39 protein-coding genes, 4 tRNA genes and 1 rRNA gene (2 of these 44 cut by a window edge) are annotated in these 57,671 nt (G+C 41.7%); 18 read left to right on the forward strand and 26 right to left on the reverse strand.

The window, feature by feature from the left end; translation table 11 throughout:
* A protein-coding gene (locus IPN35_04405) for a glycosyltransferase family 39 protein (GenBank protein QQS58818.1) crosses the window boundary here: on the reverse strand, window positions 1-1,454 show its 5' portion. It extends 220 nt beyond the left edge of the window; the window shows 1,454 of its 1,674 coding nt (coding positions 1-1,454); it begins with the start codon at window positions 1,452-1,454; its stop codon lies beyond the left edge, outside the window.
* A 101-nt stretch (window positions 1,455-1,555) separates the two neighbouring features.
* On the opposite strand from IPN35_04405, the gene map reads away from it, so the two are divergent.
* The 3 genes from map (at window position 1,556) to IPN35_04420 (ending at window position 3,447) form a co-directional block, all read left to right on the forward strand.
* On the forward strand, window positions 1,556-2,314 hold the full coding sequence (gene map / locus IPN35_04410; protein ID QQS58819.1) for a type I methionyl aminopeptidase: 759 nt from the start codon (window positions 1,556-1,558) through the stop codon (window positions 2,312-2,314).
* Window positions 2,315-2,379: 65 nt separating this feature from the next.
* Window positions 2,380-3,327: a fructose-1,6-bisphosphatase gene (locus IPN35_04415; GenBank protein ID QQS58820.1), complete on the forward strand. Its 948-nt coding sequence runs from the start codon at window positions 2,380-2,382 to the stop codon at window positions 3,325-3,327.
* Window positions 3,328-3,372: 45 nt separating this feature from the next.
* Window positions 3,373-3,447, forward strand: a tRNA-Met gene (locus tag IPN35_04420).
* A 650-nt stretch (window positions 3,448-4,097) separates the two neighbouring features.
* On the opposite strand, the gene IPN35_04425 is transcribed toward IPN35_04420, so the two are convergent.
* From IPN35_04425 to IPN35_04440, 4 genes are all read right to left on the reverse strand, one after another.
* Window positions 4,098-4,589: a transposase gene (locus tag IPN35_04425; protein ID QQS58821.1), complete on the reverse strand. Its 492-nt coding sequence runs from the start codon at window positions 4,587-4,589 to the stop codon at window positions 4,098-4,100.
* A 126-nt stretch (window positions 4,590-4,715) separates the two neighbouring features.
* The gene (locus tag IPN35_04430) at window positions 4,716-5,150 is read right to left on the reverse strand and encodes a hypothetical protein (protein QQS58822.1); all 435 of its coding nucleotides are present in this window, start codon (window positions 5,148-5,150) and stop codon (window positions 4,716-4,718) included.
* 1 nt (window position 5,151) lies between these two features.
* Window positions 5,152-5,454, reverse strand: a complete 303-nt coding sequence (locus IPN35_04435; GenBank protein QQS58823.1) for a hypothetical protein — start codon at window positions 5,452-5,454, stop codon at window positions 5,152-5,154.
* Between the two features lie 352 nt (window positions 5,455-5,806).
* Window positions 5,807-7,351, reverse strand: a complete 1,545-nt coding sequence (locus IPN35_04440) for an S-layer homology domain-containing protein (GenBank protein QQS58824.1) — start codon at window positions 7,349-7,351, stop codon at window positions 5,807-5,809.
* Window positions 7,352-7,506: 155 nt separating this feature from the next.
* On the opposite strand from IPN35_04440, the gene IPN35_04445 reads away from it, so the two are divergent.
* The 6 genes from IPN35_04445 to IPN35_04470 are packed head-to-tail and all read left to right on the forward strand — an operon-like array spanning window position 7,507 to window position 20,681.
* Entirely contained in the window at window positions 7,507-8,118 is a 612-nt protein-coding gene (locus IPN35_04445) for a hypothetical protein (GenBank protein QQS58825.1), read from the forward strand.
* Between the two features lie 27 nt (window positions 8,119-8,145).
* A complete protein-coding gene (locus IPN35_04450) occupies window positions 8,146-12,201 on the forward strand; it encodes a hypothetical protein (protein ID QQS58826.1) in 4,056 nt (1,351 codons plus the stop codon).
* 3 nt (window positions 12,202-12,204) lie between these two features.
* On the forward strand, window positions 12,205-18,117 hold the full coding sequence (locus tag IPN35_04455) for a DUF11 domain-containing protein (GenBank protein QQS58827.1): 5,913 nt from the start codon (window positions 12,205-12,207) through the stop codon (window positions 18,115-18,117).
* Window positions 18,114-18,761 (forward strand): hypothetical protein, encoded by a 648-nt coding sequence (locus IPN35_04460; protein ID QQS58828.1) that lies wholly within the window; start codon window positions 18,114-18,116, stop codon window positions 18,759-18,761. The genes IPN35_04455 and IPN35_04460 overlap by 4 nt, the downstream gene beginning before the upstream one ends.
* Entirely contained in the window at window positions 18,758-19,891 is a 1,134-nt protein-coding gene (locus tag IPN35_04465) for a hypothetical protein (protein QQS58829.1), read from the forward strand. The genes IPN35_04460 and IPN35_04465 overlap by 4 nt, the downstream gene beginning before the upstream one ends.
* Before the next feature lie 31 nt (window positions 19,892-19,922).
* Window positions 19,923-20,681 carry a hypothetical protein gene (locus IPN35_04470; protein ID QQS58830.1) on the forward strand — a complete coding sequence of 253 codons (759 nt, stop codon included), beginning with the start codon at window positions 19,923-19,925 and terminating at the stop codon, window positions 20,679-20,681.
* 106 nt (window positions 20,682-20,787) lie between these two features.
* Here the strand turns inward: IPN35_04470 and IPN35_04475 are convergent, their stop codons facing one another.
* Both IPN35_04475 and gyrB read right to left on the reverse strand, forming a co-directional pair.
* Window positions 20,788-21,051, reverse strand: a complete 264-nt coding sequence (locus IPN35_04475; GenBank protein ID QQS58831.1) for a hypothetical protein — start codon at window positions 21,049-21,051, stop codon at window positions 20,788-20,790.
* Window positions 21,052-21,063: 12 nt separating this feature from the next.
* Window positions 21,064-23,037, reverse strand: a complete 1,974-nt coding sequence (gene gyrB, locus IPN35_04480) for a DNA topoisomerase (ATP-hydrolyzing) subunit B (protein ID QQS58832.1) — start codon at window positions 23,035-23,037, stop codon at window positions 21,064-21,066.
* A 251-nt stretch (window positions 23,038-23,288) separates the two neighbouring features.
* On the opposite strand from gyrB, the gene IPN35_04485 reads away from it, so the two are divergent.
* Window positions 23,289-24,818: a flippase gene (locus IPN35_04485; GenBank protein ID QQS58833.1), complete on the forward strand. Its 1,530-nt coding sequence runs from the start codon at window positions 23,289-23,291 to the stop codon at window positions 24,816-24,818.
* Here the strand turns inward: IPN35_04485 and ruvX are convergent.
* The gene (ruvX, locus tag IPN35_04490; GenBank protein QQS58834.1) at window positions 24,810-25,214 is read right to left on the reverse strand and encodes a Holliday junction resolvase RuvX; all 405 of its coding nucleotides are present in this window, start codon (window positions 25,212-25,214) and stop codon (window positions 24,810-24,812) included. The two genes, IPN35_04485 and ruvX, sit on opposite strands and share 9 nt — an antisense overlap.
* Window positions 25,211-27,316 carry a DUF4012 domain-containing protein gene (locus IPN35_04495; protein ID QQS58835.1) on the reverse strand — a complete coding sequence of 702 codons (2,106 nt, stop codon included), beginning with the start codon at window positions 27,314-27,316 and terminating at the stop codon, window positions 25,211-25,213. The genes ruvX and IPN35_04495 overlap by 4 nt, the downstream gene beginning before the upstream one ends.
* Window positions 27,317-27,388: 72 nt before the next feature.
* On the opposite strand from IPN35_04495, the gene IPN35_04500 reads away from it, so the two are divergent.
* Window positions 27,389-28,123 carry an rRNA pseudouridine synthase gene (locus IPN35_04500; GenBank protein QQS59937.1) on the forward strand — a complete coding sequence of 245 codons (735 nt, stop codon included), beginning with the start codon at window positions 27,389-27,391 and terminating at the stop codon, window positions 28,121-28,123.
* A gap of 16 nt (window positions 28,124-28,139) precedes the next feature.
* On the opposite strand, the gene IPN35_04505 is transcribed toward IPN35_04500, so the two are convergent.
* The 3 genes from IPN35_04505 to IPN35_04515 form a co-directional block, all read right to left on the reverse strand.
* Window positions 28,140-29,150 (reverse strand): MFS transporter, encoded by a 1,011-nt coding sequence (locus IPN35_04505; protein ID QQS59938.1) that lies wholly within the window; start codon window positions 29,148-29,150, stop codon window positions 28,140-28,142.
* Between the two features lie 232 nt (window positions 29,151-29,382).
* Complete coding sequence (gene panB, locus IPN35_04510) at window positions 29,383-30,156, reverse strand: 3-methyl-2-oxobutanoate hydroxymethyltransferase (GenBank protein ID QQS58836.1); 774 nt, start codon at window positions 30,154-30,156, stop codon at window positions 29,383-29,385.
* Window positions 30,153-32,054 (reverse strand): hypothetical protein, encoded by a 1,902-nt coding sequence (locus IPN35_04515; GenBank protein QQS58837.1) that lies wholly within the window; start codon window positions 32,052-32,054, stop codon window positions 30,153-30,155. The genes panB and IPN35_04515 overlap by 4 nt, the downstream gene beginning before the upstream one ends.
* Window positions 32,055-32,145: 91 nt before the next feature.
* Between IPN35_04515 and IPN35_04520 the strand changes: the two genes are divergently transcribed.
* Complete coding sequence (locus IPN35_04520; GenBank protein ID QQS58838.1) at window positions 32,146-33,777, forward strand: hypothetical protein; 1,632 nt, start codon at window positions 32,146-32,148, stop codon at window positions 33,775-33,777.
* 80 nt (window positions 33,778-33,857) lie between these two features.
* Here the strand turns inward: IPN35_04520 and IPN35_04525 are convergent, their stop codons facing one another.
* Window positions 33,858-35,147, reverse strand: coding sequence for a PilT/PilU family type 4a pilus ATPase (locus IPN35_04525; protein QQS58839.1), 1,290 nt, complete (start codon window positions 35,145-35,147; stop codon window positions 33,858-33,860).
* 5 nt (window positions 35,148-35,152) lie between these two features.
* On the opposite strand from IPN35_04525, the gene alaS reads away from it, so the two are divergent.
* Together alaS and IPN35_04535 are read left to right on the forward strand one after the other, a co-directional pair.
* Window positions 35,153-37,705, forward strand: coding sequence for an alanine--tRNA ligase (alaS, locus tag IPN35_04530; protein QQS58840.1), 2,553 nt, complete (start codon window positions 35,153-35,155; stop codon window positions 37,703-37,705).
* Between the two features lie 67 nt (window positions 37,706-37,772).
* Window positions 37,773-37,862: transfer RNA gene (locus tag IPN35_04535), tRNA-Ser, on the forward strand.
* Window positions 37,863-38,186: 324 nt separating this feature from the next.
* Here the strand turns inward: IPN35_04535 and IPN35_04540 are convergent.
* From IPN35_04540 to IPN35_04585, 10 genes are all read right to left on the reverse strand, one after another.
* Window positions 38,187-38,483, reverse strand: coding sequence for a hypothetical protein (locus IPN35_04540; GenBank protein ID QQS58841.1), 297 nt, complete (start codon window positions 38,481-38,483; stop codon window positions 38,187-38,189).
* A 108-nt stretch (window positions 38,484-38,591) separates the two neighbouring features.
* The gene (locus tag IPN35_04545) at window positions 38,592-39,017 is read right to left on the reverse strand and encodes an SRPBCC domain-containing protein (protein ID QQS58842.1); all 426 of its coding nucleotides are present in this window, start codon (window positions 39,015-39,017) and stop codon (window positions 38,592-38,594) included.
* Complete coding sequence (locus IPN35_04550) at window positions 39,014-39,439, reverse strand: VOC family protein (GenBank protein ID QQS58843.1); 426 nt, start codon at window positions 39,437-39,439, stop codon at window positions 39,014-39,016. Before IPN35_04550 ends, IPN35_04545 begins: the two co-directional genes overlap by 4 nt.
* Window positions 39,439-40,302: a VOC family protein gene (locus IPN35_04555; protein QQS58844.1), complete on the reverse strand. Its 864-nt coding sequence runs from the start codon at window positions 40,300-40,302 to the stop codon at window positions 39,439-39,441. The genes IPN35_04550 and IPN35_04555 overlap by 1 nt, the downstream gene beginning before the upstream one ends.
* 102 nt (window positions 40,303-40,404) lie before the next feature.
* Window positions 40,405-44,031 carry an efflux RND transporter permease subunit gene (locus IPN35_04560; protein ID QQS58845.1) on the reverse strand — a complete coding sequence of 1,209 codons (3,627 nt, stop codon included), beginning with the start codon at window positions 44,029-44,031 and terminating at the stop codon, window positions 40,405-40,407.
* A gap of 42 nt (window positions 44,032-44,073) precedes the next feature.
* Window positions 44,074-46,008, reverse strand: a complete 1,935-nt coding sequence (locus IPN35_04565; protein QQS58846.1) for an efflux RND transporter periplasmic adaptor subunit — start codon at window positions 46,006-46,008, stop codon at window positions 44,074-44,076.
* Window positions 46,009-46,128: 120 nt separating this feature from the next.
* Window positions 46,129-46,734 (reverse strand): hypothetical protein, encoded by a 606-nt coding sequence (locus IPN35_04570; GenBank protein ID QQS58847.1) that lies wholly within the window; start codon window positions 46,732-46,734, stop codon window positions 46,129-46,131.
* Window position 46,735: 1 nt separating this feature from the next.
* Window positions 46,736-47,737 carry an SPFH domain-containing protein gene (locus IPN35_04575; GenBank protein QQS58848.1) on the reverse strand — a complete coding sequence of 334 codons (1,002 nt, stop codon included), beginning with the start codon at window positions 47,735-47,737 and terminating at the stop codon, window positions 46,736-46,738.
* 53 nt (window positions 47,738-47,790) lie between these two features.
* Window positions 47,791-49,548 carry an ABC transporter ATP-binding protein gene (locus tag IPN35_04580; GenBank protein QQS58849.1) on the reverse strand — a complete coding sequence of 586 codons (1,758 nt, stop codon included), beginning with the start codon at window positions 49,546-49,548 and terminating at the stop codon, window positions 47,791-47,793.
* A 191-nt stretch (window positions 49,549-49,739) separates the two neighbouring features.
* Window positions 49,740-51,216 (reverse strand): 16S ribosomal RNA (locus IPN35_04585).
* Window positions 51,217-51,733: 517 nt separating this feature from the next.
* Here IPN35_04585 and IPN35_04590 point away from each other — a divergent pair.
* Window positions 51,734-53,521, forward strand: coding sequence for a hypothetical protein (locus IPN35_04590; GenBank protein QQS58850.1), 1,788 nt, complete (start codon window positions 51,734-51,736; stop codon window positions 53,519-53,521).
* A 78-nt stretch (window positions 53,522-53,599) separates the two neighbouring features.
* Window positions 53,600-54,913 (forward strand): CCA tRNA nucleotidyltransferase, encoded by a 1,314-nt coding sequence (locus IPN35_04595; GenBank protein ID QQS58851.1) that lies wholly within the window; start codon window positions 53,600-53,602, stop codon window positions 54,911-54,913.
* Between the two features lie 36 nt (window positions 54,914-54,949).
* On the opposite strand, the gene IPN35_04600 is transcribed toward IPN35_04595, so the two are convergent.
* The 3 genes from IPN35_04600 to IPN35_04610 all read right to left on the reverse strand — a co-directional run bounded on the left by IPN35_04600 (window position 54,950) and on the right by IPN35_04610 (window position 55,532).
* A complete protein-coding gene (locus IPN35_04600) occupies window positions 54,950-55,315 on the reverse strand; it encodes a YraN family protein (GenBank protein QQS58852.1) in 366 nt (121 codons plus the stop codon).
* A 26-nt stretch (window positions 55,316-55,341) separates the two neighbouring features.
* Window positions 55,342-55,417 (reverse strand) — tRNA-Arg (locus IPN35_04605).
* A gap of 39 nt (window positions 55,418-55,456) precedes the next feature.
* Window positions 55,457-55,532: transfer RNA gene (locus tag IPN35_04610), tRNA-Arg, on the reverse strand.
* A gap of 152 nt (window positions 55,533-55,684) precedes the next feature.
* On the opposite strand from IPN35_04610, the gene IPN35_04615 reads away from it, so the two are divergent.
* Together IPN35_04615 and IPN35_04620 are read left to right on the forward strand one after the other, a co-directional pair.
* The gene (locus IPN35_04615) at window positions 55,685-57,112 is read left to right on the forward strand and encodes a 1-acyl-sn-glycerol-3-phosphate acyltransferase (protein QQS58853.1); all 1,428 of its coding nucleotides are present in this window, start codon (window positions 55,685-55,687) and stop codon (window positions 57,110-57,112) included.
* A 23-nt stretch (window positions 57,113-57,135) separates the two neighbouring features.
* Window positions 57,136-57,671 carry the beginning of an AMP-binding protein gene (locus IPN35_04620; protein ID QQS58854.1) on the forward strand. The gene runs 625 nt beyond the window's last position, so only the first 536 of its 1,161 coding nucleotides appear in the window; it begins with the start codon at window positions 57,136-57,138; the stop codon falls past the right edge of the window.

Raw genomic sequence — 57,671 nt, forward strand, 5'->3', positions numbered from 1 at the left:
TCTGCCTCATGTGTTTTTCCTTCTTCCATAGCAAGAAGCCCGAGATTCGCATTCACGAGTTTTTCTTTCGCATTTTCCTGAAGTGCCCGTTTCCAATGAGATTTTGCAACTTCTTTCTCTCCTGACAAATAACTCATAGCACCAAGATTATTCCATGCAAAAGACGCATGGGGTGAGGTTTCTACTGCCCGTTTCCAATAAGATATGCCATCTTTGTAATATCCAATATTCCAAAAAGAAAGTGTGGCAAAAAGAAGGGTGATTATTCCCCAGAAAGCATAAAGAAGTGACTTTCTTTGTTTCCAAATTGCACGGGAATATTCCAGAAAAATAAGGAGAATACCAACCATAGGAAGAGTGAGACGATTTTCAAAAAATGCCTTCTCCTGTTCGGAATCGGGATTTAAAAACGTAGGAATGAGAAAGAGTGCAAACCACGTCATCCCAAAAAGAACAATTAGAAAATGGATTCTTTTTCGAAAAAACCACCCAAAAGTTCCCAAAAGTAAGAGGGAAAAAAGCCCTGGTAAAAACAACATATCTTCAGCAACGTGATAGGGAGAGAGATTAATGGGGAGCACTATTTTTCCCAAGTGAGGCAGGAGAAACGGCAAATTATGAAACAAGAGAATAATATTCTCAAACGTAAAAAGATGACTTTCTTTTACTCCCTGAATACTAGGGGCAATGGCGATATTTCGAAGGAAAAACCAACATGCAGTAAGCAAAAGTGTTACTCCGCCAAACCAGAAAAAGGTATGTTGCTTCTTCTTCCTCCAAAGCAGAAGAATTGATGGTATTTGCGAAAAAAATGATGAAGTGGATTTTTGCGCTTCCAAGACAACTGCCATTTCTACAAAAATAAGGGGAAGCATAATAGCAGTCTCCTTTGTGAAGAGCGCTGTCACAAGAAAAAAGAGAGAAAAAAGAGCAGAAAGAAGGTCTTTCGTTCGAAAAAATCGGATAAAAAAGAGAAGGGAACTGAGAACAAAAATAGTAAGAATAGTATCCACTCGTCCCGTCATCCATGCGACAGACTGATTATTTCCGGGGTGTACCAAAAAAAGAATTGCTGATAATAATGATAGGGATTTTGGAAATCCAAGAATACAAAACAAGAAAAACGTGAGCCACGCCGCCACAACAAGGAGGAGAATATTCGTTATGTGATAGGCGACATACGAGTTTGGACTTTTCCATTGGGTGTCGAGAATAAAGCTCGACATCACGAGTGGACGGTAATACGTTCCTTGTCCTTGGTTCTGAAAATCATCATCGAGAAATGTTTTTGGAATATTCGCAAGATTTGAGAAAAAAGGCTGTTTTTCAAGAACAAGCACATTATCATCAGAATAGGTAATTCCGAAAAAAATGCTCTGAAAATAGAGTAAAAATCCGAGAATAGTAAAAAGAATAGGAGGGAAAACCAGCCAAAATCGGGAGGAAGAAAACATATATCCAGTATTCAAAAATTGGAAAAAAACTACCAGTCCTTTTCAACTCTCAAAAAAGAGCACATACTCTGAGGGATTTTTTTGTTTTTCCTTCTCATAAAATGGCAATTCCCATTCTTTCTTCGGAAGAAATACGAAAAATGCGCGCCGCAGGAAAAGCGGCGGCAAAAGTATTAGATTTTATTGCGCCGTATGTTCAAAAAGGAGTAAGTACCGAAATACTAAATACCCTTTGTCATGAACATATTGTCAACAACGGTGATATTCCAGCGCCACTCAACTATCATGGTTTTCCCAAGAGTATTTGTACCTCAATCAACAACGTCATTTGTCATGGAATTCCTTCGGAAAAAGAAATTCTCAAAGATGGCGATATTCTCAATATCGATGTCACGGTTATTAAGGACGGATATTACGGTGATACTTCGCGCATGTTCTGCATTGGAAATGTGAGTAGCAAAGCAAAAAAACTGGTAGAACGGACCGAAAAAGCAATGTACAGGGGTATTTCCACAGTAAAACCAGGAGCAAAAATCAATGATATTGGAGTAGCGATTCAAAAATACGTCTCAAAATTCAATTATGGCATTGTGCGGGATTTTACGGGACACGGCATTGGATCTGTGTTTCATACCGATCCCTCAGTGCTCCACTACGACACTGGTCATCCCGGAATAATTCTTCGCACGGGGATGGCTTTTACCGTAGAACCCATGATCAACGAGAGCTCAAACTGGGAATCGGTGATTGATAAAAGTGACAAATGGACGGTTCGAACCAAAGATGGTGCGCTTTCCGCACAGTTTGAACACACCATTCTCGTTACCGAAACGGGATACGAAATTTTAACACTCTCATAAGATTCCTCCTTTTCGACAAAGAAAAGAGTCTATGAGAAAATAAAAATGCCATTTCCCCCAAATATATGTCTTTTACTGCACTCGATCCGTTTCTCCGCATCGACCCATTTTTGCGAGAAGCCGGCATGGAAGACAGCTTGCGAAATGTTGTCTTCACCATTGCTCACGCGGGGAAGTATGTTGCACACACTATCCGAAACGAAAATCTCGACTACGTCAATTCTACAAATGAATCAGGGGATGAACAGCTTGCGCTTGATGTTCTTTCTGATCGTATTTTTTGCAACCACCTTCACTCAAGCCAATCTGTGGCGAAGTTCGCCAGCGAAGAACAAGAAGAAGCGGTGCAGATCACCTGTTCATCAAAAAATCCATATTCAGTTGCATTCGATCCACTTGATGGAAGTTCTATTGTTGATGCGGATTTTGCCATTGGATCTATTTTTGGCATTTTTCCCGGAAAAGATTTCCTCGGAAAAACCGGACGAGATATAGTTGCCGCCGGATACATTCTCTATGGACCGAAGACTATTTTTGTCGTTGCCACCGAAAAAGGCGTCTGGGAATTTACTGAAAATGCTATTGGCGAATTTGTTCTCTCTCGAAAAAATATTGCTCTTGCGGAGGAAGCTCAATTTTTTGCTCCTGGAAATATTCGAGCAATTGCAGAAAAAAAGCAGTACGAAAATCTCATTACCGACTTTGCAAAATCGGGAAAATCTTTACGATATTCTGGAGGAATGGTACCCGATATTCACATGATGCTCACAAAAGGATCGGGGATTTTTCTCTATCCTGCGAATAAAAATCGCCCCAAGGGAAAACTACGCCTGCTTTTTGAATGCGCTCCATTTGCGTTTCTCATAAATGCCGCCGGAGGAATGGCAGTAGATGAACATGGAAACAATCTACTCGACAAGGTGATTATCGAAACCCATCAGACCGATACCATTCTCGCGGGGTCAAAAAAAACCGTAGAGCAGGCAGTAGAAAAGCTGGGTTCTGAAAAATAACCTAGACAAAAACCAATGGTTTCGAGATAATGCCCCTACGATTGACGCGGGGTGGAGCAGAGGTAGCTCGTCGGGCTCATAACCCGAAGGTCGTAGGTTCGATTCCTACCCCCGCAACCAGTTTTTTTTACCTTGAAACCAAAAAACGAAGATCAAAATCCGAAAAAAGACGACTCCACGACCTGAGGGCGTTACCCTATGGTCATTGAGCTATGAATGAAGCTCATTCAAGGTGCTAACGCTGGAGTCCCCTATTGGGAGACTCCAGCGGGAGAAAAAATTGATACAATAAAATTTACTTCCAAAATTCCCACGGTTTTTTCTCTTCCCTGTTCTTGTGCTCCCAATATTTTGGAGCATTTTCTTTCAAAAATTCCTGAATTTTGTCCCAGTCTTTTGTGTTTTCCGGAGTACAGGCAGGGCTTTTTTTACCGGGCATTCCAAATTTACGAGAGAGAGTCTGGTAGAGTTTTTTGCCTTGTTCGTAACGGTCATCTTTGATAATGGAATATCTTTCATCAAATTTGGGATCAAAAAGTATGTTGGCAGTAATAAAAATTTGGTCAGGTATTGGTATATATATAATTATCGGTTCCTTTTACCTGCATTCTTGGGTAATCTCGAGCGCTACTCTGAAATTCTACTTCTAACCCCTTTTTTTTGATAATCCACTCACAAATATCAAAGAAAGAATATTTGCCAAAATCCCCCGTTCGGTCGAGTCTTTTGGACTCGACCGCTTTCCCTGTGAATGAAACAAACAGTATTCATCAGAATATCTCAGAAAGAGAATCGAGAAATCGAGTATCGTCTTTTTCGTAAAGACGAGCTGAACTCCATCCGTAATATTCAGGTTTTGAGACGATCTGTGCTCGTACAGGGTTGTGGTGGAGGTAATTCATTTTTTGATGAAAGAATTTCTCACTGGATATTTCTATCGCTCCGTCATCTTGAATCCAGAATTGGTATTGGGTATTTGCTCCATTTTTTTCTCCTGTTTCTTTCATAAGGTTTAATATCCAATCTCTATTCTCTTCTTGTTGCATTTTTTGAATTATTTTTTGAGCGGTGAATTTTTTAAAGTCTCGAATAATATGCCAAAGTGGTGTCTCTTCTTTACTGGCACTTATGATGATATGAATATGGTTGGTCATAAAGACAAAGGCATAGAGTTTCATTCCTTTTTCTTTTCGGCAGTATTGAAGACTATCCCAAAGAATATAGCAGTATTCTGGTTTCGTGAATACATTTATCCATTTCACAACAGTGAAAGTAAGAAAATAGGGAATGCCGGGGTGTTTCGATTTATAGTTCTTTGTCATGGTTGTTAGATTTTACTTCTGCGGTCGAGTCCAAAAGACTCGATCGAACGGGGTAAAGAACACGTATCATTTCCAAAATTCCCACAACTTTTTCTCCTCTTTATTCTTATGCTCCCAGTAGTTCGGTGCGTTTTCTTTTAAAAACTCCTGAATTTTGTCCCAGTCTTTTGTGTTTTCCGGAGTACAGGCAGGGCTTTTTTTACCGGGCATGCCAAATTTTCGAGAAAGAGTTTGGTAGAGTTTTTTGCTTTGTTCGTAGCGGTCGTCTTTGATATATCTGTATTGTTCGTTGATTCTTGGTTTGAAGTGAAAATATCCAGAAATATGACCTTCACCAGGTAAGGGTATATATACATATATATCAGTATTATTAATATGCATTCGCGGATACGTTCTATCAAAATCAAGAAACTCACATTCTAGTTCCTTTTTCGTTTTTAGCCATTCGCAAATATCAAAGAATGAATATTTGCCAAAATCATACGTCTTTAAAAAGGACATATTATCGCAAAATAATAAAAGGGATATCGTTGTCTTCTAGCATTTTCTGTAGACCTCCTTTCGGTCCTGACATTGTCGGACCTCTTTCTATAAATATCCACACGGGATTATAATTTCCTCCACCTTCATAATTATCTCTTAGCCATACTTCTTTTAGGACTTGGTTCTCAATATCAGTACTTCTCGGAACGTTTCCACTGGAGTAGTTTTTTACTTCGTATGATATTTTCGTTGTAGGATCTGCTCCTGCCGGAGTCTCCTGCAAGGGACTCCGGCAGATAACGCCAACAGAGTGCTTATTCATATAGAACATCAACATCATAATGTCCTATTCCTTTTTCATAATTCAAGGCACTGGAGTGTGGAGATATGGCTGATGAAGTGGTGGCGCACTCTATTTAGTGCTTATGTGAAACGATTAACGCTTATATTGAACATCAACATCGTGTTGCTCGACCTTAGTTGACTCATGAGTCCCCTATTGGGAAGACTCCAGTGGGAGAAGAACCTAAAATTATTGGCTCTTGAATAGCAGATTTTATAATTTTCTGAGAACCTTTAGCATTTTATCATAAAGATTTTGGTCTCTGTAGTGCCATCGGAACTCACATTATTTGAGATGATAATTGCATATTATAAAAGACGGATCTTTAAGTTCACCCACAAATAGGCGCTGGATCGGAAGTGATCGTGGTTCCGTAGTGTACAGTAAGAAAATAGGTGTCTCCGGAAGGATTTACGGAAATACCAATACCAATTTCTTGAAAATACGGATTTACGACAGATTCAAAATGCGCCGTACTTCCGGTTCCCTCTTCCGCCATATAAAAATCAAATGTCGTTCGAATAGCGCCCAAGAGCTCATCGGTGCAATCAGCTTGGGAACAACGATATGGACCCCATCCAATATTTTCGGTAAAGGTTGTTCGGTGATTATTGAAAAAAGTGAGCCCAAGGTTAGAAAACCACTCTTCCATACGCCAGTAGTCATAATAAATCTCTTTTTGCCCAGCACGCTTATGAGAGATAAAACCTTGCTGTGCCGCTTGCTCTGACCAAAGAGTCGCCGTGCGTGAGAGTTGATTATTGAGAGTATACGATTTGAGCCCTCGTTTATTTCGCGCGGTGTTCGTCCAACCAAGCCATGTTTCGCGAATACGATTCATATCGACATTCGCTACTGTTTCAAAATCGAATAGAAGGCAGTTTTGCCCTAATATTGTTTCGACATCGGCAGAATCTTTTGTTTTTTCTTTTGTCAAAAGGCGAAAAAGCATTTCAGAAACTTCTGCTCGTGTGAGCTGATCGGAAACATACTCAACAGAAGTGGGGATAGCCTTTTCCATACCAAGACGACGTGCGAAAGGCGCAAACCATTCCCCTGCTCCAAGTGGCTCTAATTCAAAAGCATTCACAATCATTTTAGAGGCTCCCGCAAACGCCACCGCTTTTTCTGGGTGAAAGGTGCCATCGGGAAATCCACTCACAATACCGTGTTCAACTGCCATACACACATACGGCGCAAACCAGCTCTCTTGCGGAACATCAGAAAAACGCTGATTCGTTTTGCACGCCACAATTTTATCTTCCGAAAAGACCGAAAGCGTAATGAGCTTTACGAATGCGGCGCGACTAATGGTTTTTTCTGGACGGAAATCACCATCGGAATATCCACCAATAATATCTCGTTCATGAAGGTACAAAATAGCATCCCGAAAAGATGACTGCTTGGGAACATCAGGAAAAATTGATTCCTCCTCAAGAGAGGCAGGTTTCTCATTTGGAATGTCAATTGGCGCGGTATACGCTGCCTTTGGCTCACCAAGAAAACTCTCCACATTTTCCGGATTCACTTTATTGCCCGCGCACGAATCGGTAAAAAGTCCGTTTTGAAATTCTCGAGCATAAATAAGGTATTGTTCCCCTTGTTCAAATTGCGGTCCACAAGAATCAATCCCTGGAATGTCGCTCCACACAAAAGTAACCTTTTGCAGGTCTCCCCACGACTTCTGAATAGAAAAAAGTGTCTTTACCTGACCATTTTCTGTAGAAATTTGCTCCGCTGTGCCAACAAAAATGGCATCTGCGGCGGCAATAATTTGATCACGCGTGAGAAGTGGGCATTCGCATGCACTAGCAGAAAAAACAGGGAGGAAAAAGATTCCTGTAAAAAGGGTTGTCAAAAAAAATCGGAAAGACATAAAAAGCAAAGAGAAAAACAAGGAGATAATACCCTTTGAGACCATTGGAAACAAATGAAGAGTTTTTTCTTCTCCCTATTTTCTGTGCAAACGCTTTTCTCTGCTTCGTCAAGGGGAGTTAATTGCTCCGCGGAAAGAAGAAGTGATATACTCCTATGAAAAAAGAACACCACCTTTTCTTAAAACCTGTCGTGAAACAGCTTTTTTCCATCGGCATCCTCTGCTTGCTCACCGTCTTCTTCTCGGGATGTGAAGCCCCTTCCAATCCTTCGGAAAATGGAAAAGTATCTCTCAGCACAACAAAAACTCCTGTCAAAGCACCAGAGAAAAGTGAGTCATCCTCACCTGCTACCGTCCGTTTACAATCGGATTCATTTCCCGGTGTACTTATCCTTCATTCGGAAAAAGAAGAGCAAATCGCAAATGGTTTTCGTCTCCCTGTATTTCTTGAGAATGTTGCCGAGACAGATGGACTCGACACCATTACACTCTCCATGAGTCTTCCTGAAGGAGTAAAACTCACGACGGTTGATACGCCAATCGGCTATACTGTTCAGCTCGATAAACTTTCGACTTCTACTCCCACGCTTCATTTTTATCCTTTTTCAAGTAGCGGAGATTCATACGTCCCAGTGATTTCTTCTTCAGATCCCATTTTTACGCTTGAATATTCAGGGAAAATACCAGAAAAAATTGGTTTTTCCGGACTCTTCTTTCAAACAAACGGAACGCTTCACCGCACTCCAGAACAAACGCTCTCTTTCTAAAAACACCCCACAAACAAACCCAAAAACATGAAAATCCTACAAAAATACATTCTTTCAATTCCCTTTGGCATCTTATGCCTCATTCTTCTTGCCACCGCAGGAGTGGCATTTGCTGGACAGATTGGGAATACCGTTACTGTTACCGATACGACAACAGGAGACCAAACCATTCAGGAAATTCTTCTTGATACAACCACTGGAGAAAGCCTTATTTCCCTCATGAGGATTCCCGTCGAAACACAAATTTCAACAGGAAACGTCCTTCACGTTAACGTTACTCTCGAAAGTCTTGCGGCTTCTGCCACAATGACAAATATCGTCTATACAGAAACCTTTCCACAAAATCTTCTCTCTTTTGGAGGAGCTGTCGTTTCAGGAGATATTTCCTGTAGTTCGCAAGAGGATAACGTAACGTGTACCGCAGATGATTTGACCCCCGGAGAACGATACGAATTCCAAATTCAGTACTACGCAAATGCACAAGGATCTGCCACAGTAAACGCTTCGCTTCAGACAGCAGAAGGAATACAAACATCAAAATCAGGAACTCATATTATTGGATCGGGATCGGGACTTCTTGTGACACAAAGTATTGATGGAAGTGCCAATGTTTCTGTTGGAGATGAATTTTCCATTACCGGAAGTATTCTTAATCAAAATACAACAACAAGCATAAGTGATATTTCGCTTGAAGATACTTTTCCGAATGACAAAATAGAAATTCTCAGCGTCAGCTCAGGAGCGGGACTCACTTGTCAAAATGGTGCAAATAGCATTTCGTGTCAGGCAGCCACACTTACCCCCGGAAAGAGACTCTCTTTTACCGCACAATTTCGAGCAAAAAATGAAGGGCTTGCAACGAACACGCTTGTTGCTTCTCGCCTAGGACAAGAAGATGTTACTCGGAATATTTCTATTGCCATCGGACAAAAAAATGCAGGAATTCTCCTCACCAAAAACATTATTGGAAGTCCCAATGTGAATATTGGCGATATTGTAGAATTTTCGGTTTCCGCAACAAATCAGAACTTCACCACTCCATCATCTCGTATAGAACTTACGGATGACTATCCAGAAAACTGGCTTCGGCTTGTAAGCATTTCTCCCTCCACTGGTCTTTTCTGTCAACAAGATGCCTCTGAAATACGATGTCAATCGGGCAATATTCCTTCTGGAGAATCGGTGTCTCTCAATGCTAGATTCCAAGCGATTCGCCCTGGAACAGTGGTTAATATGGCGACTGTCACTGATGCAAATAGAAAAACATGGACAGAGAGCGCTATGGTTCAAATTCTCGACTCGGGAGCACTGATTGGTCTTCAAAATTTTCCAGAAGAAAACACTGTGGAAAAAGGGAACTCATCATCTTTTTTTGTGGAAATTACTAATAGGAGCAGTGCTATTTTGCTTCAGAATATTTCCATTGAAGATACTTATTCCTTATCGAACCTTTCTCTTGAAGAGCTCACTCCGCTTTCCCCTGGAATAACATGTTCTTCGGACGCAAATCGTATTTTGTGTGATATTTCTCAACTTGACCCACAAGAAACGGTTCAGTATCGAGTATCTTTTCACACTCTCTCTACTGGAACAGCAACAAACACCGTTCATGTCCAAAACGGATCTCGTGAATATACGGCAGACCTTTCTTCTGATGTTCGAATTGTTGATTCTTCGTCTCCACTCTTTCTACGCACACATGCCTCCGGTTCACAATTTGAACTTGGAGAAGAAGTGGAAATCTTTTTTGAAGCTGAAAATCAAGATGATCAAAATTCTCTCAATAATATCGTTATTCATGGATCATTTTCGGGAACACCACTTGAGATTATCCCAGAAAGCCTCCCCTCACAAAATGGACTTACCTGCCGAAACACTAATATCTCGGAATTTTCTTGTTCTATAGACAAGCTCCTTCCTCATGAATCACGTTCGTTTTCTCTCCACTTTTCATCACAAGAGGTAGGAGAATCAATTCTCAATGTAGAGGCGACACAAGAACTTCAAAATATTTTGGAATCTTCTAAAATACGTATTCTTATTCGTGCTCCTGGTGCTCCTTTTGTCATTACCAAATCTCCAAACAAAACGGTTCTTGAACTAAATGAAGAAGTTTCTTTTACGCTTGTCGTTACCAACAGAACGCGTGCACTCACTCTTCAGGAAGTTAATATTTTAGATGATTTTCCCGAAGATAAGCTTCAAATTCTTTCCGTTGATGCAAGCGGTATTACATGTGTCAATGATGCCAAAGAAATTAATTGTCGCATTCCCGAGTCTGCCCCCGGAGACGTGTACACCATTACTTCTCACTTTAAAGCCATAGAAGAAGGAACTGCCACAAATACCGCAACAGTAGTTGATCAGGGAGGATCCTTCCGCGAGACAAGTAGCAATGTTTACATTAACAATCCGGGAAATATCTTTCTCGTAACAAAATCTCCAAACAAAACGACTGTCCAAGTAGGAGAAGAAGTAACCTACACCGTTTCCATTCGAAACCGAACAGATGCGCAAATAGTGGAAGATGCAAATGTTTTGGATGATTTTCCCGAAGAATATCTTGAACTCCTCGATATATCGACGTCAGAAGGTCTTCTCTGCGATGCCGGAGCGAAAGATATTCAGTGCAACATTCAAGATTTTTCTCCCGAAAAAGAGCCATATACTCTTATTGCAAAGTACCGAGCAATTGCTCCTGGTATTGCCGAAAATATTTTGTCGATTTCTAACGGATCACATCAGTACGACCAAACGGTTTCTTCTTCTCTTAAAATAGAACCCGGAAAAATAAATTTTTACCCTGCGCGTACAACAGGCGGTGATCCTGACACTATTTCCTATAACACTGTCGTTATCACAGGAGATGAACCCGCTGGCAGAAAAGCTGTTGGAAAATATGATCGTCTTGTCTTTTTTGGACCAAGAGCATCTGTACTCTACAATTGGTCTTTGAAAGACAAAACCTTTGGCACTTTATTGAATGCAGAAACAGGACTTCCTTGTACAGAGGTTTCAGGTGGTTTTCTTTGCTCCAAAATGCACTCGATTATTTTTCAGTCATCACATCAGGAAGGGGAAGCGACTATTCGTCTTGTAGAAGAAGGAGAAGGGAAAAACGATGAGGTTCCCATTGTGGTTTCTATTTTGCCACCTTCCATAAATACCATCACGCTTATGAATGAAGATGGAACTTCTCTTCCTGGATCAATCCGTATTCCTCTTTCAGAATCAGTTCTCTTTTCTGCAAATGAAACGCGAGAAGATGAAACGGTTCGCACAGGAGTTGCAGGAGAGCTTTTATGGGAAGCAAGCACTGATGGAGTGACGTGGAGTTCTTCGGGAAGTTGGGGATCAATAGTTGGAGGAGTACTGAGTATTACAGAAAAAGGTTCATATCTCATTCATGCTAAAAAAACACAATATATGGCATTCCCTGGGGTAAATGGCCTCACCCAACAAACAGAATCTGTTCTTTCTGATGACATTGCTATTTCTGTAGGAGATGCAGCTCCCTACATTGATTCACTCCACCTCACTGGAAATGAAGGGTTGGCGCAAGGAACAAGTGACACGCTCTTTGCTCGTCTTCGACACTTTGGAACATTTGCAGAAGTAGGTGATATTGAACTCGATTTTATCCGCGGAAAATATACCGATGTCAAAGATATTCCTGCTTCAGCACAACGCTTTTCTATTGATCTCGTTCCAGAAAAAAATATTATCGATATTACGGATGAAAAAACAGTCCTCCTAAAAATCCCATTTCAAATTCCCATTCTTGAAGATATTCAAGATGGACCGCACACACTTCTACTTACGGTCTCCAATAAAAATGGAGAAGCAGGAGATGACATAACAATGGGCATTTTATCAATCTTTCTCGGAACACCAACAGCAGGAGATGCCAATCTCGATGGAAAAGTAAGTGTTGGAGATGCTGTTCTTATGCTTCGTTTTCTCGAAAATAATGCATCCCCAAGTGCTCTTCAGGTTTCTGCACTTGACGCAGATCGGTCGAAAACACTTTCTCTTCGAGATTATACGGAAGTATTTCGTCCGCTCCTTTCTTCCGTTTTTTAATAGATGCTGAAAAAAATATTTCTTATCGGCACTTTCTTGTTGAGTATCACGGGGGCTCAGCATGCTTTCGCGGAACACTACTCTCATTCAGATACTGTGAGCGGCATGCAAGTCTATCTACCAGAATGGTCGGAAGGTGCTCCTGGGCAAAATGGAAGTTTTCCCGTACGAGTTGGGGAGGCGTTTCCATCAATTGCCAGAGGCGATATGCTTGGATTTTCTTTCACGGTTTCGTGGGATGAAAGTTTTCTCGAATTTCTCGGAGCAGATATAGAGCACAGCGTGTTTTCGGGAGACAATTTTGAATACACCGTCAATCATAATCCATTAGAAAACACAGCGAACATTTCCATTTTTACCGGCTCTCAAGGAGGAGTTGTTGTCAAACCAGGAGATGATCTTATCTGGCTCCTTTTCCGTGTTCGTTCGAGCGCAAAGGTTGGAAAAGAAACACTCGTCACCTTCTCTAATACCGCTGTTGCATACGATTCAAATATTCTTAAATCCGCGGGACTTCCTAATACTCAAGGGGGACGGCTTCTCATTACTTCCGGTGAAAGCCCCAATACCACTTCGCCTTCACAAGACACGTTCTTTATTCCAAAAAATACACTCGCAAAACCAGGAACAGAACGTCTTATTCCTCTCATTGCAAGCAAAACAGAACCCATTGCTGGACTGCTTTTTGATGTCACATTCCCTGCCGAAGATATGACATTTTTGGGAGTAGAAACTGAAGGAAGTGCCCTTGCACAAGCAGGATTTGAATTCTTAACAGACACGAGTGTTCCGAATCATATTGCCATTTTAGGGGCAACTGGAGATCTAAAAGGAGCCACTCTTTCTGATGGAGAAACGACACTTTTTCTCCGCTTTTCTCTTTCAGAGAAGGTCACGCTCGGAAAAACGCTTCCCATGAGTATTCCAAAAATGACTATTGTTTCGCCCACAACACTCAAAGAGGAAAAAAGAAGTGTTCGAGAGGGATCGGTTCTCACGAGTGAAACAGGAGAAATGGGCGTTCGAAATGTAACTCCACTCTCTTCTACAAGCGTTCGTATTCTCTTTAATGATGATATTTCTGTAGCAACACTCAATGATTTCTCATTCTCCCCAAAGCTCAAAAATGTAAATACCACTTTCGAAAAAAACGGAAAATTTGTCACGATACGAAACCTCACGACAATGCTTCCCGAAAAACGGTATCGCGTTGATATTGCCGAAACGGTTTCGGGAAATCGCTCTGGTCTCATTTCAAAAACACAAAATTTTGGATTCTTCCTTGGATTTCCAACGCAAAGTCCTTTGAGCGCGTTTTTTATCGAATCAGTAACAGCACTTTCAAACACATCACTTCAAATCACCTTTTCCAAAGATGTCAATATGGCATCTCTCGAATTGGAGGATTTTGCTCTCGAAGGACTCTCTATAACCAATGCCACTTCAGGAGCAAATGCACGAAAAATAATCGTAACCACCTCTGACCAATCGGTTCTTACTGGAAGCACATGGCTCTCGATACAAAACAAAAGCACTCTTCACGATTTGATCTCACAAAATGGTGAGCTTCTCTCTCGAAATGTTGCTCCATTATTGCCGTATGGACTCTCTTCTTTTGCGCCAACAGTCACATCTGTTTCTGCGGAAAAATCAGATCTCGTACATATCACGTTTGATAAACCTCTTCTCGCAAGTTCACTAACAGAAAATGCATTCTCTATTCGAGAAGAAGGAAAAACTGAAAATCTCATCACAGGAGGAAGCTATCTCTCAATTTCGGCAGATCGTTTGACGGTGACTCTGAATGGCGTTCGAACACTCGCTGGACGACAATATCGACTCGAAATTGATCCAGGGAAACTCAAAGGGAATACTTCTGATCAACCAATTATAGGAATGATTGGAAACATTGGATCCTTTTTGGGACAGGGAAGCTCCTACACTCCTTGGGATTTTGCGATTGAAAGTATCGAATCTCTTGGAAAAGATTCAGTTCGGGTAAGTTTTTCAGAAGACTTGGGAGAATTTGATATTGCTCCACTTTTTTCTGAAATATGGACTATAAACGCACTTGGTGCAGAAGAACCACTTCGAATTCTTTCCGCAAAAAAAGAGGGAAATACTGTTACGTTTACCACTGATGCACAATCACCAAATGCACTCTACTATCTTCTCTTTAGTGATCGAACACGAGTTGTAAGCAGTGTTTCAGAAATACTCGGCGTTCCAAACAGCAGTGGATTTTTGGGATATTCAGAGCAACGCATGCGAATAACGGGAGTGACGCCAAATAGTATTGCTGTAGGAACAGCAACAGAAATAACACTCTCAGGAATACATTTCCCCGAAGGAATGTCTGTTCGCCTCGGAAATAGAACATTCTCCGTTCAGCGAAAAAATGATGAAGAGGCACTTGTAACACTTCCCAATGATATTCCGCTAAACGTTTATGATATCATTGTTGTTGCTCCAGATGGAACAGAAAGTCGTCTCCCAAATGCCCTTCTTGTGGTAGATCCACAAATTGAAGAACGTTTTTCCCCAAAAATTCTCTCGGAAGAATCGTATGCCAATCCTTTCCGAGTGCCAAATGATGGGGTTATTACCACAACCCTTTGGGTACGGATAGAGGATCCTCGAGGAGTTTCGGATATTGATAAAGTTACCGCAGATCTTCGTATTGTTGGTGGACCAGCAGTAAAAGAATTTTCACGCATCGATTTTGTGGATGACAAAGCATGGTATTCCCTAGAAATAAGCATTCCTAGCAACGTTCCCACGTCAACAGAAATAACAGAGATTCCGGTAACCGTGCAGAATAAAAGCGGACAAAAAGGATTTGGAACTGTTTCGCTCATGGTGAGTCGCGATATGGATAGTGGTATTCCACCAGAAATTGTGTCTGCAACTGCTACTCCAGATCGAGTGGCACCAGGAAGTGCGACAGAAGTCACATTTCAAACAGAGATCTTTGATGAAGATGGAGGAGGAGATGTAACACGAGTCGTACTTGATGCCTCAAAAATTGGACTCGGGATCATTGTTCTTCCTGTTGTTCCTGAGGTAGAAGAAGATCGAAACTGTGTACGATCTGATTACATTGTCGGAGAATGGGGAGGATGTGGTGATGATGATCTTCAGAGACGTTCGGTTGAACTCAAACCTGGTCTGGAATGCCGAGAAACAGGAGCAAAACCAGATGCAGAACGCGATTGTGTGCTCGAAAGTACATCGTTTGTGCCGAAATGGCTTCGTTTTTCTCCAAAACGAGACATACTTTTGGATCTCTTTTTTCCAAGAGCAAATGCGGAAACGGTCTATGGAAAGCGGTCGTGGTTTACGAGTCCACCTAAAAAGATTCCCTCATGGGTTCCAGAGGGGACGTACAATCTTCCTCTTACTGTTCTTGACCGAGAAGGAGAAGAGATAAAGGGAAGTATTCAAATGCATATTACGCGTGACACTGTCGGTTCTCCAGAAATCGATAAGGATGATGTCTACATTTCCCCGAAAGCAACCATTTCGAATGATGACAAAACCACTTTCCGTATTTTTGCAAAAGCAGTTGATCCGAATGGTGCGGATGATATTGTTTCGGTAAGTGTTGGACTTGGAGATATTGGTTTACCCGCCGCCGAACTTGTAAAGGGGCAAACCGAAGGACCTGGTGCATGGTACGCCACGGAAGAATTGACGATTCCTCGATCGGTTATTCCTGGATTTCGAAATCTTACAGTCGTTGCTACGGATACTGAAGGGAATCAGGGAAAAGCTGATGTACGCATGCTCGTCACCACGCCCGAAGAATCTGGTGATGGACCTATTCTTGATACAGATCTTTCTTATACAAACCCGAGATCATTCCGAAATAATCAAAAAGAACAGGGGACACTCTATATGTTTGTAGAAGAAGGAGATGCTCCTATCGCCCACCTTACCGCAAACTTAGGAACAGTTCTTCAATATGTTCAACCAGAAGAAAATTCCGAACAAAATACAGAAGAAGGAGCATGTGTTTCCACCGATACCTTTGTCTGTCTCGTCCCTTCTGTCACAGAAGGAGCACGCGGACAATGGTATTATCTTCCGAATCTTATTGTTCGAGAAAAAGTGGCGGCAAGCCAAAATCCTTACTTTATTTCCGTTGTTGCCACCGATACAGATGGACGTCGAACAGAAGCAGAAGTTCCCGTTTTCGTAAATGACGGCATTCTGCCTCTTTCTGATAGAGATCTTCCTAATCTCGTTTCTGCAGTTGCCACCGGAAGAAAGGAGGTTCAAGCATATTTCTCTTCTGCGCTTGATCCTAAGCGAATACGACGAGAGGCATTTCGCATTGTTTTTTCGGATAACACTTCTGAATCGCTTCCTGTTCAAAATGTTCATATTTCATCAGATCGACAAACCGTAACATTAGAAACAAATGCCATGAATGCTGGAGATCGCCTCACACTCATAACCAATGCAGAAACATTGGGTCTCCGCGACATGCAACCGACTGATAATCAAGCAGATTTCTTGGGATACGATGAAGAAAATGAAGCAAAGAAACTCTTTGAAATATCGTACGCAAAAGCAATTGCCCCCAATGCCGTTGAGATTGTTCTTCGAAAAGACATTCGTTTCTCCACACTCAATGCAGACGGAAGCAATTTCCGAATTCTTATGGATAATGACAAAGAAGGACTTCCTGTTCGCGGAGCACAACTTGGAGAAAATGCCAGAACAATCATTCTCTCAACCGGTCTTCAAGAAGTCGGAAAAACGTACGTTGTCAAAGCAGAAAATCTGCTCGATTTTGCTGGAGGAAATTTTCGAAAGGGAGGAGATGTCGCCGTATTTTCCGCATACAATGAAGCACAACGAAACGATTTTCTCATAAAATACACCACAGAAAAGCCGGAAGGAATTATAGAAAAAGGAGAGGATGTTGTGCTCATGCTTCGGGTTTCAAATTCCGAAGATGCACAAGAGCAAAATAATGTAGCTCTCTCTCTTACATATCCATCTTCTGCTCTCTCATTTACTGGAGCAACGTCTTCAGGAGGAGTTTCGTGCGGAGACGATGGGAAAAAAGTGACCTGCAACATTGAATCGCTTCCTCCATCTTCTGAGTACCAATTTCGTCTTGTCTTTCGATCGATATCTTCAGGAGTTTTCTCGAGCACTGCCACCGCAGTTTCTGGAGAAGCTACTCTTGGAACCGCAAGCGTCGGCTTTACCGTTGTTGACCCAGGAAGCCCATTTTCTCTTCAAAAAACCTCAAACCGAGAAGAGGCAGAATCGGGAGAAGATATTACCTACACCATTACCATTACAAATCGAACGGGCGGAAATATTCTTTCGGATGTTGTCGTAACCGACACATTCCCTGAAACACTTCTTGGTTTGAAAAAAGTTTCCTCCTCCAGTGGAATTCCTTGTCAATATGACGCCTCAAAAATTCTCTGTCTCATCCCCTACTTTGCTCCAGGAAGTAGTTACACTATTACGAGTGATTTTACTGCTCTTGCAGAGGGAACTGCCATTAACACCGTATCTGTCAGCGCTTCTCAAAAAAATGACGAAGGCACAGAAGAAGTAACAACAAGTGCAAGAAGTGCCACAGTTCTCATCTATCATTCTCTTCTCAGTGCAGATTTTAATAATGATGGACGGGTAGATTTCTTCGACTTCACTATTTTTTCGGACGTATACAACACAAACGGAAAAGATCTTCCAGAAACTGACATGAATCGCGACGGAAGAGTGGATTTTCTAGACTTCACACTTTTTGCAGAACAGTACGGAAAAGAAGAAGAGAAATCTACGCCACCGCCCATTCCTAAAGAAGAAGCTGGAAGTGAAGATGCTTCTCAAAATAATGATGCTTCTTTGGGATACTTCCCATCTTCTGTTCTTTTCTGCGTCTCATGAAAATATCACTTCGATTTTTCGGCATCGTGTTTCTTGCATTCTTTTTTTCTGCCTGCCTTTTTCGGAGCAACTATGTTGAGCCCGATCATCTTCCCGAAAAAGAAGCGCAAGATACCTCCTCAACGCCAGAAGAACAAAGACTTCTCGAACAAATTGAAGAATCTCGCAAAAAACGAGAGGATATGAAAAAAGCAAAAACCGCTACGTTTTCTCTTCGAAAAACAGAAGAGAATGGTGACGATATTACCGTCGAACTCTGGCTCGATAACCCAAGAAAACAATCGATCGCCTCGGTACGAGCATGGATTGCCTTTGACGCGTCAGTGCTTCATGTGGAAGATATTCTCTTTCCCGAAGAGAGCCGATTTTCAGTGCTCGCCCCTGGAGAAGTCGGACCAGATGAAGAATCGGAACTTATCCGCATTGGAGTTTCTACAGAAGATGGAAAAGCGGTGAACGATGAAGGACTTCTCGTTGCACACATTCTTCTGAAACGAAAAACGAATACCGCCACCGCCCTCGATTTTTATGGATTTGGCACGGCAGGAAAAACAGTAGTTCTCGAAAAAACTCCTGAAGGAACATTTCGTGACATCCTTCTTCCGCCAGCCATCCCTTCACTCTTCCTTTCTCCTCTCCCATGAAGAAAATCGCCTTTTCATTTTTCCTCGGGCTTTTCTTTTTTTCAGGTCTCTCACACGCCGCAGATGACCATCTCGATTTCATCTTTGAGTGGCATTGTGAAAAAGAAGATCTCAATTGCAATGCAAAAATTCCAGAAAAAGAGAAAACACTTTCACTGGAAAATAGCGAACTCTCAAAGAGTTTTACACTCGACATCGTGATTGACAATCCTCAAGGCGAACAAGTCAATTCCGCACGAGCAAAGATTACCTACGACCCAGAAGCCCTTCTAGTAGAAGAAATTCTCACTGCTTCTGGAACATATTCCGATTTTTCACTTCCCGAACCAAACGCACAAAAAATAGACGACCAAGAAGGAACCATCACCATTGGAATGGCGGGACTCAGCTCCACGGCAAAAAAAATATACTTTGCCTCCCTGAAAATGAAACTCCTTAAAAAAACTGCCACTCTTGAATATCTTAATGTACAACAGAACGAACTCGGAGATACTGGTATTTACCAAAGCAGTGGTTTAGCAGTAGTAAATAGGCTCCCCGCAACTCCCATGTCCCTTCTTCTCAGTACTGACGGAGGAGCCTCCTCTGAGAATAATAATGAAAAACTCCCTCACAGCAGTGATCTCGCAAAACCAGTAGGACTCGTCCTTCGAACAAATGATGACGGGACAGTTACTCTTGTGTGGCCAATCGAAAAAGATCTTCCTGTTGCGGGATACTACCTTTACTACGGAAAAGACGCATCGCTCCTCATTCGCCGAAAAAATGTTGGATACCGAAATTTTGTAGAATTTCCGGGAGGAAGCTTGGACAGAGGAGACAAATATTATTTTCAAATCACTGCTTATGAAAAGGACAACTTAGAAAGTGAGGCATCAGATTTTGTTTCAGTAATTGTTGGACAACCTGGCACCGAAAGTGATCCATTTGAAGGTGATCCTCGAGAAAAAGAGATGGAAACGCAAAACAAAGATAACACGATGGAAAGTGACACCACGAAAGACGAAAAGAAAGAGAATGCTTCGCCGGAAAAAACAACCGATTCCGGTCCAGAGCATATACTTTTCTTTCTCGTAATAAGCGCAGGAATCGCATTCCTTGGCTTCTCACTTCGTAAAATACGTTTCTAATTTTTCATATTTTTCATTTTTTTACACACACATGAAAAACCAATGGACAACCGTTTCGGATGATTCAGGGAACACGGCCCTTCCCCCAACTGAAGGAACGCCACCACCATCAAAGAGAGATAATACCTCTCGAAACCGGCGAATTTCCGTCGCCTTTGCAAGCACGGGAGTATTTCTTATGCTTGTTGGTGCCGCTCCGTTTCTCTTTCGAGACAGCGAAGCACCTCAATATTCCGCTTTTCTTACTCCTCAAGGGATTGAAGAAAAAGATGGAGAACCGCTGGCAAATACAGAAGAAGTATTTCTTCCTGGAGAAGAAATGCTCGCAGATGCACAAGGAGGGTTTGGTGGCGCACTAGAAGTAGATGTGAATCCTGATTTCTCAGATGAAACCGAACCTACCACAGAAGAAGCTCCAATAGGAGAAATAGGAGCAGGAGATTCCTCCGGAGAAACAGAAGAAAATCCTTTTTCTGAGCTCATAGAAGAGACTGCTTCAGAGGAAGATCCATCAGGAGAATTTGAAATCGTACTTGAAAACAACGAGGGATCATCGGAAATTATCACCGAGAATCCAGAGGAGGGAGTACCCGTTCTTACCGAAAAAGTTGATTTCCCCATTGAAGTCGCCGCTAACACGCAAGAAAATGGTGTTATCGATTTCGGAACTACCACAGATCTTCATGGTGCCGCGCCCGTTGCTCCAAAAACAGGAACTCCTCTCATTCCGCTTCTCGTCTTCTCTACACTTGCTGCCTTTGGATTTCGTCTTCAAAAGAAATTCTCCTAAAAGAACTTTGGAGCTTTGCATTAGTTGTTCATTGGTTTTACCTCCTTCCCACCAGAAACGGAGTGGGGAGGAGGTTTTAGTTATTCCAGAATTTTGCAAAAACTCCCTACGAAGACGTGCCCCTGATAAATCTCATAAATATTTTGAGAATGCCCACTAAAAATATGATTGCTGAAACCAGGGAAATAGTAATTAACACATCCCAAATGGGAGAATAGGTCTTTTTATACGCATCATATTTTTCGAGTAATTCTGAAGGCGGATCTTGATACGGAAGCATATCAGCACCAATTACTCCTGCAAGAGCAAAGGATATAGCGGCAATACATCCAGATGCCACGACTATTATTTTGAGCTTGCTTTTGATCATGATACCGAAAAATCAAATATCCAAATTCTTCACCGACTTTGCGTGGGTCTGAATAAACTTTCGTCGAGGAAACACTTCGCTTCCCATGAGTGTCGTAAAAATCATATCCGCTTTTTCTGCATCGTCTACAGCAACCTTCATCATGAGTCGGCTACTGGGATCCATGGTAGTTTCCCAAAGCTGATCGGGGTTCATTTCTCCCAGACCTTTATACCGTTGAATCGAAACTCCCCCAACGCGTTTTACTTCTTCCACCTCTCCTTCTCCTTCAGACTCTTCCGGTGACTCTTCTTTTACTTCTGCAATGCCAAACTCTGAAAGAGCAGTGATTTTTTCTTCATCGTTAAACGCGTATCGAATATTTTTCCCCTTGGCAATTTTATAGAGTGGTGGACAGGCAATGTAGAGATGTCCGGTTTCAATAATATCTCGAAAATAACGGAAAAAGAGTGTCAAGAGAAGCGTGCGAATATGCGAGCCATCTACGTCCGCGTCCGTCATGATAATAATCTTTCCATATCGAAGTTTTTCGATTTCAAATATCTCTCCAATTCCTGTTCCCAAGGCAACAATAAGCGCTTTTACTTCATTATTTGCGAGCATTTTATCGAGTCGTGCCTGTTCTACATTTAAAATTTTTCCCTTCAGTGGCAAAATCGCCTGAAGTTCTCTATTTCGCCCTTGTTTCGCGGAACCACCAGCAGAATCTCCCTCCACAATGTAGAGTTCGGTTTCTTCCGAATTTCGGCTGGAGCAATCTGCCAGTTTTCCAGGAAGTGTCATCCCCTCAAGTGCTCCTTTTCGAATGACAGTATCTCGTGCGGCTCGTGCGGCTTTTCGGGCGCGTGCCGCCAATAAACACTTTGCAATAACATTTTTGGCATCCGCTGGATTTTCTTCAAGATATTCTGAAAATGCTTCTGCAAATGCGGCTTCTACCGCTGGGCGCACCTCCGAATTCCCAAGCTTTCCTTTCGTTTGCCCTTCAAATTGAGGCTCGGCAACCTTAATAGAAATAACCGCAGTAAGTCCCTCTCGAACATCTTCCGCAGTAAGATTTTCCTCCTTTTCCTTGAGAATCTGTTTATCGCGCGCATATTGGTTGATGGTTCGTGTCAGAGCAGTGCGAAACCCCGTTAAATGTGTTCCCCCTTCGGGATTATGAATATGGTTTGTAAAACACCAAATGTTTTCTGAATATGAGTCGGAATACCGCATTGCTACTTCTAGTTGACACACATCTGTCTCACGCTCTACGGAAATAACTTCCGAAACCGCTCCTTTGCTCTCCGAAAGATGCCGAACATAGCTTGCTACACCACCATCAAAAAAGAATCGATATTTCTGTGGCATTTCTCCAGTTTCATCAGCAATAGAGATGCGGACATTTTTTGTGAGATACGCCTGTTGTCGCAATCGTGTGATAATAACATCCCATTCCATTGCTTGTGTCTCTTTAAAAATAGTGGGATCAGGATAAAATGTTATTTCTGTTCCTGTCCCCTCTGCTTCTCCAACAACTTCAATATCTCCCAAAACAGCTCCTTTGGAATATTCCTGTTGATAGATTTTTTCGTCTCGAAAGACCTTTGCCACAACCCTTTCTGAAAGCGCATTTACCACGCTTGCCCCCACTCCATGAAGTCCGCCGGATACCTTATATCCACCGCCACCAAATTTTCCTCCTGCATGGAGAATAGTCATAACTGTTTCTAGTGCCGATTTTCCTGTTTTTGAGTGTTTATCAACCGGAATTCCTCGTCCATTATCGAACACGCGAAACCCCCCATCAGAAAGAAGGGTGACATCGATTGTTGTACAATATCCTGCCATGGCTTCGTCAATGGCATTATCAACAATTTCCCAGAGAAGATGATGAAGTCCTCGAGAATCGGTGGAGCCAATATACATTCCGGGGCGCTTGCGAACAGCCTCAAGACCCTCAAGTACTTGTATGCTCTCGGCGGAATACTGTTGATTACTCATAAAAACGAAAGAAGAAATTTCCCAAGGAGTATGGCAGAAAATAAGGGAGAAGGGAATGGATTTCAGGGGACTTCCCACGAACTATCAAATTTTCAAGGTATTCCAAATTCTATCCCAAGAAAAAGATAAAAGGAGGATTTTTTCATTTGTGTCATTGCGGACATAATCTATAATCTCTTTTTCTTTTTCATTCCAAACTTGATTTCATTGTCGTCATAGCCTTTTCCCCAAAACGCCTCTACAATGGGCGCATGACTTTGGCACGAAAGATTTTGGGAAACACAATAGCACAAGTGCTCGGGCGCTTTGTGACAGCTTTTTTGGCAATTATAGTTGTCAAAATTTTAGCAACGTATTTGGGACAAGCCGGTTATGGAAAATATGCCACTATTTACGAATTTCTCGCTTTTTTTGGTGCCTTTGCCGATTTTGGTATTTTCACCATTGCTGTTCGAGAAATGTCTCGAGAAAAAAGTGATCAAGAAGCGGTATTCAGCAATGCTCTTACCCTTCGTACACTCTTTACGGCAACGGCTATGCTTCTTGGCGCCGGTGCAGGTTTTCTTGTTCCTCAATACCAACACACCGTAATTCCAGTGGGAATTCTTATTGCTTCGCTTTCCACCTTTTTTGTTATTCTCTCCGGAACGCTTTCTGTTGCGCTCCAAGTACGCTTGCGAATGGAGTTTGCCGCCTTTGCCCTTGTGCTCGGAAAGGTTTTTACGGTTGCTATTGTGCTTTTGATAACACAATCACTTTTTCCAGTAGCAACAGAGGAGAGCTTTTTCTTGCTCATTTGGGCAGGAACGGTAGGTGCTGGTTTTACTTTTCTCCTCACACTTCTGTGGACAAGAGCATCATTTCCTGTTCGATTCCGTTTTGACAAAACACTCTCCAAAAAACTCCTCCTTGAAGCGGCTCCATTTGCCATCGCACTCGCACTGAACACCCTCTACATTCGACTTGATATTCTTCTTCTTTCCCTTCTTCTCCCGCCATCAGAAAACGGAATATGTGACAAATCCTTTTGTGGAGATACCGAAGTCGGTGCTTATGCTGTAGCGGCGCGCATTTTAGAAATCCTCCTTATGATCCCCATTTATTTTATGAATTCTGTACTTCCCACTCTTACCGAACGGATTACGAAAGTTTCAGACTCACTCCTCCGTCTTCTTCGAAACGCCTTTTCTTTTCTCCTTGCGGTTGGCGTTCCAGCAGGAATTCTCCTTTTTGTTCTCAGCAAAGAAACAACAGAGCTCATTTCTTCCGCATCATTTCTCTCAACTCCAGATCAAGCAGGAGCCGATACTGCACTTCGTATTCTCTCAGGAATGGTTTCCATTGCCTTTCTCTCAATGTTTTTTGGATTTCTTCTCATCGCTTCTGGAAGACAAAAAGAGCTTATTCGCATTAATTTTCTCACGGTATCTTTTAATATTCTTCTCGATCTTCTTCTTATTCCAAACTATGGATTTGTTGGTGCAGCATGGGGATCGTTTTTCTCGGAGTTTATAATGCTTTCACTCATGATCTTTGCCACAAAAAAATACATCCACTTTTCACCAGATATTCGTTCTCTAAAAATCATTGCTTCCGCAGGGGGAGCGGGAGCACTTTGCTTCGGAATTCATGCAATATTGGCGCCACTCGGAACGCTTCCTTCGTTTGGCGGAACGCTTCTTGTATTTGTCGGATTTTATGCGGGAAACCTGTGGATAACTGGCGTGCTCTCGAAAGAGGTACTCGGCGAAGTGCTCGGAAGAAAAGAGAAATCACAGTGAGTCCAAATACGATTGCAACAAAATTGCCGCGGAAGCCGCATCAAGATTTCCTCGAAATGTTTTACTCGTGTGCCCCATTTCGCGCGCGGATTTTTGCGCAGTTCTACTCGAATATCGCTCATCCCAAAGCAGAGTGGAGACTTGTGAAAAACGTATTTTACATTGTTCTGCAAATTCCTGAGCCACCTGTGTTTCTTTTGTTTCTCCTCCGCTCGGAAGAATAGGATTTCCAACAACAATGATGACAATTTTTTCTTGCACGAGAATCTGTTGGAGTACATCGAAAACATGTTCATCATTTGGAAGAATTTCTCGAGGAAAGGCAATTCCTATTTCTGTATCTCCTACTGCAATACCAATGCGCTTTGCTCCATAATCAATACCAATTATTTTCACTGTGAGAGTGAAACGGAAAAACGTGCATCTCCCGTGAGAAGCATTTTTTCAGGCAGAGATTTGGTGCTCAAAATTCCAGATTCCGTTAAAACATTACGAGAAAAGAGGATACTATCTCGTCCGGGTTGAAACTGGAATTGAAGTGAGAATTCACTGGGAAACGAGAGCTTATTTGGAAGGAGGTATTGCAAAATAACTTCTTGCTCACTTCCGGCAGATACCTTGGGAAACCGAAATGCAAATACAGTCTTTCCTGCCTGAGTATCTTCCTCTATTTGCTCGGGAGGAATTCCCGTAGAACCGATGAGCTTTGCCCCAAGAGGAACAAATACCTGTGTATACGAGGAATTATCTCCAGCACCAAGAATATTTCGAAGCAGTTCAGGTTCAACGAGAAATGATCCATATTTTTCGAAAAGATCATTCACAAACGCATTTTCTTTTTCTCCCCAAGAATGCTTTCGATGAATAAGAAGTTCATTTTGTACAGAACCAGAAAGCGAAATAACAGAAGTCAGTGAAATACTTTCCTGAAGAAAATGGTCAGATTTATTTCCGCCCACATTTGCAGAAACAATCGCAAGAAAATCTCCTTCATTGTTTTGCGGAATTTCACCAGATATTCCGAGTTTCTTTGCCGCTTCCTCTACTTTTGAATTTGTGGAGTGTACAAGTATCCATTTGCGATGAATTGCTGTTTGAAAAAGAGCAAGAAGTTTTTCTGGAGGAAGCGCAGAAATACGCTCCAAAAGTTCTGGAAAAAGTTTTGCCATGCCATCCTTGGGAGTGTGCTTTCCAAATGCTTTTGCTTCGACAAAAAACGAAAGAAGAAGTGAAGCATTTTCTGCGGTTAATTTTTCCCCTGTTTCTGGAAGCGCAACATCGCCTGTGGCAGAAAGAACTTCACGAAAAAAATCATCTGTCACCACCACAATAGTTTCTGCGGTTGGTCCCCCACTCTTTTCGAGAAGTTCGCGCAACAAATTGGCAGAGAAAGGAAAATGAAAAAAGTAATTTGCATCTTGTAATTGTAGCCGATTTGTAAGACGTTCAAATCCCGGAGGTGGTGGAAGAACTTCTATAAGTTTCCACGAGAACGCATAAATATCGGAAAATACTCCAGAAAGAGCTCCGCCGTTTCCCGTAAGAAGTGCAAACGAACCAGGGAATCCTCCAGTTGCGCGAATTTCTCCAGAATTTTGAAAAAAGATCGCCGTTGTGTGCGGCATGTTTTCCCCAAGAATTTCACGCGTGGCAACAAGAAGAATAGAGAAATCTAAAAGGGATTGTCTTGCTTCTGGCAAGCGCACCGCAAGTGTGGAAAGTTCATTTTTCCAAGGAAGCAAAAGAGGATTTTTTTGCGCTTCTTGAAGCACTTGTGATCCTTGTGCAAATAAAGATTCCGATTGTGTCATCATTTGATCTGCTTTTTGTAATTGTAATAAAACCTCGTCTCCTTTTTTCCCCAAAAGAAGTGTAGGAATTTTTCGAAAATTTGGTGCCATGTTGGCAAAATCTTCGCCAAGTGTTGCCGCTTTTTCCGCAAGCGCAAAAAGCTCGGAAAATGTTCCTGATGGAAAAAGAGAGGAATTAGTATTTCCCAAAAAAAGAGGAGAGCGAAGCGCAGAAAGAGTCTCGCGAGCCTCGGCAAACGCGAGTGCGGATTCTGTATATTCCTGCGAAAGGAGAAGATCTGCGCCTTCTCGAAACGAAATAGACGCCTGTTCCGCATTATTTCCAACGTGCTCTGCAACGGCAAGCATCCCCCTTCCTAAAGCACCAAAACACACTAGTACACCAAGAGCAAGAAGTGAGCACTGAACACGGGATTTCCTGTTTCTTTTTTTGAGATTTGAGTGAGATACATGCTTTTGTTTTGGAAAATCGAGGTATTGACGAGTAGGAAAAAAACGAATTCCAAAAGAGAGCCGAAGAGTATTACTCGGAGTGATACGTGAACGCGAAAGCGCCAGCACAACTGGTGGTTTTTTCCCCCGATGGAGATCGCGCACAAGAGAAGATTTCACAAAATAAAGCGTAGCAGAAACAGAAAAAGGGAGATATTCCATTTTTCTGTTGTGATTTGCAATGATTATTCCCAAAGCCTTGGTGAGAAAACACTTCCTCCGCTACAATGTGTTCGATTTTTCGATACAGAAATGCCTCAGGAAAACATGATTCGGCTCCAAAAAATTCTTGCCGATCGTGGTATTGCATCACGACGTGAGGCAGAAAGGCTTATTACCAGCGGCGTGGTAAAAGTAAATGGCAAAAAAGTAACAGAACTCGGAACACGTGCCGATCCAAACAAAGATATTATTGAGGTAGAGGAAGAAATACTTGATCAGCGAGAAGAACAAAAAATAATCGTCGCCCTCAATAAACCCGTGGGATACGTGACAAGCACCAAAAAAACAGTGACAGATCCGCATATTGTCCTAGATCTTGTTCCTTCTTCTTTTCCTCCCCTTTTCCCTGCCGGAAGGCTCGATAAAGAAACCTCTGGACTTCTCATTTTGACAAATGACGGCATTACCGCCAATAAATTGACACACCCTCGCCACGGACACGAAAAAACCTACGAAGCACTTCTCACAAAACCTGTTCCCGAAGAAGACCTCGACCAAATTCGTCACGGGGAACTCTGGATTCTCGGAAAAAAAATTCGTCCAGCTCCTGTAGAGCGCCTTGGGGGTTCTCGCGTGGAAATTGTTTTGCGGGAAGGGAAAAATAGGCAAATTCGTCGATTATTCCGCATGCTCGGAAGTGGCGTGAAAAAACTTCGCCGTGTAGCTATTGGAAACTTGCGACTTGAAGATTTACATCTTCGTGAAGGAGAAATGCGGGCACTTAGTGAAAGAGAGGTGGAAAAGATGTTTGAATTTTCATCACAAAGCGTACCAGAATAAAAATGCTTTTTTCGGATCAATCAGCTTCAACCTTTCGTAGAACGAGCATGTAAGATATCAAAAAAATAATTGAGCTTATACCAATGACAAAAAAAGTGGTTGATAAATCGTATCGCTCCGAAACATATCCAGTAAAAAATAAGCTTATGGAAGATGTGAGACCAAGAATCTGACTATTGATTGAAAGCATGGTTGCCCTATTTGAAGAATCGACCTTTTCATTAATATACGTGCTTATTGTTGGGATATAGAGACCACGAAGAAAATAAAGAATGGCAATAATTGTGAAAACAAAAAATAGAGATGAAGTTTTTTGCAAAAAGATTAAAAACAAACAAAATACTGATGCATGAAGAACGAGATATTTGTCCACGGAAAATATTTTTCCAACTCTTTCTGCGCTCCATGCTCCAAGTCCTCTCATAAAAAAAGCCCCTGCCGCAAGAAGACCAAAAAAGCTTTCATTGATATCGAGTGATTTATAGAGGGGCTGTAAATATTGGAATGTCGTTATAGCAACGCTTCCGATGATAGCGGAAAAAATAAAAAATTTTGAAAAGTTTACGGTGTTAAACGTCTGCTTTGCACAATTCTTGAGTTGATGAAAAATGGAAATATTTTTTTGCTCAGTTTTTACTTCTTTCAAGAAAAGCAGTAGAGCAATGCTAATCGCTACCAATCCGGTTTCTGCATAAAAAGGAAGTCTTTCATTGAGAGAATATAAAACACCTCCTGAAATTGATGTTACGACCCAGAAAATATTTGTTGAAAACTCGAGTTTTCCAGATATTTTTTTAAAACTCCCCTGATTTTTATCGGCTACAAGTCCTTCATATAAAAGAGCATGTTCGGCTCCATCTTTTAAAGAAAATGCCATTCCCTTCAAACAATATCCCACGAGAAACCAATAGAACCCCTGAGAAAAAGCAAATAGTAAAGTTCCTGTCAGCAATAAGACTCCGCTAAGAACAAGTGTTGTTTTGTATCCATATTTGTCGGCAAATATACCAGATGGAATTTGCCCTATTGCGTAGAAAAAGAGATAACAAGCAGTAGCTTAAAGAGAGTCCAACGTGCAGCATGAAGATAATAAAGACCCCAAGAGTAAAAGTTTCCCCATTGGTAAACATTGAGCTTGCTATTTTCCATGTATTTGATGAGTAATTATCTTTCTTCATTATTTATTGAAAGTTACAGAAAGAGTACTCTTGATTTTCTTATTCAGAAAAAGAGTCCTTTCATTTTTTTCTAATAGTTCCCTAATACTTCTCTCCTTCTGCTGGAAAAAGACCATCTTGCACAGACTTTACAAAAGCAGAAATTGATCTTTCTTCTTCACTCGCTACATCTCCAAAACGTCGAAGAAATTTTGGTCGAAAATATGCATCACTTCTTCCCGTGAGATCAGAATAAACAAGAACTTGTCCATCCACAAAACGTCCAGCACCAATGCCAATAACCGGAATAGAAAGTTTATCGGTAATAGCTTTTCCAAGAGATTCTGGAACACATTCGAGAATAATCTCAGAAACTCCAAGATCCTCAAGTATTTTGGATTCTCGCTGAATGCGCATTGATTCTTCTAGCGTTTTTCCAGCAACGGAAAATGTTTCTGCCTGCTGTGGTAAAAGCCCAAGATGTCCCACAACCCCAATGCCTTCTTTTTGCAAGTATTCGATTTGCGGAAACACTGCTCCTTCGAGTTTTACAGAATGGGCGCCAACCCTTAAAAATTGGCGAGCATTTTTTAGTGCTTGTCCTGGAGTTTCATAGGTTCCAATCGGCATATCCGCCACAACCGGAATTTTTCCGTTTACTGCTCGACACACGGCTTCTGTATGCGCAAGCATCATTTCCATGGTGACGGATTTTGTATCCAAAAACCCATAGACGGTCATTCCTAAAGAGTCGCCTACCAAAAGCACATCTGCCCCAGCAGCAATAGAGCGCTGTGCGGACAAAAAATCCGCCACCGAAACCCACGAAAGACGTTTCATGATGCCACTATTCCCTGATTTTTGCACAAAAGTCAATGCTGGAGCGGAATCTGCTTATTTCTTGAAGAGAGCTTAAGGACAACATATTCACTGTCTTCGTGCACTACTTCTCCAAAAGAGGGAAGGAGTTCCTTTTGGGAACAGATAATATAATCAACACCTTCTTTCTGAAGATCTTCTTCCTGAAACGACTGCTGAAGAAGTTGTCGTCGATGAAATTCTAAAGCATACTTACGAGAAAAAACCGATTGTGCTCCCTCGAGATAGGAGACAAAAACACTCCTCTGAGAAAGCATTCGTGTACGAAGCCCTGCTATTTCCGCATCTTTTGTTACAAAGAAAAGCGCATCTTTTGGGGTATTTTGCTGAATCCACTCAAAAGAATCACCATACCGACTCGCAAGATGGGCATCGAAGATAAGTGGCCAAAGAAAAAGCATTCCCAAAAGCGTCCCTCCAATGACAACCGAAAAAACAGGGCGGATAATAATCCTCTCAAAAACTCCTCGTTTCCAAAGAGAAAGAATGAGGAATACTAAAAGAAACGTAAGAATATTTTCAATAAAGATCCAAAGTACTACTTCAAATGTAAATGGCGCATCTCGAAAAAATAAAAACTGAAGAAGCGCAGGACGCTGTGGTTTTGCAAACAGGGAAAGAATCCAAACACCATAGAATCCTCCAAAGAGGAGTATTTTTCTGGAAAATTTTTTTGGGAATGATTGATACGAAAGAAACGTGAGCAGTGCAAAAAGTGCAACAAAAAAAGAAAGGAGAAGCGTTTGCACTCCAAGAATCATTCCCACAAGAGCGAAAAGGAAAAGGTGTGTACGCCATTTCTCATGTAAGGAAGATCTCCATTGTTCGGCAAAGAGAAGGAGGAGAGGAAGAACAAAGAGGAGCTTTATCCACGAAAATGCTCGAAGCGGTTGAAATTGAAGCGCAAACGCAAGACGAAACCCCTCTCCCAAAAGAGAAAAAAGTCCGATAAACACCAAAATCGTTGTGACAAAAAATACAAGTTTTTGGAAAGCAGCCTTTGGAAAAGAAGCACGAAAACGAAAAAGGAGAAGAGCAAAAAGGACGAGTACAAAAAGAACAATGTACGAGTGGAGTTCTGAAAAATAGAAAGAAGGGAGAATATACGAAGAGCGATTTTGAACAAGAGAAAACCACGTGTCATCAAAATGACGAAAAAGATCAATTCTGTTTACCGCAGAATGACGAAAGAAAAAGAAGAGTGCACCCCACATTCCCACTGGAAAAAGAAGTGGAAAAAGAGATGTAAAAGAGCGATTTTGAACAGATTTCCAAGAGAGAAAAAGAGAGAAAGCGAGCAAAACAGGAAGTGGATTAATGGGATGAAGTAGTGCACAAAAACCAAGCATAATGCCCGAAAGAACATATTGCTCTCGAAAAAAGAATCCTAAAGCGAGCGTCGAAATCGCCATGCCAAAAGAGCGAGCCTGAAGATCGGGTTCAAAATAAAAAAACCAACTATCGGGACCTTTGACATTATCGGAAAATGCCTCTCCGCCAATAATGAGCAAAAAAGGGAGAAGAAGCGGGAGGAAACTTCTTGGAGCAAACGATTTCCCCAAAAGAATGACTCCCGAAAAAAAGATTGCCTGAGAGAGAAGAGACAACAAGCATCCCCAAAATGCCAGAGAATATGGAGGAATTCTCATAAAATAAGCGAGGAGATCATCGAACAACGTTCCTTCAGTTTGTCCGCCTTGAAGCAAAAAATCGTAAGGAAATAGGCTTGGGTCAAGATGCCTAAGTACTGCGGGAAAATAGTAAAATTGATCGCCAAAATACAAAAAGGTTCCTGGAAATAAAATATGAGAAAAAAGCGAGGCAAAAAGCGAAACGCCTACTATACCGAAAGCGCCTCTGAAAGACGTTGTTTTTGAAAAAAAACGTGAAAACATACTCATATTTTTATCAGAAAATGCCGAAAAAAGAAAATAAAGGATGCGCTTTCATTCCTCATGAAAAGCAAAAATATGATATGCTTAATATATGATGTCTTTACGAAAAGTTCCTTGGCTTCGATATGGAATTTTCTTCTCTTTTTTTCTGTTTTCCACTCTCTTTGGACTTCAGTGCGCCACGCGCTCACTCGATCCAGATTTTGGCTGGCACCTCAGAATTGGGCAAGAAACTGAAAAACGAAATACAGTTCTCACAACCGAAGAGTGGAACACTCCGATTATCGGGGAAAAATGGATTGATCACGAATGGCTCATGAACATCGGTTTCTATGATATTTATGAGCATTTCGGATATATGGGGCTCGCTTTTATCTCTGTTCTTTTGCTTGTACTTCTCTTCGGAATTCAGCAAAAGCTTCTCCTCAAAAAAGAGCATGGTACTGCCGCAATATTATCGCTTATTTTCCTTCAGACATTTGGACTTTTTGGTATGAGCGCACATTTGGGAATTCGCCCAATTCTTATCTCACTTCTCCTTTTTCTTGCTTTTCTCGAGTTCCTCAAGAGAGCAACCACCGGAAAAAAACAGCTTCTCTTTAGAATACTCTTACCCGTTCTTTTTTTAATATGGGGAAATCTTCACGGAAGCTTTCTCATTGGCCATGTCATAATCATCGGCTGGATCATCCTCTTCACACTTCTCTCTGCTTTTCCTTCTCTTCGGAAATTCCTCGAACGATTTTTTGAAATTCCCGCCATGCCTTCTGCTCGCACACAAATATCCATGGTCTTTCTCTTTATTGCCTGTGTTGCAACACCACTCATAAACCCATACGGGATAGATTTATACCACCTACTTTCGGAATATTGGCAGAACAACTACTATCTGCTTCACATTAGTGAATGGCTTCCTGCATGGACATGGCCAATAAGTCTTTGGAAGCTCTCTTTTGGCGCATTCAGTTTCGGAGTAGTGTTCATTTGGTTTGTTACCGCTATCACTAGTTCATCAAAAAAAATCCCAAAACTTCCGCTCTGGGAAACCGTTCTTTTTCTTCTTTTTCTCTTGCTTTCCCTTACACACATTCGACATTTTCCCCTCTTTTTTGGAACAGCACTTCCTCTTTTATTTTCTTTCTGTACGGTCTTTTTCCCCACACAGTTTTCCCGAAAAAAACCATTCCCAAAAATCTTTCAAATTGGAATTCCTGTAAGCTTTCTTACTTTTTTTCTTGTATTTTCTGCGACGTATGCGAAAAACATCTCCTTTCCTGAAGATCCGTTTGTGTTTCCCAAATTTTGTAAACACTATCCGTGTGCGGCAACGACATTTTTGAAAGACTCGGAATATCGCGATAAAGTACTTTTAAATCCCTACGCATGGGGTGGCTACCTCCTCTGGATGTGGCCAGAAAAAGTGATTTTCACTGATGGCAGACAGCCGCAACGTTCTTATGAAGGACATTCATTGCTCGAAGAAAGTAATGCATTTTTTGATAAAGAGCAGATTGAGAAAAAGCTTAAAAAACATAGCATTGAAGTCGTGCTTTTAAGAAAACAAAAACCAGCGTCTTTTTCACTCTTTGATCGGTATTTTTTTGGAATTGATGAGCAGGAAGTAAAGACGACCGAAAACTCGCTTTTGGATTTTTTAAAGAACTCAAAAGACTGGATGCAAAAATACGAAGATGAAACAGCAGTGATTTTTGTGAAAAAATAACGAAGAAAAATTCAAAACTCTACTATTGGGAATATTTTCTCAAAAAGCATAGATAAAAAAAATCTTCCCGAGTTTTTGTTCTACTCATCCTGAAAATAATGTTCGTAATCACGTTCATGGATAATACCACGCTCAGAAAGTACCTCTGCATACTGTTCCATGCGCACCATGCCGTGTTCTCGACCAGATTGCATAGCATTTTTAATTTGCGTCGTGCTTCCACTCCGAATAAGGTGACGAATTCCAGGAGTAGCAATCATCAATTCATAAATACCCACTCGTCCTTTGCGATCGGCACGCGGAATGAGGCGTTGCCCTAAAATACCAATAATACAGTCGGCAAGACGATTTTGAATCATATTGTGCTGATCTGTTGGAAAGGCATTAATCATGCGAGAGATTGTTTGCGGAACGCCAGAAGTATGAAGTGTAGAAATAACAAGGTGACCTGTTTCCGAAAGATTAATCGCCGCCATAATCGTTTCGGGATCGCGCATCTCCCCAATCATCACAATGTCAGGATCTTCACGAAGAGTCGCACGAAGCGCATTCGCAAAACTGAGGGTATCGGCACCCACTTCTCGTTGAGAAATGATGGATTTTTTCGATTTAAAAATAAATTCAATCGGATCTTCAATAGTGATAATATGTTCTACGCGCCCTTTGTTGATGTGCTCAATCATCGACTGCATAGAGGTTGATTTTCCACTTCCTGTGGGACCGGTCACCAAAAGGAGTCCTTGCTTTTGTGTAATAAGATTTTCCACTCCCGCGGGAAGACCAAGTTCCCCCATTTCAAACGCCTCACTCGCAATAATACGAAGAACCGTGGATAGACTTTTGCGTTTATAAAAAATATTTACGCGAAAGTTCGTTCCATCTTTGTGTTCGTATGCAGTATCAAGCTCTTTTGTGCGCAAGAGTGTCTCTTTTTGCTCTTCACTAGAAACAAGCGAAAAAATGAGCTTCTCCGCCATATCATCGGGAATGGAGGGGTAGTTATCAACAAAATAGATTTTTCCGCTAATACGAAATGCAAGTCGCTCTCCGGCAGAGAGATGAATGTCAGACGCACCAAGTTCAAGCGCCGCTTCGAGAATATCATCAATAGCAAGATCAGATTGCTGATATTTCATATTCACCTCTTGTGCTCCTTTTTCAGCGATTTTGTTTCCGCCTTTTGGAACAAGTGTCTCTAAATCGCGTCCAGTATTCGCATGGTGACGGTCTCCAATGCCCATCATGGCATGAAGGTCACTCGGAAGTGAAAATCCTGAGGGTCCAGGAATACCACCGGTAGTATTTGATTCATCAAACATATTTTGATTTTTATATCGAAAAATCATACCCTGTTCTTTGAATTTTTGCAATAGAAATGCACCCAAATACACTACGTGAAAAGTTTCGAGCCTTTTTCTTGAGCCGAAATCATGCGGAAATCCCGAGTAGTTCACTCATTCCTAGTGCAGATGATCCCACTGTGCTTTTTAACACTGCGGGAATGCAACCACTTGTTCCCAATTTGCTCGGCGCGCCACACCCCAAAGGAAAGAGGATTTTTGACACACAAAAATGCGTTCGCACGCCAGATATTGACGAAGTAGGCGATGATACTCATCTCACCTTTTTTGAAATGCTCGGGAACTGGTCACTGGGAGATTATTTCAAAGACGAAGCTATTGAACTCGCCTACGACTTTTTTGTTAAAGAACTTGGACTCGACCCAGCACGTTTTGCTATTACCATTTTTGAGGGGGATAATGACGCCCCGCGTGATAACGAGGCAGAGAAAATTTGGCTCAGTAAAAAGGGTATTACGAAGGATCAGATTTTTGCCTTCAATAAGAAGGATAATTTCTGGGGACCCGCCGGAAAGACAGGACCATGCGGACCATGTAGCGAAATTCACTACGATCGAGGAGAAGCGTACGGCAAAAATACGGGACCAAATTCAGATGAAAATCAGCGATTTGTAGAGATTTGGAATCTTGTATTTATGGAATATGACAAAAAAAAAGATGGAAGTTACGAAAAACTTTCACAAAGAAATGTTGATACGGGAGTAGGGTTTGAGCGACTTGTCTCTATTCTTCAGCAGAAAGATTCTCCGTTCGACACCGAACTCTTTTCGGAAATTCTTCACACCATTTCAGAAATTACCAAAAAAACCTATGCGGAACACAAACGAGCATTTCGAATTATTGCCGATCATGCCCGCACCGCAACCTTTATGATTGCCGATGGTGTCCTCCCCGGAAATGAGGGACGAAAATATGTTCTTCGGCGAGTAATTCGTCGCGCCGTTCGCGAAGGGAAAAAACTTGGTATTCAAAATTCCTTCCTCTCTCATATTGCCAAAACAGTAATTGCTGAATACGAAATGTATTACCCTGAACTTTCGGAAAACAAAAACACCATTTTTTCTACACTCGATTTAGAGGAAAAAGCATTCCGCGAAACATTGGAACGCGGAGAGAAAATGCTTGAAGAGATTCTCGCACAAAAGCCAAAAGATATTTCTGGTGTAGAAAGCTTTCGCTTGTTCGACACCTACGGATTTCCACTTGATTTGACGAAAGATTTTGCCGCCGAACATGGCATTACTGTAGACGAAAAAGGATTTGAGAAAGAAATGCTTCTTCAGCAAGAGCGAAGTCGCGCAGGAGCCGCCGCGAGTTTTGAACGTGACGCGGCAGTGCAAAAATTTGCCGATCTTCCGAAAACAGATTTTGTGGGATACCAACAGACACAATTGGAATCAAACATTCTTGGTATTTTAGAATCGGGAGAAGTTGCTTTTATTGTCCTTGAAAAAACTCCATTTTATGCGGAATCTGGCGGACAAGTGGGAGACAGTGGCATGATAACAGGGGAAAATGGATCACTTGAAGTGGTCGATTGTCAAAAAACAGCAACCGGCGTTTTTATTCATTCGGGAAAACTCTCTGGAACACTTTCGGTTGGAGAAAACGTTGTAGCAAAAATTAACACAGAGCGTCGTGGGCAAATTATGCGACACCACTCACTCGCACATCTTTTTCTGAAGGCGACACAAGAGGTCCTCGGGAAAGACATTCACCAAGCAGGAAGTCATGTTAATGAACATCGCATGCGCATTGATTTTACCTTTCCGCGTGCACTCAGACCCGAAGAAATTATCAAAATCGAAGCCCTTGTTGCCAAAGCAGTTACCGCGGCTGTTGCAACAAATATTGTAGAGAAATCACTTACCGAAGCCAAAAAAGAAGGAGCAGAAGCGACGTTTGGCGAAAAATATGGCAAAGTTGTTCGAACCGTAAAAATGGGAGAATTTTCGTATGAACTCTGCGGTGGAACCCATGTACCAAACACTGCGCTTATTGGTGCTGTAAAGATTATTTCAGAAAACGGTGTTTCTGCCGGAGTGCGTCGAGTGGAAATGATTTGTGGAGAATCTGCACAAATTGTTTTACAAGAGCACAGTGAAAAACTCCGAGAAATTGCAGAAAAGCTCAAGGTTCCGCAACACGAAATTTCTGGAAGACTTGATGCGATTTTTGCGGAGCGTAAAGAAATGCAAAATCATATTGGCGCACTTCAAAAAACTCTCGCCAAAACAGAAGCCGTGCGTGTCACAAAAGAAGCAGAAGAGGTTGGCGGAAAACGTGTCGTTATTATAACCGAGGCGAAAATGGATGCCAAAGCGGCAGGAATATTTGCACGTGCAATTATAGAAGAAGGAGCGGACTGTGCTATTATTTTGACGATAGAAGGTGGACTCATTGTGGCAAGTATTGGCGAAGGAAATGCAAATGATATGTTAAAAGGCATCACCAAACAATACGGAGGAGGAGGGGGGGGAAATGCCACTTTTGCAAGCGGTGGCGGTATACAAGGAGCATCAAAGGAAAATATTGTGGCGATGCTTTCGGAAATCATCGCGAAGTAAACGTAGTTGGTTTTGCATTCTTGCCTCCAAAACTTTGCCCTGATATGCTCTTTCTCGCACAAAAACTGGTGGGATGGCCGAGTGGTTGAAGGCGCTGCTCTCGAAAAGCAGTATTCGAGAAATCGGATCGAGGGTTCGAATCCCTCTCCCACCGCCACAGTTAAATTCGAGACGAGCGAAGCGAGTCTGAAGATACCTCCGGCGGGCTATATGTATCGAAAATCATGTGCTTCGCAATGGTTCTGCGTCTATAAAATTTCCAGAAAAAGTAAAAAAGGAGGGGGCATTTCTTCGATTTTGTCAGAGAGAATAAGATGATGTTTGAGGAAGTGAAAAACAAAAAAATACTCCCAAATTTCTTGGTGCTCAATTTTCAGAAAAATTATGAGATACTTTTTCAGGGAAAAATTGCATTTTGCCTCAACTCAAAAAATCTTCTTCACATTTTTACTCCTGAGGATTTCTAATGTCTGGAGCTGTTTTATTTTTTTCGTGGATCACCCCAATTCCAATGTAGCTTTTCCCCTTTCCAAAAACATAAAGCAAGGAATATTGCCGTGCAAATGACAAAAGGAGCAGAAATTCCTATGAGTGTATCACTTACGGAGTGTGAATGGCGATCAACATTTGTAGCAATTGCCCCTAAAACAATAATGTAAATGCATATTGTAAGCCAACCTTGCCATTTTACCGGCATAAAGCCCCAACCAAACCACCGAGCTTTAAACCAGTATCCATGCGGATTATCCCGAAGATACGAAAGATATTCTTTTATCACAAATACAGATTACTCTTTTTTTTGGGAGACGAGAAGCGTCTTGAATTATTCAAGAATACCACCGAACAAGAGACGAATCCACCAAAGGAATTCAAAAAAATCATTTATCTAGAAATCCTTTTTTTCAGTATATTTCCTAAAGTTCTCCAAAATCGCTTGCCAACCAGCGCGTTGTTTTTCCTCGGAATTTTCATTCTCCATCTCAAAGCTCTCGCGTATTTCTACTCCATCTGGAGTTTCACGAAACTCTATTATGACGTGTCGTCCATCATCCCCATCCATGACATATTCGATCAGTTTATGTTCTTGAAGATTGGAATAGGTACCACAAAAATCGAAACTTGCACTCCTGTCTTTTGCCGCCATGGTAATGCTAAATCTGCCACCCACACGAACATCGTTTTTCGCTGACGATGCCTCCCAATCGTCTGATGCAAATGCCCAACAAACGATATGCTTTGGCTGATTCCAGCACTCCCATACGTGATGAATGGAGGCATGAACTATCGTCTGTACAGTAATGGTATTTTTCATATCGCGTGAAAATTTATCATCCACTGAATTCCAAATTTGTCTCGGAAACTTCCGTAATAATCGCCCCAAGGCTGATCAGCAATAGGCATATCCACGTCCCCTCCTTTCGAAAGTGAATAAAAAATTCTGTCCGCTTCTTCTTTGGAATCTGGATGAACGGAAAGATAAGTATTGTTTCCCTGATGAAGCTCTTTCCCCAATGACTCAAGTATATCCGTTCCCATGAGCACCTGATTATCACCAATAGGTAAACTGATATGCATTATTTTATCCGCATCTTTTTCAGGAATATTCACTCCTTCCATTGGCATATCTTTAAAACGAACAAGCGGTGAAAAATCGCCTCCAAAAACCGATTTGTAAAAATGAAATGCTTCTTCGGTATTGCCCAAAAAATTGAGATAGACATTGAGTTTCATCATTATTTTTGGAGAAAGGAATGTTGAAGATCGGCGATAATGATCTTTTTCATTTTGAGCATTGTTTGAACAGCCTCATTCGTTGTGAGAAATTCCCCCATACTCACTGGAATAATCTGCCAAGAGACACCATACTTATCTTTCAACCAACCGCACTGCTCGGCTTCGGGAACGGCTGATAGCTTCTTCCAATAGAAATCTATTTCCTCCTGATCTTTGCAGGTAACTACAAAGGAAATTCCTTCATTAAAGGTAAAATCGTGCGGATGAGCCGAATCCATAACACCAAATTCCCGATGAACGAGAATAAGCTGTCCGTATTTCACAGTTCCTTCTTTCTCTGGTAATTCTCCTTGGATATAGCGAGACAAAACCTTGCTCGAGGATGCCGGGAAAATTGACGCATAAAACGCCATGGCTTCCTCTGCTTTGCCACAGACATTTTGTGTGAACATGAACATAGGAATAATCCTCTGTCCCAAATCACCTTCTGTATACATAATCTGCCAAGAGACACCGTATGCGTCTTGTATCCAACCATATCTTTTACTAAAGGGATATGTTCCGAGTTCCATGAGAACTGTTCCTCCTACCAAGAGTTTTTTCCAAATTTCATCTACCTCTTCCTCTGTTTCACACTTCACATGAAATGATATAGACGGATTGATAGAAAAAAGCGGACCAGCACTTATTGCCATAAAGTCGTACCCCATAATTTGAAATCCTACAACATCGCAATCTCCTGAAGGCGTATTTTTGATGTTCGTTGTGTACGTTATTTGAGAGTCTGGAAACACAGAAGCATAGAATTCGGTGGCTTCTATCGCTTTTGTATCGAACCAAAGATGTGGTGTAATTTTTTGCATAATTTTCAAGGAGAATACTACAACTTCCCCGAATGCTACGCAAGTTTTTGAGAAATATTTTCATTTCTCATAAATACAAATCTCATAAGGCCCGAGTTTTAACTATATCGCAGAGGGGGAAATCTGTTCTCCTTCCCTTTTTTTATCGTTTCGAAGACACACCCATCGAAAAAGAAACCAGAAAACGCCACCAATAAGAGCATAAGAGAGAGTGACTTGAAAAGAAGGAGAAGGAAGAGACAGCATGCCAAGAGAAGCACATATCGCCACCGGAATAAAAAGAAGTGTTGCTCCTGGCTCGCGTTGAATTTGGTAATAAATAGAAGGGGTAATGATGAGCGTAAGAAAAGATGCTACCAAAAGCCCAAAAATAACAGTATAGCTGAGTCCTGCCCAAAATTGGTCTTGAAAAATCAGAGGGATAATTCCAGCACTGGTAGTAAGAGTTGTAAGAATTACTGGAATAAAGCGCGATCCACCGGTTTCAACAATATCCTCTTTAATTTGCTCAGGAGTTTCAATGAACTCCTCTTCTTCGTCGAGCGGATTTTTTTGCCGCGCCCTTCGATTTTCATTCATTCGATCAATCATAATAATAGAGTCATTCACCACAATTCCCGCAAGCGCAATAACTCCCAGAATATAGGCGAGACTTCGTGGTGTCCCCGTGAGAGCGAGTCCAATTGACACTCCAATTTGTGCAAACAGAATTGTAAAAAGCACAAGAATTGGTTGAAGAAAAGCATTAAACTGCACCACAAGAATGAGAAACATGATAAGAATGGCAATCACCAACCCACGACTCAGGTCTGCAATAAGACCTGCATTTTCCTCATTTTCTCCGACAACAGTGACATCGATACCTTCAGGGGTAGAGATGCCCATTTCTTCTTTTTTCGCAAGAAAAGCATCCGTTACTTCTGCCGCATTTCCTTCTGGAGCTAGAAGACTTGAGAGCGTAAAAGCAATATCTCCTTCAGATCGGCGGATGGCGGCAAGAGCATTATTTCGTTCTACCGTCACCACCTCTCGAAGTGGAACAGATTCTCCTTTGTCTGTGCGAACAGAGAGGGATTCTATGTCGTCCAGAGAAGTAAAATCTTTCTCGGGATACTCGACAACAATATCAATATCTCGTGTATTTCGCGTAATAGTCGCAGCAGTCGTACCCTGAATAGCAGATCGCACTACAATGGGTATTGATTCTGGATCAATGCCAAGCGCAAGTGCACGATCCCTCCGCACTTGAAACTGAAACTCTCCTGGAATCTCTTCGATATCGTTTCGCACGCCAGTTGTTCCGGGGATGGTAATTAAAAGTTCCGTAAGTTCCTCTGCGAATTTTTTTGCATCTTCAATGGCATTTCGATCATGAGCAATCACCCGAAAACCCACCGGAAAATCGCTTGGAGGACCATTCGCCGCACTCTGCACGCGAACAGAAGCCCCAAATTGTTCAACAATTGGTGCAGTTCTTTCGGAAAAAATATTTTCCAATTCCTTTGATGTTCTCATCTTTAGTCGCTTTCTGTCTTCTTCAGGAAGAAATTCCACGTAGATATTTGCCGTTTTTCCAGAAATAGCCGTTCGGATAAATTTTACTTCTGGAAAAGTAAGAATCTCGTCTTCCACGGGAAGAGATGCCTCAAGCGTCCGTTTTTCAGAAATCCCTTCTGGAAGTTCAATGGCTATAGTTAAAGATGGTGCATCTCCGCTCGGAAAGAGCACAAATGGAATAGGAATATGAAAAGAAGCAAAGAAGCAAAAGAAGGCGAGGCCAAAAAGTCCCAATCGCCGAAAACGATCTTGAATTAAGAATCTCAGAATCGATTGATACCATCGAATAAAATTTTGAACACGCCGATCGATTCTTTTGCGAAGTGCGGCTCCAAAAAGTCGCGTATTTCGGAAAAAGCGCGGCTTTATACTTCCAGAAGATTTCTTCATCAAAAACGACGCATACGAAGGAAGAAGAAAAAGGGAAACGAGAAGAGACACCGAAAGCACAATAATAACCGTGACCGGAATGAAACTAAGATACTGCCCCAAAATACCCGAGAGAGACAAAAGTGGAATAAAAACAGCAACAGTCGTAAGCGTTCCCGAGAGAAGTGGTCCACTAAACTCTTGAAGCGAAAGCAATGCCGCTCTTCTCGGAGAAAGTCCGCTCTGAATATAGTGATGTGTTCCTTCAACAATAACGATAGCGGTGTCCACAAGAATTCCAAGCGCAAGAATCATGGAGAAATTCGTCATAAAATTCAGCGTTCGCCCAGTAAAGAAGAGAATGCCAATCGTGATGAGAAAGGTAATGGGAATAACAAGTGAGGCAACCAGCCCTTCGCGAATTCCAACAAAAAAGAAAATGAAGAGCATGACGATAACAAGCGATTGCAATCCACTCTGAATAACACTTTTATAATCATCGCGCATTACTTTTGCGGCATCGTTGGTGAACGTAACCGATATATTTTCAGGAAGTTGCTCTTCTTGAAAATGTTGTACAGCATCTTTCGAAGTAGTATCTGCTTTAAGAATATCACTCCCCGATTTTCGGGAGAGGGAAAGCTCTACGGAATTCTGAAACGACTCTTTTGTCGATTCATATTGCAATAATGATCCAGAAGAAGAAAACCAGAAGAGCAGAAGAAAAAAGAGTGCTATTCCGGGAAGATACCGAGGAAGCGGATTTCCTGCGAGAGATGGTGGAAAGAGTAGGAGAAAAAAGAGGAAAATAACAATAATGCAACCCGTAATCTCTTTTACATTTCCGTTGATAACACCAGATCGCACATTCTCAAGAAGACAAGAAAATCTTCCACGTGAAAGGCAATCTGCCGATTTCTCCTCCGAAAGTGTCACAAAGCGAGAAACGGATTTCGTATCCTTTTCTCGTTCAAAAACCTCCGCAACATCCCGAACACGAACGAAAGAGGATGTACCATTATTTTTAAAATCACGAATAATAAGATTTTCCACATCTTCTTTTGTTCGGTGCTTCCCCGAAAAACGAATCGAATAGGAAAAGTCGTCTCCCTCTATATCGCCTGCCGGAGTGTCTCTATGAGAAGAGCGAATAACATTAATAACATCGGAAATCGAAAGCCCAAGCGCTTTCAATTTGTCTCGATCAACCTCCACTCCAATTTCTCGTTCTTTTCCGCCCTGAATATCGACTTGCGCCACGTTGGGAACATCTTCAAGAATTCCCTTGAGTGATTCTGCATTGTCAGTAAGTTCTGTAAAAGAAACATCTCCCGAAAGTACCACAGTGAGAAATGGTTCAAGAGAACTATCAATTTCAGTAATCACCGGATCGTCATCAATTTCCGCCGGAAGAGAAGGCTTTGCTTCATCAACTTTGCTTCGAATATCCCCTATCGCCTTTGTCATATTCTGCCCTGGTTCAAACTCAAGGGTAATGGTGGAAATACTGTTGCGAGAGACAGAAGAGAATTTATTGAGCCCAGAAACATTCTTAACGCGGTCTTCAATTTCTTGGGTGACAAGTTCATCAACATCAATGGCAGAGGCTCCAGAGTAAGATGTCGAAATAACTACAACTCCAAATTCAATATATGGTGCAGATTCTTTAGAAATGGCAATGACAGAAAGGATTCCCCAAGCACAGAGAATAACCCCCACAAGGAGTGATACTTTGAGACGCCGAACAAAAAATCCGCCAATTTTTTCCAAAACACCTTCGGAAGACTTTTCAGGAGAAATCATGAAGCAAAAAAGAAAGGAGCATCTTCAGGTCTCGTATCTGTTTTAGGAAGAAGGTTTTTCTTCTGAAACAACTTCTTCAGGAGAATTTGTATTCTTCGGCATTTCCGATACTGCATCTCCTGTGCGGAGTCCAAGCACCGGCTGAGACACAATACGATCTCCCACAGAAAGTCCCGAAAGCACTTCAAGCTCTGTGTCTTGTCGTCGACCAATCTCAATGGTGCGTGTTTCAAGAACGGAAACATCATCATGAGAAAGAACAAAAACTTCTGGTGGATTTTGAGAAATAAGACTCTTTTCGGGAATGAGGATAACGCCCTCTTCCTCTGGAAGTCGAATTTTTGCAGTAGCAAAGATATTTGCAGGAAGCAATTCATCAAGATTTTCCACACTAATTTCAATGGTGATACGTCTCGTCGTTGGATTTGCCACAGGATTAATATTAGAAATGGTCCCATCCCGCCTTCCAAATCCATCAACCGAAAGTACTGCCTTTGCTCCAGATGTAATATTCGGCAAAAGTGCAGCATCGACTTCTCCCTTAAGAGCAAGAGAAGTAATCTGCGAAATAACAAAGAGAGAAGATCCTGCTGAGAGAGTGTCTCCCACTTCTACGTTTTTCTTCGCAATAACACCATCTATAGGAGCGGTAACGGTAAGTTTTTCCTGTTGTACTCCGGTTCGCTCAAGGGAAGATTTTGCGTTATCGCGATTGCTGATCGCCTGCTGAATAGAAATTTCATTTTGCTTTCGAGTAATCTCAAGTTGAATTTTGGAGGACTCAAGAGAATTTTTTGCAGAAGAAACCTGCGCGTCACTGCTCGAACTCGAAACACCCCCTGAACCGCGAGCTTGTTCAATATTTTTTTCTGCCTGAGCCAGTTGCGATTCCGCCTGACGAACAGAAAGTTCTGCAAGTCGCACTCGCTGAGGACGTTGGGTTTTAAAATTGCGAAGATTTTGAGAAGCAGTAGTAAGAGACTGAATTGCGATTTCTGTTGCATTTCTATCAGCAGAAGTAGTTGCCTGAAACGTGGCAAGCATATCTGGAGAAAAGTTCGTTCCTGAAATGGATTGCTTGAGCATAATATCTGTTTTCTGGAGAACATCACGAATATTGTCTCCCAAAGCGCGAACAACATCGGTCGAAAATGCATCTCGATCTTGAGAAAACGCCGCCTCTTTTTCTAAAAAATCCGTCCATGCCGTTCGAAATGCTGTCTCTGCATCTCGTTTCGTTTGAAGATCTCGAAAACCAAGATATACCTCAAATTCATCATTATTCTTTCGGTTTTCATCGGTTACCCCAAGGACAGAATCAGCATTTCGCATTCCGGTACGGAATATAGAGAACGCACTTGCAACAGCATTTCGCTGATTCTCTTCAAGCGTTTTCTCTTCCGTATCAAGATTTTGAAGAGTGTCTTCAAGCGTTTTCTGCGCCGTTTCTAGTCCGATTTTCACCACTTCACGAGCACTTTCTGTAGCAGAAATTTGTGCTTCAATAGAAACCCCTGTAGAGGCATTGGTATCGAGCGCACTTCTTAAATTATTCTCTGCCTGCTGAATATTAATCATCGCACTTTTTTCGCTCTGTTCTGCCTGCTTTCGTGCAAGTTCCAAAGAAGATTCTGCATTTTGAAGTGCCACAAAAGCGGCAGAAACATCTGTAGTAATGGTGTTCTGTCGTGAAGAGATAGAAAGGAGAAGTTCTCCTGCGTGAACAGTATCCCCTTCTCGCACAAATACTTGTGATACTGTTCCCCCTGCTTCTGCGGAAATGCCAGAAGAAAAAACAGGTTCCAGTGTTCCCGAAATCTCTATTTCTGGTGAAAACCCCTCTTCGTGAATTTCGAGTACCGGAACAGGCTTTGCGGGTTGTTCCTGAATAACCTCTTCTTCTTTCTTTGCGCAACCAGAAACAAAAATGGCAAGAGAAAGGAGAATAGCCGGAAAAGTGTAGTGAGTTATTCTCATGAATAAAGAAGAATATGAGAAAATAAGAATGTATTCCCGAAGGAAATACAATTTTGCTTTTTCAAAAAAAAAAGTCAATTGTTTTTTACCAAAAAAGAGTGTGAAAGTGCTGAAGAAAGATTATAAAATCCATGGCTCTGAAACATTCGGTATTCCCCAATCGAAACGGTCGTTTTGAGAAACTTCATCATCTTTTTCTTTTGCCTCACAAAAAACTTCTTGAGGGATGCTAATTTGGCTTATCATAAACGTTATGCGAGCACCACAATATGGACAGTGATCATCTTTTTTAATATCGACACCACCTCCACATTTTGAACAGGTAATATTTCCTATCATCTCTTGAAGACGATTTTTTTCTGCAAGATTCAAGGGACGAATATAGTTTTTGGATTTGAGAAGACTCAAAAAAGGATAGAGATTTCCGTGTTCTTTACATCGGAAAGAATAGAAATGCGCTCCATCCACCGTATAGTCATACCACTTTCGAAGAAGTGTATTACAGCGTGGACAATGAAGTTCTGAAGAAAGAGGAGCGAGAGACATTTTGTCCTCCCGAATACGTTGCATGATATTTCGCATACTCGCGACGGATATTTCATATTCCTCATCTCCATCAAACCAAGCGAGATCACAAGGAAAGCAAATATCTATGCCACATTGTTGTTCTTCATGCTTTTTGGCGTCTATGACATGCATTTCTTGAGAACAGCTTGGACATTTCACGTTATAACTGAGAAAGAATTTCTTTTTTCTTTGCTTTAAACTCTTCTTTTTCAATCAGGTTCTTTGCGTACATCTGCTGTAAAAGAAGTAATCGTTCTGTCTGATTTTTTTCTTGAGTACTCGGCATATTTCCATTGCCCGAGAGAAAAGCATTCCCAAGAGCAACACCAGCTCCAATCGCCATGCCAGTACCAGCAACGCCACCTTCATTTTTTGCCGCATCACGAAGAGCTGTTAGTTTTTGGAGATCGGTGAAATCAACTCCTGCCTCTTCTGCCGCTCTTTTTTCGGCAGTTATTTCTGCAATACGGTGAACATGATCGAGCGTTTCTTGGGAAAAGTCGACACCTTCAATACGAAAATCTGTAAGGGTAAATCCAAATGTTGTTGCAATTGGTGCGATGTTCTTTAGAATTTTTTGTGCTAACTCATCTCGATTTCGATCAACTTGAGCAAAAGAAAAGCCTGATTCCGCAATGGAGTCTTCTATTGTCTGAATCATTTTCTCAAAGAGAAGAAAGCGCGCTTCCTCTTGAGAAAATAATTCACGAGCTCCAACGACATTTATAAAAAATGCTTTTGGATCACTCAAAAAAAAGGAGAAATTTCCAAATGCACGAAGAGAAATAGGAAATCCATATTTTGGATCATCATAATATAGTGCTCCTTTTGTTCCCCATTTTTGATTGGTGAGATTAGAAATTCGAAAATAATAAATCCCCACCTTATGCTCACTCTCAAAAGATTGCATATATTTGGTAACTGTTGTCCAAAAAGGAATATTATCGGTTTCGAGAGTATATGTTCCCGCTTTCGTGAGTACTGATTTTACTTCCCCTTCATACACAAAAACTGCTCCTTCTCCTGGATTTACAATAAGTTTGGAAGCGTTTTTGATTTCATAACCATTCTCACTCCATTTTTCAAAAAGAGCATGAGGGATTTTGTGATCCCACTCAATAACAGATCGAAGTTGATGCTGTAATCCATGAAGGAAAGACATTATGTGTTTGAAAAATTTTTTATTATTATATAACAAAAACAAGAAAAATAGAATTAGATTTTTTGTTGCTTCCAAAGATCATAGAACTTCCCTTTTCTCGTCATAAGTTCATTGAATGTTCCTTTTTCAAAAACCTTACCGTTGTCCATCACAACAATCGTATCCATTTCTTTAATAGTGGAGAGGCGATGCGCAATAACAATTGCCGTAATATCTTGAAAAAAGAAGTGGAGTGCTTCTTGAATCTTTTTTTCCGATTCAATATCGAGGTGAGAAGTTGCCTCATCAAGCAAGAGGATTTCTGGTTTTCGATAAATTGCCCGTGCAATGCCAACTCGCTGTTTTTCGCCACCCGAAAGCTTAATTCCTTTTTCTCCCACAAGGGAATGAATTCCTTCTGGAAGCTTGTGTGTAAAGTCTTTTACGTGAGCGATATCTAATGCGCGCTCAAGAAGTTCCTCATTTTTTTCGGATTCAGAGAGGGTGATATTTTTTTCAAGCGAAAGATTGAAGAGCTCTGTTTCTTGTGGAACCACTGACACATTTTCCATATACGACTCTCTCTTGATATCATGCAAAGAGATCTCATCAAACATAATCTCCCCTTGGTAATCATTATAGAGCTTGAGAATAAGCTTGAAGAGTGTTGATTTTCCGGTTCCAGAAATACCGACAATCCCAACTTTTTCTCCTTTTTGAATATCTAAAGAAAAGTTTTTGAGCACCTTTTTTCCTCGATACGAAAAGCTAATATTTTCAAAAGAGAGTTTTTTCCAGCGGTTACAAAAGTCCTTTGTACCAGAATTCTCAATAATTGGTTTTGTTTGCAAAATATCTTTCATACGAAATACTGCTATTCTTGCTTGTACAAATTCGCTATAGGTCTCGGCAAATTCGTATGCCGATTGTTCAATTTTCCCAAAATATAAAAGCACCATCACCAAGACTCCCACCTCTAAATTTCCCTCAAAAATCTGCCAGAGAGTAAAGGTTACAATTATAAGCCTAAAAAACTCTTGATATAAATTGAGCACACCCCCTCGAACGCGAAAATAATAGATTCTTTTTCGAATTTCTTCCGAAAGTCTCTCACTTATTTTTTTAAGGAAGGGAAATATTTTATCTCCGATTCTTAAAGATTGTATCAGAGAAATATTATTCACCGATTCAAACGAAGCCCCATTAAAATTCTCCCACTCAAGATTACAGACATGCGATTGATACACGGCTTTTTTCGTGAGATAGGAAGAGAGCAGATAATATGAAACGAAGAAAAAAATAAGAATGACAGTAAAATAGATATTTAAAAAAGTGAGAATCACTAAAATCGCAATAAGATTTACGGATGATTCGATTACAAGATCGACATACATCCGAATAATACGATCGAGACTTCCTCCTCCCTTAATAATCTTTTGCATTTTGTTCCCTGTATTTTCTTTTTCATGCCAATCCATGTCAAGACTGTAAAGATATTTCGTTGTATTTTTTTGGGCATCAATATTAGCATTTTCTGCCACCTGATAGATGTAATATTTACAGAGATCATGTGCAATAAAGTAATAAATCCCTGCGATTAATATTCCCAGCAAAAGCTGCCATGCATACAGAGTGCTGTCTCCACTCTTATAATTCGAAGCAAAAGTAATAATTTCTGAAAGCGCCCATACCGGAAAAAGCCAAACCACATCACTAGTAGCCCTAATGAATGTTCCTAAAATAAACTTTGTTTTGTAAGGTCGCACAAAACTCCAGATGTCACTCATGAACTCAGCATTACTGTAATGCCCCTGCTGATTCTTTTCGATCATACACTTCTTGAAGAATGGTGACGATATAAAAAAAGAGTCTTTTCACAAAATAAAAGACTCCCCATGATGAGAAGTCTTTTACACTTGAAAACCTCAGCACAAAAGAGAACACCATTCCTCCCGCAAAAAGCGAGAAGATCAATCTCTCTTCTCCTTTCCGAGTGGAAAGAGAGAAGATAGTAATTTCCATCTTAGGAAGTGGTCCATCCGCAGATTCCCCTACGGATACCTTGTTACGACTTAGTCCCAATCAATGGTTTCACCGTGGTGATGCTCCTAAAAGGATAACACCGCTTCGGGCGCCCCCATCTTTCATGACTTGACGGGCGGTGAGTACAAGATCCAGGAACGTATTCACCGTAGCGTGGCTGATCTACGGTTACTAGCGATTCCAACTTCATGGAGTCGAGTTGCAGACTCCAATCCGAACTGAGATCGGCTTTTTGGGATTGGCTCCACCTCGCGGCTTGGCTACCCTTTGTACCGACCATTGTAGCATCTGTGTCGCCCAGGACATAAGGGCCATGCTGATTTGACGTCATCCTCACCTTCCTCCCGCGTAAAACGGGCAGTCTCGCGCGAAAAATACAACGCACGACGAGGGTTGCGCTCGTTTACGGACTTAACCGCACACCTCAAGGCACGAGCTGACGACAACCATGCAGCACCTGTCACCCAGTTCCCGAAGGCACTCTCGCATCTCTGCAAGATTCTGGGGATGTCAAACCCTGGTAAGGTTCCTCGCGCGCTATCGAATTAAACCAGATGCTCCACCGCTTGTGTGGATCCCCGTCTATTCCTTTATGTTTTAGCCTTGCGGCCGTACTCCACAGGCGGATCACTTAATGCGTTAGCTTAGGCACACACCGGGATTGAACCGGCGTACACCGAGTGATCATCGTTTACGGCGTGGACTACAGGGGTATCTAATCCCTTTCGCTCCCCACGCTTTCGTTCGCGCAGCGTCAGGAAATGCCCAGCAACCTGCTTTCGCTTTTGGTATTCCTCCCATTATCTACGGATTTAACCCCTACAATGGGAATTCTAGTTGCCTCTGCATTCCTCTAGTCCGGCAGTATTTGATACGAAACCTCGGTTGAGCCGCAGGCATTTAACATCAAACTGACCGGTCCGCCTTCGAACGCTTTACGCCCAATGATTCCGGATAACGCTTAGGGCTTCCGTATTACCGCGGCTGCTGGCACGGAATTAGCCGCCCTTTATTCCTGAGGTACCGTCAAAATTTCTTCCCTCAGAAAAGCAGTTTACGCCCCGAAAGGTGTCATCCTGCACGCGGGATTGCTCCATCAGGCTTTCGCCCATTGTGGAAAATTCCTCACTGCTGCCTCCCGTAGGAGTGTGGGCCGTGTCTCAGTCCCACTCTGTCTGGTCGTGCTCTCACACCAGATACGCGTCATAGCCTTGGTGAGCCGTTACCTCACCAACAAGCTGATACGCCGCAGGCCCTTCCCGAACCGATAAATCTTTCCCATTACTGGGGCATCCGGTATTAGACCCGATTTCTCGGGCTTATCCCTGAGTTCGGGGGAGGTACCAACGTGTTCCTCAGCCGTTCGCCGCTCGCCACCCGAAGTGCTGCCGCTCGACTTGCATGTGTTAGGCATCCCGCCAGCGTTCATCCTGAGCCAGGATCAAACTCTTTTGTTGAAGGAAGTTTACCTGAGAATGCTGGCAAGCCAGTATTCTCCCGACGAATCGGTGTAAACTTCTCTTAAAGCAAGAACCATCGCTAAAGATGATTCTCACGAGTTTTTTATCTTTTCCAAAAAGGAAAAGGTTGAACCTAGGTTTGGTTTCGAGAAGGAACATTTGACACTGTCAAATGCGTTCTCGGAACAATGGCGTTCTTTTTCAATTGTTTTACTTCCGCCAAAAGAACAAAAACGGAAGGGCGTTCTCTTTTGTGCCGAAGATTTCAAGGAGCAAAAAAGGCGCTCATTTCCAAAGCGCCCGAAAATCCTCTCAAAAAAGGAGGGGGGCTGTCAAGCCTTTAGGGAAAGTTTTTTTTAGGAGTTGCAAAACCAAATTTTTGAGCTTTAGAATGGGAAACACTTATCAGATATTATGAAATTTTCTCATTTTTCTCGGAGGATGTGGTGAACCGTTCTCTGGTGAAAACATACAGAACGGGAAACAAGAGTATACGGAATCAGAAGGAGAAGAAATGGAAAAGGAGGACGAAGAGAAACAAGGAATGAGTGAAGAAGAGACTCCAACCGAAGAGGCAGTTCAAAAAGATAGCACAGCAGAAAGAATCGTTGTCAGTTTTGAAAACCCCACATCTTCACTATCAAAAGACTCGTATCAGTTACAACAATATGAAAAAGACTCTGGAAAATGGTCGTATACTGCAAGCAGAAGATACAACAATCTCGATGATGGGTTGAATGTGTATACGATTACCGCATACAGAAGCGATGGTGAGCCAAGTGTGATGAAGGTACTTCTCTTTAACGGATATCAAGAAGAAGAAATGACAACAGTGAATTTTCCGCTCTTTCAAAATGACGACAGTATTACTGCACAAGAAATCGAAGAAATTCCAGATGTTGGGGGAATAACCGATCTTGTGCTCGAAAGAAATCCTCTTTCATACTGGCATACCCACACTCCGCTTCAAGAGGAAGGACATTCGTTTTTTATACTGGAAAAAACAGGAGAGCAGCTAAACTACAGCAAAGCGTATTTGTTTAGGTTTGAAGAAAAGAACTATTTTCTCACAATTGAACTCGATGCCAATATTTCCGGTGATTTGCAGGAAAAAAACGAACAATTCAAAACAGATTCTCGAGAAAACCTTTTACCAGTAGAATATCAAGAAAAAATCGCGCAATTTGAGCGTATTCTTTCTCAAAAACAATCGGGAGATGAAGGAGTGGTAGAAGTTGAAGTTTCGGAAGAAACCATCGCGTTGGTACAAGAGTTGAAAGAAACCGGAAATATTCTTGGTCAACAATGGCACGAGTGGTGTCCGCTCAATCCGGAAGTGTGTCCGTGTACGAAAGAAACCGAAGAAAAAGGAATTGCCTGTATGAAATCTCGAAATGTTATCGCGAATCCGGCATGTAATGAGGAGAACCAAGTGGGAGTTTTTTGGGATCACAAAGTGACCGAAATAGAAACGATAAATATCTGTAAGAAAAGAAGATACGGAATAATACATGCACATGATCTGGGAGAACGAAAAAAGGTTCTCTATGAGACATGCATTGAAAGAGATAAAGACAGAAAATGCCTTTGGTATTCCACGAGATTGCTTTCAACTGTAGAGCCTTTCGAGGAAACTGTATTCATTAAGAAGGCAGCCCAACCGGTTCTCGCAAATGCACATGATCTTGGAGATTGGAAAAAGATACTCTATGAAATATGCATTGAGAAAGATATCAATAGAGAATGTCTCGGATACTCTACAAGAATTCTAACTGTAGAACCTTTTGAGGAAACGGTTTTAGTGGAAAAGACAAAAAGGATGATTTTAAAAAAGAATATTGTAATTTATACCCCCTCTATTATTCACACAAAAAATGAAGACTTTCTCTTGGTAAGTACTCCACAAGGTGACAGTGAAATCTATGAGGTTTCCATTATTTTGTATTCTTTTCAAAAAAAATATTTTCTTGTTGCTTACCAATATAAGGCAGGATGTCTTGATTATGATGAAAATCTAAATCCAGGATGCCCTTATGAAATATATTATAACAGCTCATCATCAAAAGCCCCATACTACTACTATAGTGGTGATTATAATATCGAGGATGGCGGCAAATTCTGTTTTTTTCCTAATACAATCTACAACACTACGAAAGAAGAGTATGAAGAAATGCTTCAAAAAATACCAGATCAATATCCCGATTTTCCAGATCGAATGCCGTGTGAAACAACACCAGAAGGCGGATATTTTGACTTTCGAACGAATACGCTTTTTCTCCCTGAAAACGAAAGCACGATATAATTTCCGTTACGGTGAAATAGAGAGGCGGTGAAAGGAAAAAAAGCATAGAATAATAAGTGTATTCTTCAGAAGCACTTCATGGACATGGAAAAAACCGCTACTGCTATTTGTAAAAAATTACAAAATGCCGGATTTGAGGCATTTTTCGCCGGCGGAGCAGTGCGTGATTTACTCATACAAAAAACACCGAAAGATATTGATATTGCTACAAATGCGCGTCCAGAAGAAATGGAGAAGCTCTTTGGAAAAACATTCGCTACAGGAAAAAATTTTGGAGTTCTTCTTATTGAAGAAGGCGGATACCATTTTGAAGTTGCCACTTTTCGAAATGACATTGGGTCAAGTGACGGACGTCGACCCGACGCTATCCATTTCAGCAAAAAAGAAGAAGATGCCTTTCGGCGAGATTTTACCGTCAATGCGCTCTTTTGGGATCCGATTGCAAAAAAGCTCTACGATTTTGTTAATGGAGAGCAAGATATTCATGACAGAGTCCTCCGCTTTGTGGGCGACCCAGAAGAACGCATTCAGGAAGATTTTCTGCGGATTCTCCGCGCAGTGCGTTTCAAAAATACACTTGGATTTTCGTACGAATCACTCCTCAAAGAAGCGATTCAGAAACATGCCAGTCTTACGGGACAAATTTCTGCTGAACGTGTTCGGCAAGAACTCACAAAAATGCTCTCTGGAGTTCATCGATCTGCCACTATAAATGATTTGGCGGAATTTGGTATTCTCCCAGTAGTACTGCCAGAAATTGATGTACTTCGAAATATTTCAGACAGTCACCGAAATCGAACCGTTTTTGAGCATACACTCTCGTGTCTTTCGTTTCTGCCGGAAAATACAGATTCTATTCTCGCGTGGGCAATTTTGTTTCACGACACGGGAAAGGCAATTACTCCACAAAAAAAGTATGATCGCATCCATTTTCCGAAACACGAAAAAGAATCTGAAAAAATTGCGAAAAAGGTGACGAAACGACTCGCTTTTTCTCGATTTGAAACAGATAAAATCGCCTGGCTTTGCCGAGAACATATTCCATTTTATGGAGTGCTCAACATGACGCGTGCGCATCGACTTCATTTTTACGACCATCCATTTTTTGAAGATCTCTTGCAACTCTGTCGCTGTGATGCATTGGGAGATGATGGAAATGATAATCTTGTTCAGCGGATTCAAGAGGACTACGAAAACGCCCGAGAAAAACGACTTCTCCCACAATTCCATCCAGATCTTTTGAGTGGAAAAGAAATTATGGACATTGCAAAAGTCGAACAGGGGAAGCAAGTAGGAGTACTGAAACATCGCCTCCGTGAGGCCCAAATTTTGGGAGAAATTCATACAAAAAAAGAGGCAGAAGAGTGGATTCGGGAAAGAAAAAGTTTTTGAAATCATTCGCCATCCTGAGTTCAGGACGACAAATAGCTATGAAATCCCCTCCAAAATATTTGGAATATGTTCTATTTGAGGACCAGGAAAAAGCACAGAAACGAGATCAATACGAAAATCGCGCTCGCCAAGCTGATGCTTTTCGAGATACGCATACGCGGCAGAAACGAGATGTTGCGCCTTAGCAAAAGAAATGCCTTCTGCCGGAGTTCCAAAGGCTGTCGAACTCCTCGTTTTTACCTCAACAAACACCAGCACCCTTTCGGGAGACTCAAAAATGAGATCAATTTCTCCCCGACGCACTAAAAAATTCCGCTCCAAAAGAACATATCCTTTTTGGAGAAGAAAGTGTTCTGCGATCTGTTCTCCTCTGTCGCCAAACTGTCGCCGTACTGTTGGCACTCGTAATTTTCTCCTGATAACAAAGATGGCGCCCGCGGAGGGACTCGAACCCCCAACCTACTGGTTCGAAGCCAGGTACTCTATCCATTGAGCTACGCGGGCGTTTGTAAAGATCTGCCAAATCTAGAAATAACTGAGAAATGGCGTCCCCGGCAGGAGTCGAACCTGCGGCCTCCCGGACCGCAACCGGACGCTCTATCCACTGAGCTACGAGGACAAAAGGACTGGAGAATTATGCATATTCCACCAAGAAGACGCAAGCGGATTCAAGAAGCAATCTTTAAAACTCATTACTCCATATTTTCTTCCCTTTTCGAACGTGTTATAATTGAATGATAACCCCCCATTCCCATGGTTTCTGTTCTTTCTATGTTTTGGAGATGGTGCCTCTCATTGCGCTACCGAATTTCTGTTTCTGGAAGCGAGATTCTCGATACAGCTGATCCCATTCTTTTTTTACCAAATCACATTGCGCTTGTGGATCCGCAGATTCTCTTTACAGAAATCCTCAAAAAAGGAGTGGCTTCACCAGTTGTTGCAGAAAAATATGCCTCTATTTCTGTGCTTCGCCCCTTTTTTTCTTTACTCAAAACCATTCCCGTTCCCGATCTTACAAGCGGTGGAAAAAAGGATGATGTGCGCAATATTTTTAAAAATGTTCACACCGCACTTACAGAGGGAAGGCGTGTTGTATTGTATCCATCAGGACAATTGGCAGGACAAGGAAGAGAAGCACTTTTTGGAAAACAGAGCGCATACCTTGCGGTTTCTTCTGCTCCACAAAATACGCGAATTATTGGTGTTCGCATTCAAGGACTTTGGGGAAGCATCTGGTCAAAAGCATGGACTGGAAAATCACCACCTTTTTTTCAGACACTTCTCTGGGGAATATTTTTTGTTCTCGCAAACCTCATCTTTTTCGTTCCACGAAGAGAAGTTTCTATTGTATTTGAAGATATTACAGCAGGCGCAAAAAAATCGGCAAAAGAAGATTTGCTCGCATTCAATCAATTTCTGGAATCGTTTTACAATGCGCAAAATGAAGAACCAGTGCAATTTCTCCGCCATATTTTCTGGTTTCCAGAAAAAGCGCGGATACTTCCCAAACAGATTGTCGGCTCTTTAAACGATATGCGATCACAAAAACATGCAGAGCCATGTCGCCCCGAAACATTAAAACGCATTCAGCGCATCGTAGCAAAAGTTCGAGAGACGGATATAAAAATACTGTCACCAGAAACAAACCTCGCTCTCGATTTAGGAATCGATTCGCTTTCACTCGCAGAACTTGTTGCCGAAATTCGCGCAGAATTTTTAGGTGCTTCTGTCGCCCCTCTCCGAGAGCTCAAAACCGTGGGAGATTTATGTCAGATGGCAGAGGGAGAAATATTTTCCGAAGAAATACTTCCCGAGTGTCGTTTCCAGCCATATATCACTCATCCCGATAACCTCTCAGCTTTCACCGGAGAGACGCTCGTTGAATGCGCTCTCTCTGCTCTTCTCCACAAAAAAGAGGAAGGACTTCTCTTTGACGCTATTTCTGGAACCCTTGCAGGAAAAATTCTTCTCCAAAGAGCCTTTGTCGTGTCGGAAATTATCAAAAAACACGTTCCAGAAAAACGAGTGGGAATTTTGCTTCCTGCTTCTAGCGGAAGTGCAATTCTTTTTTTGCTTCGCATCTCGCCGGAAAAACTCCTGTCTTTTTCAATTGGACGGTTGGAAAAAACGCACTCAAGCACTGCCATGCTCTCTCAGAAACAAAAACCATTCTTTCTTCAAAAAGTTTTTTTTCACTAGTAGAAGATGGAATTCCAAGGGAAATGACGGAACAAATGCTCTTTCTCGAAGATGTTGTTTCTCATCTTTCGCTTACGCAAAAAATCTCTGGAATCTTCCGATCACTGTTTCCAAGACACTGTATTCCAAAGACTTCTTCAGATGACTCAGCCGTTATTCTTTTTACGTCGGGAAGTGAAGCACTTCCAAAGATGGTTCCACTAAGCCATCGTAATATTCTTTCGGATATTCGAGGAACGCTAGCGACCCTTCCGGTTTCGGAGAATGAACGACTTCTCGTTTTTCTTCCTCCATTTCATAGTTTTGGTCTTACGGCAGGAATAGTACTTCCCCTTATTACGGGACTCCCCACTATTTTCACCCCAAATCCTACGGATCCGCGTGCTATTTTGCGGATATTGCGCCATACAAAAGCAACTGCCCTTCTGACAACACCAACTTTTTTGAATATGATTCTCCGTGAATCGGGAGAAAAAGGTCTTCCTGAACTTCATCTTATCATTACTGGAGCAGAAGCTTGTCGCCCCGAAATTTTTCGTCGACTTTCTGAAAAAGCACC

The sequence above is a fragment of the Candidatus Peregrinibacteria bacterium genome, assembly GCA_016699755.1.
Classification (GTDB): domain Bacteria; phylum Patescibacteriota; class Gracilibacteria; order CAIRYL01.

Excerpts from the sequence above, each read along its gene's own strand:
- map (QQS58819.1), top strand. The coding sequence starts at position 1,556 with ATGGCAATTCCCATTCTTTCTTCGGAAGAAATACGAAAAATGCGCGCC.
- IPN35_04415 (QQS58820.1), top strand. The coding sequence starts at position 2,380 with ATGTCTTTTACTGCACTCGATCCGTTTCTCCGCATCGACCCATTTTTG.
- IPN35_04430 (QQS58822.1), bottom strand. The coding sequence starts at position 5,150 with ATGTCCTTTTTAAAGACGTATGATTTTGGCAAATATTCATTCTTTGAT.
- IPN35_04435 (QQS58823.1), bottom strand. The coding sequence starts at position 5,454 with ATGAATAAGCACTCTGTTGGCGTTATCTGCCGGAGTCCCTTGCAGGAG.
- IPN35_04440 (QQS58824.1), bottom strand. The coding sequence starts at position 7,351 with ATGTCTTTCCGATTTTTTTTGACAACCCTTTTTACAGGAATCTTTTTC.
- IPN35_04445 (QQS58825.1), top strand. The coding sequence starts at position 7,507 with ATGAAAAAAGAACACCACCTTTTCTTAAAACCTGTCGTGAAACAGCTT.
- IPN35_04450 (QQS58826.1), top strand. The coding sequence starts at position 8,146 with ATGAAAATCCTACAAAAATACATTCTTTCAATTCCCTTTGGCATCTTA.
- IPN35_04455 (QQS58827.1), top strand. The coding sequence starts at position 12,205 with ATGCTGAAAAAAATATTTCTTATCGGCACTTTCTTGTTGAGTATCACG.
- IPN35_04460 (QQS58828.1), top strand. The coding sequence starts at position 18,114 with ATGAAAATATCACTTCGATTTTTCGGCATCGTGTTTCTTGCATTCTTT.
- IPN35_04465 (QQS58829.1), top strand. The coding sequence starts at position 18,758 with ATGAAGAAAATCGCCTTTTCATTTTTCCTCGGGCTTTTCTTTTTTTCA.
- IPN35_04470 (QQS58830.1), top strand. The coding sequence starts at position 19,923 with ATGAAAAACCAATGGACAACCGTTTCGGATGATTCAGGGAACACGGCC.
- IPN35_04475 (QQS58831.1), bottom strand. The coding sequence starts at position 21,051 with ATGATCAAAAGCAAGCTCAAAATAATAGTCGTGGCATCTGGATGTATT.
- gyrB (QQS58832.1), bottom strand. The coding sequence starts at position 23,037 with ATGAGTAATCAACAGTATTCCGCCGAGAGCATACAAGTACTTGAGGGT.
- IPN35_04485 (QQS58833.1), top strand. The coding sequence starts at position 23,289 with ATGACTTTGGCACGAAAGATTTTGGGAAACACAATAGCACAAGTGCTC.
- IPN35_04500 (QQS59937.1), top strand. The coding sequence starts at position 27,389 with ATGATTCGGCTCCAAAAAATTCTTGCCGATCGTGGTATTGCATCACGA.
- IPN35_04515 (QQS58837.1), bottom strand. The coding sequence starts at position 32,054 with ATGTTTTCACGTTTTTTTTCAAAAACAACGTCTTTCAGAGGCGCTTTC.
- IPN35_04520 (QQS58838.1), top strand. The coding sequence starts at position 32,146 with ATGATGTCTTTACGAAAAGTTCCTTGGCTTCGATATGGAATTTTCTTC.
- alaS (QQS58840.1), top strand. The coding sequence starts at position 35,153 with ATGCACCCAAATACACTACGTGAAAAGTTTCGAGCCTTTTTCTTGAGC.
- IPN35_04545 (QQS58842.1), bottom strand. The coding sequence starts at position 39,017 with ATGAAAAATACCATTACTGTACAGACGATAGTTCATGCCTCCATTCAT.
- IPN35_04550 (QQS58843.1), bottom strand. The coding sequence starts at position 39,439 with ATGATGAAACTCAATGTCTATCTCAATTTTTTGGGCAATACCGAAGAA.
- IPN35_04555 (QQS58844.1), bottom strand. The coding sequence starts at position 40,302 with ATGCAAAAAATTACACCACATCTTTGGTTCGATACAAAAGCGATAGAA.
- IPN35_04560 (QQS58845.1), bottom strand. The coding sequence starts at position 44,031 with ATGATTTCTCCTGAAAAGTCTTCCGAAGGTGTTTTGGAAAAAATTGGC.
- IPN35_04565 (QQS58846.1), bottom strand. The coding sequence starts at position 46,008 with ATGAGAATAACTCACTACACTTTTCCGGCTATTCTCCTTTCTCTTGCC.
- IPN35_04575 (QQS58848.1), bottom strand. The coding sequence starts at position 47,737 with ATGTCTTTCCTTCATGGATTACAGCATCAACTTCGATCTGTTATTGAG.
- IPN35_04580 (QQS58849.1), bottom strand. The coding sequence starts at position 49,548 with ATGATCGAAAAGAATCAGCAGGGGCATTACAGTAATGCTGAGTTCATG.
- IPN35_04590 (QQS58850.1), top strand. The coding sequence starts at position 51,734 with ATGGAAAAGGAGGACGAAGAGAAACAAGGAATGAGTGAAGAAGAGACT.
- IPN35_04595 (QQS58851.1), top strand. The coding sequence starts at position 53,600 with ATGGACATGGAAAAAACCGCTACTGCTATTTGTAAAAAATTACAAAAT.
- IPN35_04615 (QQS58853.1), top strand. The coding sequence starts at position 55,685 with ATGTTTTGGAGATGGTGCCTCTCATTGCGCTACCGAATTTCTGTTTCT.